The 56,741-nt window shown below is 63.9% G+C and carries 55 protein-coding genes, 1 tRNA gene and 1 riboswitch (1 of these 57 running past the window's edge); of the genes, 17 read left to right on the top strand and 39 right to left on the bottom strand.

The window, feature by feature from the left end; genetic code table 11:
- Both HX613_RS02835 and HX613_RS02830 read right to left on the bottom strand, forming a co-directional pair.
- Positions 1–432 carry the start of a geranylgeranyl reductase family protein gene (locus HX613_RS02835; RefSeq protein WP_235343977.1) on the bottom strand. 870 nt of this gene lie to the left of the window's left edge, so only the first 432 of its 1,302 coding nucleotides appear in the window; the start codon lies at positions 430–432; its stop codon lies beyond the left edge, outside the window.
- Between the two features lie 2 nt (positions 433–434).
- On the bottom strand, positions 435–1,154 hold the full coding sequence (locus tag HX613_RS02830; protein WP_235343976.1) for a demethylmenaquinone methyltransferase: 720 nt from the start codon (positions 1,152–1,154) through the stop codon (positions 435–437).
- 127 nt (positions 1,155–1,281) lie between these two features.
- Here HX613_RS02830 and HX613_RS02825 point away from each other — a divergent pair, with 127 nt between their 5' ends.
- On the top strand, positions 1,282–2,646 hold the full coding sequence (locus HX613_RS02825; protein ID WP_235343975.1) for an isochorismate synthase: 1,365 nt from the start codon (positions 1,282–1,284) through the stop codon (positions 2,644–2,646).
- Between the two features lie 212 nt (positions 2,647–2,858).
- On the top strand, positions 2,859–4,364 hold the full coding sequence (locus HX613_RS02820) for an HNH endonuclease (RefSeq protein ID WP_235343974.1): 1,506 nt from the start codon (positions 2,859–2,861) through the stop codon (positions 4,362–4,364).
- A gap of 178 nt (positions 4,365–4,542) precedes the next feature.
- Here HX613_RS02820 and HX613_RS02815 read toward each other — a convergent pair whose 3' ends face one another.
- Entirely contained in the window at positions 4,543–6,429 is a 1,887-nt protein-coding gene (locus HX613_RS02815; protein ID WP_235343973.1) for a thiamine pyrophosphate-binding protein, read from the bottom strand.
- A 59-nt stretch (positions 6,430–6,488) separates the two neighbouring features.
- Between HX613_RS02815 and HX613_RS02810 the strand changes: the two genes are divergently transcribed.
- Both HX613_RS02810 and HX613_RS02805 read left to right on the top strand, forming a co-directional pair.
- Positions 6,489–8,186, top strand: coding sequence for an alpha/beta hydrolase (locus tag HX613_RS02810; protein ID WP_235343972.1), 1,698 nt, complete (start codon positions 6,489–6,491; stop codon positions 8,184–8,186).
- 23 nt (positions 8,187–8,209) lie between these two features.
- Complete coding sequence (locus HX613_RS02805; protein ID WP_235343971.1) at positions 8,210–8,923, top strand: hypothetical protein; 714 nt, start codon at positions 8,210–8,212, stop codon at positions 8,921–8,923.
- A gap of 6 nt (positions 8,924–8,929) precedes the next feature.
- On the opposite strand, the gene HX613_RS02800 is transcribed toward HX613_RS02805, so the two are convergent.
- On the bottom strand, positions 8,930–10,039 hold the full coding sequence (locus HX613_RS02800; RefSeq protein ID WP_235343970.1) for an o-succinylbenzoate synthase: 1,110 nt from the start codon (positions 10,037–10,039) through the stop codon (positions 8,930–8,932).
- A gap of 44 nt (positions 10,040–10,083) precedes the next feature.
- Here HX613_RS02800 and HX613_RS02795 point away from each other — a divergent pair, with 44 nt between their 5' ends.
- The 3 genes from HX613_RS02795 to HX613_RS02785 are packed head-to-tail and all read left to right on the top strand — an operon-like array spanning position 10,084 to position 13,245.
- Positions 10,084–11,001, top strand: a complete 918-nt coding sequence (locus HX613_RS02795) for a 1,4-dihydroxy-2-naphthoyl-CoA synthase (protein ID WP_143922003.1) — start codon at positions 10,084–10,086, stop codon at positions 10,999–11,001.
- 13 nt (positions 11,002–11,014) lie between these two features.
- Positions 11,015–12,259, top strand: a complete 1,245-nt coding sequence (locus HX613_RS02790) for an AMP-binding protein (protein WP_235343969.1) — start codon at positions 11,015–11,017, stop codon at positions 12,257–12,259.
- Between the two features lie 53 nt (positions 12,260–12,312).
- On the top strand, positions 12,313–13,245 hold the full coding sequence (locus HX613_RS02785; protein ID WP_235343968.1) for a 1,4-dihydroxy-2-naphthoate polyprenyltransferase: 933 nt from the start codon (positions 12,313–12,315) through the stop codon (positions 13,243–13,245).
- Between the two features lie 44 nt (positions 13,246–13,289).
- On the opposite strand, the gene HX613_RS02780 is transcribed toward HX613_RS02785, so the two are convergent.
- Positions 13,290–13,556 carry a DUF4229 domain-containing protein gene (locus HX613_RS02780; protein ID WP_235343967.1) on the bottom strand — a complete coding sequence of 89 codons (267 nt, stop codon included), beginning with the start codon at positions 13,554–13,556 and terminating at the stop codon, positions 13,290–13,292.
- Positions 13,557–13,640: 84 nt separating this feature from the next.
- On the opposite strand from HX613_RS02780, the gene HX613_RS02775 reads away from it, so the two are divergent.
- Complete coding sequence (locus tag HX613_RS02775) at positions 13,641–14,081, top strand: PLD nuclease N-terminal domain-containing protein (RefSeq protein WP_235343966.1); 441 nt, start codon at positions 13,641–13,643, stop codon at positions 14,079–14,081.
- 368 nt (positions 14,082–14,449) lie between these two features.
- Here the strand turns inward: HX613_RS02775 and ccsB are convergent, their stop codons facing one another.
- The 14 genes from ccsB to HX613_RS02705 form a co-directional block, all read right to left on the bottom strand.
- Positions 14,450–15,457 (bottom strand): c-type cytochrome biogenesis protein CcsB, encoded by a 1,008-nt coding sequence (gene ccsB / locus HX613_RS02770; RefSeq protein WP_235343965.1) that lies wholly within the window; start codon positions 15,455–15,457, stop codon positions 14,450–14,452.
- 245 nt (positions 15,458–15,702) lie between these two features.
- Positions 15,703–17,340 carry a cytochrome c biogenesis protein ResB gene (gene resB / locus HX613_RS02765; RefSeq protein ID WP_328284884.1) on the bottom strand — a complete coding sequence of 546 codons (1,638 nt, stop codon included), beginning with the start codon at positions 17,338–17,340 and terminating at the stop codon, positions 15,703–15,705.
- A complete protein-coding gene (locus tag HX613_RS02760) occupies positions 17,340–18,104 on the bottom strand; it encodes a cytochrome c biogenesis CcdA family protein (protein ID WP_235343964.1) in 765 nt (254 codons plus the stop codon). Before HX613_RS02760 ends, resB begins: the two co-directional genes overlap by 1 nt.
- Positions 18,101–18,715 (bottom strand): TlpA family protein disulfide reductase, encoded by a 615-nt coding sequence (locus HX613_RS02755; RefSeq protein ID WP_235343963.1) that lies wholly within the window; start codon positions 18,713–18,715, stop codon positions 18,101–18,103. The genes HX613_RS02760 and HX613_RS02755 overlap by 4 nt, the downstream gene beginning before the upstream one ends.
- Complete coding sequence (locus tag HX613_RS02750) at positions 18,712–19,353, bottom strand: histidine phosphatase family protein (RefSeq protein ID WP_235343962.1); 642 nt, start codon at positions 19,351–19,353, stop codon at positions 18,712–18,714. Before HX613_RS02750 ends, HX613_RS02755 begins: the two co-directional genes overlap by 4 nt.
- Complete coding sequence (gene hemL, locus HX613_RS02745) at positions 19,353–20,690, bottom strand: glutamate-1-semialdehyde 2,1-aminomutase (protein WP_235343961.1); 1,338 nt, start codon at positions 20,688–20,690, stop codon at positions 19,353–19,355. The genes HX613_RS02750 and hemL overlap by 1 nt, the downstream gene beginning before the upstream one ends.
- Positions 20,691–20,752: 62 nt before the next feature.
- Positions 20,753–21,268 carry a MarR family winged helix-turn-helix transcriptional regulator gene (locus tag HX613_RS02740; protein ID WP_235343960.1) on the bottom strand — a complete coding sequence of 172 codons (516 nt, stop codon included), beginning with the start codon at positions 21,266–21,268 and terminating at the stop codon, positions 20,753–20,755.
- Entirely contained in the window at positions 21,265–22,272 is a 1,008-nt protein-coding gene (gene hemB, locus HX613_RS02735) for a porphobilinogen synthase (RefSeq protein WP_235343959.1), read from the bottom strand. The genes HX613_RS02740 and hemB overlap by 4 nt, the downstream gene beginning before the upstream one ends.
- A 1-nt stretch (position 22,273) precedes the next feature.
- Entirely contained in the window at positions 22,274–23,866 is a 1,593-nt protein-coding gene (locus HX613_RS02730) for a uroporphyrinogen-III synthase (RefSeq protein WP_235343958.1), read from the bottom strand.
- Positions 23,863–26,340 carry a glutamyl-tRNA reductase gene (hemA, locus tag HX613_RS02725; RefSeq protein ID WP_235343957.1) on the bottom strand — a complete coding sequence of 826 codons (2,478 nt, stop codon included), beginning with the start codon at positions 26,338–26,340 and terminating at the stop codon, positions 23,863–23,865. Before hemA ends, HX613_RS02730 begins: the two co-directional genes overlap by 4 nt.
- The gene (locus tag HX613_RS02720) at positions 26,337–27,032 is read right to left on the bottom strand and encodes a redox-sensing transcriptional repressor Rex (RefSeq protein WP_235343956.1); all 696 of its coding nucleotides are present in this window, start codon (positions 27,030–27,032) and stop codon (positions 26,337–26,339) included. The genes hemA and HX613_RS02720 overlap by 4 nt, the downstream gene beginning before the upstream one ends.
- 27 nt (positions 27,033–27,059) lie before the next feature.
- Entirely contained in the window at positions 27,060–27,305 is a 246-nt protein-coding gene (locus HX613_RS02715; protein WP_235343955.1) for a glutaredoxin family protein, read from the bottom strand.
- A gap of 75 nt (positions 27,306–27,380) precedes the next feature.
- Positions 27,381–27,479: a 30S ribosomal protein bS22 gene (locus HX613_RS02710; RefSeq protein WP_009882927.1), complete on the bottom strand. Its 99-nt coding sequence runs from the start codon at positions 27,477–27,479 to the stop codon at positions 27,381–27,383.
- Positions 27,480–27,697: 218 nt separating this feature from the next.
- Positions 27,698–28,903, bottom strand: a complete 1,206-nt coding sequence (locus HX613_RS02705) for an acetoin utilization protein AcuC (RefSeq protein WP_442862584.1) — start codon at positions 28,901–28,903, stop codon at positions 27,698–27,700.
- A gap of 50 nt (positions 28,904–28,953) precedes the next feature.
- On the opposite strand from HX613_RS02705, the gene HX613_RS02700 reads away from it, so the two are divergent.
- Positions 28,954–30,372, top strand: a complete 1,419-nt coding sequence (locus tag HX613_RS02700) for a TrkH family potassium uptake protein (protein ID WP_235343953.1) — start codon at positions 28,954–28,956, stop codon at positions 30,370–30,372.
- Entirely contained in the window at positions 30,365–31,027 is a 663-nt protein-coding gene (locus HX613_RS02695; RefSeq protein WP_235343952.1) for a potassium channel family protein, read from the top strand. The genes HX613_RS02700 and HX613_RS02695 overlap by 8 nt, the downstream gene beginning before the upstream one ends.
- A gap of 236 nt (positions 31,028–31,263) precedes the next feature.
- Here the strand turns inward: HX613_RS02695 and HX613_RS02690 are convergent.
- The 3 genes from HX613_RS02690 to HX613_RS02680 all read right to left on the bottom strand — a co-directional run bounded on the left by HX613_RS02690 (position 31,264) and on the right by HX613_RS02680 (position 33,524).
- Positions 31,264–31,334: transfer RNA gene (locus tag HX613_RS02690), tRNA-Gly, on the bottom strand.
- Positions 31,335–31,539: 205 nt separating this feature from the next.
- Positions 31,540–33,186 (bottom strand): solute symporter family protein, encoded by a 1,647-nt coding sequence (locus tag HX613_RS02685; protein WP_235343951.1) that lies wholly within the window; start codon positions 33,184–33,186, stop codon positions 31,540–31,542.
- Positions 33,183–33,524 carry a DUF485 domain-containing protein gene (locus HX613_RS02680; protein WP_235343950.1) on the bottom strand — a complete coding sequence of 114 codons (342 nt, stop codon included), beginning with the start codon at positions 33,522–33,524 and terminating at the stop codon, positions 33,183–33,185. The genes HX613_RS02685 and HX613_RS02680 overlap by 4 nt, the downstream gene beginning before the upstream one ends.
- A gap of 111 nt (positions 33,525–33,635) precedes the next feature.
- On the opposite strand from HX613_RS02680, the gene HX613_RS02675 reads away from it, so the two are divergent.
- Positions 33,636–34,517 (top strand): LuxR C-terminal-related transcriptional regulator, encoded by an 882-nt coding sequence (locus HX613_RS02675; RefSeq protein WP_235343949.1) that lies wholly within the window; start codon positions 33,636–33,638, stop codon positions 34,515–34,517.
- Between the two features lie 9 nt (positions 34,518–34,526).
- Here HX613_RS02675 and proC read toward each other — a convergent pair whose 3' ends face one another.
- The gene (gene proC, locus HX613_RS02670; protein WP_235343948.1) at positions 34,527–35,363 is read right to left on the bottom strand and encodes a pyrroline-5-carboxylate reductase; all 837 of its coding nucleotides are present in this window, start codon (positions 35,361–35,363) and stop codon (positions 34,527–34,529) included.
- 47 nt (positions 35,364–35,410) lie between these two features.
- On the bottom strand, positions 35,411–36,409 hold the full coding sequence (locus HX613_RS02665; RefSeq protein ID WP_235343947.1) for a sugar phosphate isomerase/epimerase family protein: 999 nt from the start codon (positions 36,407–36,409) through the stop codon (positions 35,411–35,413).
- Positions 36,410–36,483: 74 nt separating this feature from the next.
- Here HX613_RS02665 and HX613_RS22010 point away from each other — a divergent pair, with 74 nt between their 5' ends.
- On the top strand, positions 36,484–36,612 hold the full coding sequence (locus HX613_RS22010; RefSeq protein WP_268826550.1) for a hypothetical protein: 129 nt from the start codon (positions 36,484–36,486) through the stop codon (positions 36,610–36,612).
- Positions 36,613–36,647: 35 nt separating this feature from the next.
- Here HX613_RS22010 and glpK read toward each other — a convergent pair whose 3' ends face one another.
- The 9 genes from glpK to HX613_RS02620 all read right to left on the bottom strand — a co-directional run bounded on the left by glpK (position 36,648) and on the right by HX613_RS02620 (position 46,841).
- Entirely contained in the window at positions 36,648–38,180 is a 1,533-nt protein-coding gene (gene glpK / locus HX613_RS02660; RefSeq protein ID WP_235343946.1) for a glycerol kinase GlpK, read from the bottom strand.
- 62 nt (positions 38,181–38,242) lie between these two features.
- Positions 38,243–38,965 carry an MIP/aquaporin family protein gene (locus tag HX613_RS02655; RefSeq protein ID WP_235343945.1) on the bottom strand — a complete coding sequence of 241 codons (723 nt, stop codon included), beginning with the start codon at positions 38,963–38,965 and terminating at the stop codon, positions 38,243–38,245.
- A gap of 37 nt (positions 38,966–39,002) precedes the next feature.
- Positions 39,003–40,724, bottom strand: coding sequence for a glycerol-3-phosphate dehydrogenase/oxidase (locus tag HX613_RS02650; protein WP_235343944.1), 1,722 nt, complete (start codon positions 40,722–40,724; stop codon positions 39,003–39,005).
- Positions 40,725–40,867: 143 nt separating this feature from the next.
- Positions 40,868–41,833: a Ppx/GppA phosphatase family protein gene (locus tag HX613_RS02645; RefSeq protein WP_198397681.1), complete on the bottom strand. Its 966-nt coding sequence runs from the start codon at positions 41,831–41,833 to the stop codon at positions 40,868–40,870.
- 76 nt (positions 41,834–41,909) lie between these two features.
- Positions 41,910–42,728, bottom strand: coding sequence for an enoyl-CoA hydratase/isomerase family protein (locus HX613_RS02640; protein WP_235343943.1), 819 nt, complete (start codon positions 42,726–42,728; stop codon positions 41,910–41,912).
- A 26-nt stretch (positions 42,729–42,754) separates the two neighbouring features.
- On the bottom strand, positions 42,755–43,876 hold the full coding sequence (locus HX613_RS02635) for a bifunctional 2-methylcitrate synthase/citrate synthase (RefSeq protein WP_235343942.1): 1,122 nt from the start codon (positions 43,874–43,876) through the stop codon (positions 42,755–42,757).
- Complete coding sequence (gene prpB, locus HX613_RS02630) at positions 43,873–44,778, bottom strand: methylisocitrate lyase (protein ID WP_235343941.1); 906 nt, start codon at positions 44,776–44,778, stop codon at positions 43,873–43,875. Before prpB ends, HX613_RS02635 begins: the two co-directional genes overlap by 4 nt.
- Positions 44,778–46,274, bottom strand: a complete 1,497-nt coding sequence (locus HX613_RS02625) for an MmgE/PrpD family protein (protein ID WP_235343940.1) — start codon at positions 46,272–46,274, stop codon at positions 44,778–44,780. The genes prpB and HX613_RS02625 overlap by 1 nt, the downstream gene beginning before the upstream one ends.
- A gap of 264 nt (positions 46,275–46,538) precedes the next feature.
- Positions 46,539–46,841, bottom strand: a complete 303-nt coding sequence (locus tag HX613_RS02620) for a putative quinol monooxygenase (protein WP_235344105.1) — start codon at positions 46,839–46,841, stop codon at positions 46,539–46,541.
- Positions 46,842–46,901: 60 nt separating this feature from the next.
- Here HX613_RS02620 and HX613_RS02615 point away from each other — a divergent pair, with 60 nt between their 5' ends.
- On the top strand, positions 46,902–47,441 hold the full coding sequence (locus HX613_RS02615; RefSeq protein ID WP_235343939.1) for a DUF4916 domain-containing protein: 540 nt from the start codon (positions 46,902–46,904) through the stop codon (positions 47,439–47,441).
- A gap of 113 nt (positions 47,442–47,554) precedes the next feature.
- Positions 47,555–48,463 (top strand): universal stress protein, encoded by a 909-nt coding sequence (locus tag HX613_RS02610; protein ID WP_235343938.1) that lies wholly within the window; start codon positions 47,555–47,557, stop codon positions 48,461–48,463.
- Positions 48,464–48,497: 34 nt separating this feature from the next.
- Here the strand turns inward: HX613_RS02610 and HX613_RS02605 are convergent, their stop codons facing one another.
- Positions 48,498–50,213, bottom strand: coding sequence for a fibronectin type III domain-containing protein (locus HX613_RS02605; protein WP_235343937.1), 1,716 nt, complete (start codon positions 50,211–50,213; stop codon positions 48,498–48,500).
- 114 nt (positions 50,214–50,327) lie between these two features.
- Positions 50,328–50,436, top strand: a riboswitch (TPP riboswitch).
- A gap of 23 nt (positions 50,437–50,459) precedes the next feature.
- On the opposite strand from HX613_RS02605, the gene HX613_RS02600 reads away from it, so the two are divergent.
- Genes HX613_RS02600 through HX613_RS02590 form a run of 3 tightly spaced genes read left to right on the top strand, consistent with a single transcriptional unit; the run spans position 50,460 to position 53,454 of the window.
- The gene (locus tag HX613_RS02600; protein WP_235343936.1) at positions 50,460–51,089 is read left to right on the top strand and encodes an ECF transporter S component; all 630 of its coding nucleotides are present in this window, start codon (positions 50,460–50,462) and stop codon (positions 51,087–51,089) included.
- Positions 51,089–52,624: an ABC transporter ATP-binding protein gene (locus HX613_RS02595; RefSeq protein ID WP_235343935.1), complete on the top strand. Its 1,536-nt coding sequence runs from the start codon at positions 51,089–51,091 to the stop codon at positions 52,622–52,624. The genes HX613_RS02600 and HX613_RS02595 overlap by 1 nt, the downstream gene beginning before the upstream one ends.
- A complete protein-coding gene (locus HX613_RS02590; protein ID WP_235343934.1) occupies positions 52,621–53,454 on the top strand; it encodes an energy-coupling factor transporter transmembrane component T family protein in 834 nt (277 codons plus the stop codon). The genes HX613_RS02595 and HX613_RS02590 overlap by 4 nt, the downstream gene beginning before the upstream one ends.
- Here HX613_RS02590 and HX613_RS02585 read toward each other — a convergent pair.
- The 5 genes from HX613_RS02585 to HX613_RS02565 form a co-directional block, all read right to left on the bottom strand.
- Positions 53,451–53,996: a hypothetical protein gene (locus HX613_RS02585; RefSeq protein WP_235343933.1), complete on the bottom strand. Its 546-nt coding sequence runs from the start codon at positions 53,994–53,996 to the stop codon at positions 53,451–53,453. The genes HX613_RS02590 and HX613_RS02585 overlap by 4 nt on opposite strands.
- A gap of 75 nt (positions 53,997–54,071) precedes the next feature.
- Positions 54,072–54,392 carry a putative quinol monooxygenase gene (locus HX613_RS02580; protein ID WP_204234828.1) on the bottom strand — a complete coding sequence of 107 codons (321 nt, stop codon included), beginning with the start codon at positions 54,390–54,392 and terminating at the stop codon, positions 54,072–54,074.
- Positions 54,393–54,455: 63 nt separating this feature from the next.
- Positions 54,456–55,223, bottom strand: a complete 768-nt coding sequence (locus HX613_RS02575) for a class I SAM-dependent methyltransferase (RefSeq protein WP_235343932.1) — start codon at positions 55,221–55,223, stop codon at positions 54,456–54,458.
- Between the two features lie 14 nt (positions 55,224–55,237).
- Positions 55,238–55,840, bottom strand: a complete 603-nt coding sequence (locus tag HX613_RS02570) for a class I SAM-dependent methyltransferase (RefSeq protein WP_235343931.1) — start codon at positions 55,838–55,840, stop codon at positions 55,238–55,240.
- On the bottom strand, positions 55,837–56,727 hold the full coding sequence (locus HX613_RS02565) for a LysR family transcriptional regulator (protein WP_235343930.1): 891 nt from the start codon (positions 56,725–56,727) through the stop codon (positions 55,837–55,839). The genes HX613_RS02570 and HX613_RS02565 overlap by 4 nt, the downstream gene beginning before the upstream one ends.
- Positions 56,728–56,741: the final 14 nt, after the last annotated feature.

Below are 56,741 nucleotides of genomic sequence, written 5' to 3'. Positions count from 1 at the left end.
GGCGTGGATGCCCTTGATCCAGCCATCCTCGCCGATGTCCGGGGACATGGCTTTGACCTGCTCGAACAGGCGGGCACCGCTGCGTTGGGCGTGGCGGGCGAAGGCCTCGTCCATGCCCATCCGCGGCTTCGTCAGACCATAGTTCGGGGTGCCGTCGATCTCGGGCCAGCCGATCTCCAAACGGTGCCCGCCACCGATGAGACGCAGTCCTCTGTTCTTGTGCCACCCCTCGGATTCGGGGGTCTCCATCCCGAGGAACCCGACCTCTTTGACCGCACGCGGGGTCAGGGCATCGCCGCAGATCTTGTCCCGTGGGAACCCGGACTTCTCCAGGATGATGACCTCATGGCCGGCCTGCGCCAGGTAGGTGCCGATGGCCGATCCGGCAGGGCCCGCCCCGACGACGATGACCTCGGCCTCGAAGTTGTTCATGGTCAGCGTTCGGCGGCAGTCGTGTTCGCGCCCGGCTTCAGAGCGTGGTGGACGGCGACGATTCCGCCCGTGAGGTTTCGGTGCTTGACCTGGTCGAAGCCGGCACCGAGGATCTGCTGCGCGAATTCGTCCTGGTCAGGCCAGGCACGGATCGATTCGGCCAGGTAGACGTAGGCCTCGGGGTTCGAGGACACGGCCTTCGCCACGGCGGGCAGCGCGCGCATCAGGTATTCCTTGTAGACGAGGCTGAAGGGGTCGAACGTCGGTGTCGAGAACTCGCAGATGATGAGTCGGCCACCTGGTTTGAGCACGCGCAGCATCTCTGCCAACGCCGTGTCGACATCGTTGACGTTGCGGATGCCGAAGGAGATGGTGACGACGTCGAAGCTGGCGTCGGAGAACGGCAGATCCATTGCATCGGCGTAGATGAAGTCGATCTTCGGGTGGCGACGGCGCCCCTCGGTGAGCATGCCCTGTGAAATGTCACCGGCGACCACCTCGGCGCCGTGATGGGTGAACGTCATCGACGACGTTCCCGTGCCGGCCGCGAGGTCGAGGACGCGTTCGCCGGGTCCGGCAGCCACGGAGTGCGCAACCGTCCGGCGCCAGGTGCGTGCCAGACCGAAGGTGAGCACATCGTTGGTGAGGTCGTAACGGGAGGCGACGTCATCGAACATCGATGCGACGTCATCGGGCTGCTTGTCCAGCTGAGCGCGGTTCATGGCACCATTCTCTCAACACCTGATGCCGGGGGGCGAATTCGCGGACCCGTTTCCATGCTCCTCACGGTGTGGAACCGGCCACAGTCATCATCGTCGTGCCGAAATCCTCGACTAGAGTGGGCCTGAAATGACTACGACCTTCGATACCTCTGACATCCGCACCGCGCCCCCGCGCCTGCACGTGCGATCTCGCTTCGTCGACGACGTCGAACCTGGACCCGGATTCCCCTTCGAATCCGGACTGCCTACGACCGTCGAACAGACGCTGGAGCTCCTGCCCACCTCGGCGTTCTCCTGCTGGGTCCGCGACACATCGGGCCTCATCGGCTTCGGTCGCACGCTGCGCATCCGTGCCCGCGGCCGCGATCGTTTCACCGAGCTCTCCGAGGCTTGGAAGGCCATCACGGGCGCCGCGACCATCGAGGACGAGGTCGACCTGCTCGGCTCTGGGCTGATGTGCTTCGCCACCGTCGCCTACTCGGGCGAATCGGAGGTCGATTCCCTCATCCACGTCCCCGAATTCGTGCTCGGACGCCGAGGCGGTCGCGTGTGGATGACGTCGATCATCGCCGAGGGCAACACCCCCACCCCGCCCGTGCTGAAGTCCGAACCGCTGCGCCGCGTCACCTCGGCGACGGCCTCCCCCGGTGACCTCGACAGCGCTTCCTGGGCGGACCTGGTCGCGAAGGTCTCGCACATGCTCACACCCGTCGGAGACTCCGCCGAGGTGGACGCCTTCGCCGACGATTCCACGCTGCGCAAGATCGTGCTGGCCCGTGATGAGCTTGTCACCACGGACGATGACATCGACGTCCGGTCCGTGCTGGGTGCACTCAACCGCAGCTACCCCAGCTGCTGGACCTTCGATGTCGCCGGCCTGATCGGTTCCACGCCGGAGCTGCTCATCGGCGTCGAGAACAACCGGGTGATCTCGCGCGTGCTCGCGGGCACGTATCGGGTGGAGAACGACCCGACGGCCGAGATGCCCGCTGCCAGGAAGCTGTTGAGCGCTCACAAGGACAGCACCGAACATGCCTTCGCGATCGCCTCGCTCCAGCGCAGCCTCGGACTCGTCGCTGATGATGTCACCGTCGACGAGCGGCCGCACCTGCTGCCCTTGGCCAACGTCATCCACTCGGCATCGGATGCTTCGGCCCACCTGCGGGAAGACTCATGCCTCAATGCCCTCGACATCGCGGCCGCTGTGCATCCGACCGCGGCCGTCGGCGGGTACCCGCAGGCCAGCGCGGTTGCCCACGTGGACGAGTTGGAACCGCTCGATCGCGGCCGGTATTCGGGCCCCGTGGGGTGGATGGACGACCACGGCAACGGTCAGTTCGGAATCGCCCTGCGCTGCGGACAGCTCGAGGACCGCAACCGTATCCGCCTGTTCGCCGGTGCCGGCATCATGCCCGATTCGGATCCCCTCGCCGAGGTGGCCGAGACCGAAGCCAAATTCGCTCCGATGCGCCGTGCGCTGGGGTTGGAATAGAACTTGAGCCTCGCTGTCTTGGCTGGGCCTTGCTGCCCCTTGGCTGGGCCTTGCTGCTCCTTGGCTGGGCCTTGCTGCCCCTTGGCTGAGCCTTGCTGCCCCTTGGCTGAGCCTCGCTGCCCCTTAGCTGAGCCTCGTAGCCTTGACACGTTGTCAAGGTTTTAAAGGCTCGTGTCAGTGGCTGTGTCAGTGGCTCGGCATAGTCTCTTCACATGTTCACGCATCCCGCGGATGACCCGGACCACCCCGATTATCGGGGCCCCGGATCGTGGGCCCGGCTTCCGGGCATCACCACCGATATCGATCGGTGGTGTAAGACTCTGCGTGACCTCGAGCCAGCAGACGATGCGTGGGAGGCCCAGACCCGCATCCGTGCCCTGGAAGAGCTCACGTCCGCGGCCGCCGCCGCTCAGGCCCGTGAAGCCGTCGCCTTCCATAGGCACCGCCAGCGCGAAGATGCTGCCAACGACGTGCCCAAACGCGAACAGGGGAAGTACGCAGGCAACGAGATCGCATTGGCCAAACGGGTCTCACCCGCGACGGGGCGCAAGTTTCTCTCAACGTCCAAGGCCGTCGTCAACGATCTGCCTCGCACCTACGAGGCGCTGGCCGAAGGCTCCATCTCCGAATCCAAAGCTCGCATCATCGCCGATGAGACGGCCTGGCTCACTCCCGACGAGCGTCTCTTCGTCGACGAGGAGCTCAAAGACCGTGCCTCCGTTGCCGGCAGTCGCCGGTTACGCACCGAGGTCCGCTCCCTGGCGGCCAATGTGTCCTCCGACAATGCGCACGAAAGGGCCGAAGCCGCGAGTGCGGATCGCCATGTGTCCTTGAGCGCACTGAACAACGGCATGGCAATGCTCAGCGCCACGCTGCCTCTGCAGCAGGCCGTTGCTGCGTATGAAAGTCTGGACGCCGCTGCCGCCGAGCACAAGCTCAACGGTCAGGACTTCGACCGCGGTCGCAACCAGCTGATGGCCGACATCTTCGTCGAACGGCTCACGGGACAGGACTCTGCCGGTGATGTGCCCACTGAGGTCCATGTCGTGATGGAGGCCGAGAGCCTGTTCTCTGACGGACAGGTTCCTGCGTGGATTCCGAGCTATGGTCCTTTGCCGGCAAAGACGGCTCGGAATTTCCTTGCGGCAGATCGGGCCCGGGCCTTCATCCGCCGCATGTTCACCTCACCGGACACAGGGCAGCTGGTCGGTATGGACTCACGCAGGCGAACATTCGGTGGCCTGCTGCGACGCATGGTGGTCTTCCGCGACGACGTGTGTCGGACCCCGTGGTGTGACGCCCCGATCAAGCACGCCGACCATGCGAATCCTGTAGCCGGAGGCGGAGAGACCCAGTGGTCCAACGCTTCCGGACTGTGTGCGGCCTGCAACTATGCCAAGGAGCACCCCGGGTGGAAGCACGAGGCGACTGCCGACGACCTCACCGTCTCCACCCCCACCGGTGAAGAGTACGAGACTGCCACTCCCCCGTTCGTCACCAAGTTCAGTCATCCACCGCCGAGAAGGTACACCGCTTCGGGAGACGCTGAGGAGCCCGCAGACTCTGACAAACCAGACTGCTGCGGCAGGTCCGGCGCAGCAGGTAGTCATCCCAGCGGCAAATCCGCGCCGGAAGCGAACGAAGACGTCGTCGACTTCCCCCGACTGAGCCCGGTAGAAGAACTCTTCGAGGAGCTGATGTTGAGGGACACCGGCTGACGAGGTGCCGCGGCGACAGAGCCGCCGGCGGTCGCGATTGCTGAAGCTCTTTCCACTGAACGGTCGTCGGGCCAGTCCCTCTGCTCTGTCCTTCTGTCCTGTCCTTCTGTCCTGTCCTTCTGCTCAGGTCCGATTGCTCAGGTCCGATTGATCTGGTGGATTGCTCAAGTCAGACTGATCAGGTGAGATCCACTTCGATGATCCGACGGCCGAGCGTCCGCGTTTGTGTGGCCCTCGTTTGTGGGTTGGCCGCTGCTTTGTCGTCCTCTACACCGCAAACAGCTTTCTCGAACTCCGCGATGAAGTCGTTGAGTAGGCTGGGCTCGTCCTGAGATCCCACCCACGAATATTCCCACCCATAGGCAATCGCGAGATCGCTGAAGTCCCGACCGTGAGGAACCGTGAAATATCTTTCGAGATACGGTGCCACATGCTCCTGCGAGTGTTCTAGCCCGGAGAAGATCGCACCCCCATCGTCGTTGAGGACGACGATGAGCACGTTCCCGGCCTCTTCAGCGCTCGGCGTGAGCAGGCCGCCCACGTCGTGAAGCATTGCAACATCACCGATGACCAGCACGACCTGTTCTTCGAGTGCAAGGGAGAGCCCCGTGGCGGTCGAAATCAGGCCGTCGATGCCGGCCAATCCGCGTGATGCGTGGACTCGCGCTCGCACATCAGTGGCCTCACTGAGATAGCGGATCGTATTTGAACTCGCCGCAAAGAGGTTGATTGTGCGGCCGGCCAGATGTTCAGTGATCGCCCGGGCGGTCGTCGGCTTCGACACGGCCGCATGCTCGCGCTCATGCCGAGATCCGGCAATGATCGCTTCGCCGGCGTTCACCCACTCGTCGCGCCACGTCGTGTCTTCACTCGCGCGCGAGAAGGTATCGCTGGCGCTGTCCTCGCCGCCGACGCGATCTCCGTGGAGGGTGCTGTCGCTGGATTCCTTGACTTCCGGCTCCGAGAACGACACCGATAGCGACACCGCGTCGACGTCATCGGGCAACCGCTGAACCAACACCTCGGAATCGGCAAGGAGCGCGGCGACAGGTCTGGTCAGAGTCGGCTTCCCGTGCACGATCGCAGTGCGGATCGCTGTTCTCAGGTCCTCACGTTCGCTGAGCACACGGGCATGCGCCGGAACCGCAACCGGTGAGTTCCGCAGAACAGGGGTGAGAGGGCTCGAGGGCTCAGCCAGGACTGGGATTGCGTAAGCCTCAGCCAAAGATTTCAGAGCCTGGGCAGAGTGGCCGCCGGCATCTCCGGCCACGATGACCGTGCCAGGAAGAATTCGGACCGAAGTGCTCCTCAAAGCATTCGTGGCGCGGCGCGCAGCATCCGCCGCTGATTCCACTGTCTCCACTGAATCCGCTGTCTCCACTGTCCCTGCTAAATCTACGGAATCCGCTGACTCCGCTGCCAACGTCTGCACCGTGGCTTTCCAATCGGCGAACTCCGTCACAGTCGGCACGAGCGGCACATCGAATTGCACGTTGAATTGGATGGGACCAGCTTTACCAGTGTCCGTGCCCAGCGAGAGCTCAACCGCCTCGGCGAGCAGGTGTTGTGCATCAGCACTTCCGGCAGGGACATCGACTCGAGCGCGCACATCGCTGAGCACCTGCGACTGGTCGTCGATCGTCTGATTTGCACCAGTCCCCCGCATCCGAGCAGGACGATCTGCCGTGATCGCCACGAGCGGAAGGTGACCGTAGGATGCCTCGAGCACCGCAGGATGCAGGTTGGCCACAGCCGAACCCGATGTTGTCACCAGCGCCACGGCGCCACCAGCACCCCCGGCGCCAGCAGCACCCCCAATGCCAGCGGCACCGCCAGCTGCACCGGCCGCCTTATTGCGCAGTCCCCGCGCCAGGCCAAGCGCCAAGAACCCGGCATCACGCTCATCGATGCGCACGTGTGTACGGATCACCCCCGCCTCGGCGAGAGGAACGAGCGCATAGATCAATGGTGCGGAACGGGACCCGGGTGCGATGACGACCTCGGTGACTCCCGACGAAGCCAACCCACGGGCAATCTGCTGCGCCACTGCGCTCGAATTCAACATCACCTGATATTCAACCACTAACCCACCTGCGGTTCACATTGACTCCCTACGGTTGACCCATGCGCCGATCGATTCTCTTCGCGGTTGGAGCGCGTGCAATCCGTTCGCTGACCGCTGCGCGCTCCCACAGAGGACGCTTCCCCACCCTCGACCAGAACAGCTCATTTCTCGGCCCTGAACCTCGCGGCAAGGACGCGAGGAAATGGTATATCCGGGACAAACGCAAACTCTCGAACCGACTGCGGGAGTTCTTCATCTACTCCCCCGCGCTCGGTCGCACCGTCGGAGTACGCGTGCTGCTGCCGGGAATTCCGCAGGAGGTCAGCCCGGTCATCCACCTCTATCACGGCGGCGGGGACGACTTCCGATCGTGGACGGACTTCGGGTCCGCCGAGGAGATCACACTCGACTCGCCCTACCTGGTCGTCATGCCCGATGCGGGGGCCGGCACCTACTCTCGTGTGGCAGTCGGCAGCGAGGTCCACGACTGGCCGACCTTCCACACCAAGGAGATCCCGAACTTCCTGCGCAAGACCTTCTCCGTGGACTTCGCACCGGAGAACCAGCTCCTGGCTGGACTGTCGATGGGCGGATACGGGGCGATGAAATACGCAGCCTGGCACCCGGACCGCTACAGCTGGGCAGCAGCCTTCTCCTCCCCGCTCGACCCTTTGTCTGCGATCCCTGCCTTCGACATCATCGCCATGCGGGAGGGCGCGAAGTCGATGACGCTGTTCGGCGATCCCGTCACCGACCGCAGCGAATGGATCGCCAACTCCCCCTACGGCCTCGCGGAGAACCTGCACGGCCTGAACCTGTGGCTCAGTGCAGGCTCCGGAAATCTCGAAGAATCAAAAGATCGTGACCTCCTCGAATCGATGGTCAACCAGCAGGGCGAGCGCTTCTCTGCGCGATTGAACTCGCTGGGCATCCGCCATTCGTGGTTTCCCCGCACGACGGGCCTGCACAACTGGAACAGTTGGGAACGAGAGCTGGGCGCCTGGCTGAAGACCCTGCGACGTCAGCGTGACTATGCCAGCTCCGATCACCGCAGCATCGAGCGCCGGAGTGGCGGCGACGATGACCGTCGCGGTGGCCCCCGCGTCGATGACCGCCGAGGTTGCCCCCGCGTCGCGGACGGTGGCGAATTCTCCTATCTCACCGGCCATGCCCTCTTCGACATCCACGGATGGCGAGTCGAGATCTCGCGACGCAGAGCTCAGGTCGTGTGTTTCGGCTCCGTCAGCACGGCTGGCTTCTCCCTGACTGGAACCGGAAGCTTCCGGGTACGCACACCGGGCCTGTACGAACCCGGTCGCCGATACGACATCTCCGTCACCGGGCCGATAGGCTCGAACGACTATCCGCAGCGCGCCGACAAGAAGGGGCGCCTGACGTTCACCGGGCGCTTGGCTGCAGCCATGCACGACCCGATCATTCCGGGCAAGCGCACTCAGCACTTCACGACGGTGGGTCAGTCCGAGGTCACGACGGTGCGCATCGCGTCGACGCCGGATGAATCGTCCGCGTCGGCGCGAGCCATCGATTCAGACACCGCAGCGCGAGCCATCGATTCAGACACCTCGGCACGAGCTGCCCCAGCAGACGTCCCGCTGCGAGCCGCAAGGTCAGCCGAAGACGCAGAGGACACAACAGATGTGTCGGAATCGGCACATGTCGATGACGGGTCTCAGACACCTACTGTCTTTGGTTATAAAGGTCACAACATCGTGACCGTCTTTCCTCCGTCTGACTGAACCTTGACTTCGAGAGGTCACCCATGAAACGCGTACTCCCAGCCATCGCTCTCATCGCCGGACTGGCACTGACAGGCTGTTCGGGAGCTGACTCCCAGGACAGTCAGGCCGAAGAAGCAGGCGGCGCCGCACAGCCCGCCGCAGAAGAGACCCCCGAAGTACAGCAGCTCGACGAGAGTCAGCTCAAGAAGATCATCGAATCCACAGATGTCGATGGTCAGTCGTTCAAGTCCGTCGATATCGGGGCGGCCTCCGGCAGCGAAGCGATCAAGGCCCTCGAAAGCGCCGAATACGAACCTGCTGAGTGCAAGGACCTCGCAATGTCTGCCCTCAACGCCACTGAGGCGAGCAACGGCACCACCCTCGCTGGAACCTCAGCGGACAACACTATGAGCCTTGCGCTCATGAGCCTGGCCGACGAGGATGCCGCCGGTTCACAGCTGAAGAACTCGACCAAGGTCGCCGAGAAGTGCAGCGACGTGACCATCAAGTCACAGGGCATCGAGATGACGATGTCCTACGAGTCCTCCGATGCCACCGTCGAAGGCGCTGACGAGAGTGTGGGAGTCCGCGCCAAGATCGGTGCCGGCGGTCAGACCGTCCTCGACACCGACACCGTCACCAGCCGCGTCGGCAACAACACCGTCACCGCTGCCAACATCGCCGACACCGGGGATGAGGAAGCGGTTCCCAAAACCGCGAAGACGTTCGTCGACGCCGTCAAGAACGCGAACTGAGCAGTCTCAAGAACGCGAACTGGGCAGCGACGGCCGCAGAGCACTCCAGCACTCCTGCAGTCGCGTCGACCACCAGTCGAATCGTCCCGGATCCACCGCCAGCCTCTCCAGGCGCTGTGGGTCCGGGACGATTCGCGTCACCGGGATCTGACCGTCGACAGGACTCAGGCTGAGATCCGCACTCACCACATCCTCGGCGAAGAGCCTGCCAGTACCCAGACCGCAGGCCGGGTGCTCACCGAGGATTTCCCGGCTCACAGGTGTGCGCGGAAGCGTGGCCGCCAGGTGGGCACCGGCTGCCAATCCGACAGATGACTCCAATGCCGATGACACAACAGCCGGCAGACCGCAGGCTTCGATGATCGATCGTGCGGCAGCGATCCCACCCAGCGGCTGGACCTTGACGATGACAACCTCGGCGGCTCCCAGCTCTGCCACTCGCAGGGGATCCTCGGCCTTGCGAATCGACTCATCAGCGGCCAGGACCACAGGCAGTCCATCGAGCTGCTCGCGCAGCCGCGCCATGTCTTCAACAGCCGCGACTGGCTGTTCGAAGTACTGCAGGTCGAATTCCACGAACTCGGCGCAGGCTCTGAGTGCCTCGGGCAGCGTATAGCCGGCATTCGCATCGAGTCTCAGCGTCGTTGAGGGAAACAGGCGCCGAAACTCTCGCAGCCGCTCCAAGTCACCGGACAGGGAGTCGATCCCGTGTTCGGCAACCTTCGCCTTGACTGTACCGACGGGTCCGTAGCGGGCCAGGATCGACTCAACTTCGGAGGTTGCACACGCGGGCAGGGTCGCGTTGACGGCCACGGATCGGACAGCAGCGGCTGACTGACCTGAGGTGTCAGCCGAGTGACCGACGGCACTGGGCCCAGCCGCGGCGGCTCCCGGCAGCAGTCCTGCGAATTCGAGGGCGGCGCGCAGCCAGCGTGAGGATTCGGCTGCATCGTATTCGGTGAAAGGGGAGAACTCCGCCCACCCAACGGGGCCTTCGAAGAGCATGATCTCGCGCTCGGTGATCTTCCGGAACCGGGTGACCATGGGGAGTTTGAGCACCTGGAAATTCGGCACAATCTCAGCGATCGACTCGGGGATCTGCTCCGTATCAGCCATGGAGCAACCATATCGGTCAGGTGGCAGGCGATAGGGTTGGGGCCATGACGGTTTCTGAAATCTTTGACCCCTCCCAGTGGCGTGAAGTCTCCGGATTCGACTTCACCGACATCACCTATCACCGCGCGGTCAAACCCGACGGCACTGACCTGGGCTGCGTGCGCATCGCCTTCGACCGGCCCGATATCCGCAACGCCTTCCGACCCCACACCGTCGACGAACTCTATCGAGCCCTCGACCACGCCCGCCAGACCTCGGACGTCGGCGCGGTCCTGCTCACTGGCAATGGCCCCAGCTCACGCGACGGCGGCTGGGCCTTCTGCTCCGGCGGCGACCAGCGCATCCGCGGCCGTTCGGGCTACCAGTACGCCTCCGGGGAGACTCGCGAGTCCGTGGACCCGGCTCGTGCCGGTCGCCTCCACATCCTCGAGGTCCAACGACTCATCCGCACCATGCCCAAGGTCGTCATCGCCGTCGTCCCGGGTTGGGCTGCCGGCGGTGGCCACAGCCTCCATGTCGTCTGTGACATGACGATTGCCTCGCGCCAGCATGCGAAGTTCAAACAGACCGATGCCGATGTCGGCTCCTATGACGCCGGCTACGGCTCCGCCTACCTGGCGAAGATGGTCGGACAGAAGAAGGCGCGCGAGATCTTCTTCCTCGGCCGCACCTACTCGGCCCAGGACATGGCTGACATGGGCGCCGTCAACGAGGTCGTAGACCACGAAGATCTTGAGACCGCAGCCCTGACCATGGCCAAGGAGATCCTCGGCAAGTCCCCCAACGCCCAGCGGATGCTGAAATTCGCATTCAACCTCGTTGATGACGGTCTCATGGGCCAGCAGGTCTTCGCAGGTGAGGCTACCCGTCTGGGCTACATGACCGACGAAGCGGTCGAAGGCCGTGACTCCTTCCTGGAGAAGCGCGACCCCGACTGGTCCCCCTACCCCTGGTACTACTGAGCACCCCCGCCACATGAACGCACAGCCCGTTGCGGATCTGCCCGGTGCGATCGATCGTGCCTTGGACGGCCGCTCGATCCTCGTCCTGCCCCGTACTCGTGACGCTGCCATCACCGAGGTGGCTCCCAGTCAGTGGACGGGTGCTGGCCGGGCGCCTGCGCTGGTGCTCTTCACCTCTGGTTCGACGGGCACGGCCAAGGCCGTCGCTCTGTCCGCCGAGGCGCTGACCACCTCGGCGCGGGCCACCGAACGATCCCTGTCCGGGCCCGGCGACTGGCACCTGAGTCTGCCCATCAACCACATTGCCGGGTTCCAGGTGGAGCTGCGGGCCCGGCTCGCGGGACGGGAACCGATCAGGACCACCTCGGCGACATTCACCGCAGGTTCCTTCTCCGACGAGGCGCAGGCGCTGTTCGCACAATCCGGCGAGCGACCGACCTACACCTCGCTGGTGCCCACTCAACTGCACCGGATCCTTGCTGATGACCGGGCCACTTTCGCTGCGGCGAAGTTCGACGCCATCCTCCTCGGCGGCTCCGCGATATCGCCGGCCCTGCTCGAACGCGCCGATGCACGAGGCCTGCACATCGTGCGCACCTACGGGATGAGCGAGACCGCAGGTGGGTGCGTGTACAACGGGGTTCCCTTCGATGGTGTCGAGATCACGATCACCGAGTCCTCGACGATCGACCTGCGCAGTCGCGTCGTGGCCGATTCTTACGTCGAGATCACGGCTGAGGGCTACATCGGCCCCGTCGACAGTCCGGGCCTGACCACCGACGATGACGGCACACGGACCATTCACACGAGCGATCTGGGTCGGCTCGACGAAGGGGTGCTCACGGTGCTCGGCCGCTCCGATGACATCATCGTCTCCGGGGGCACGAACGTCTCGCCTCATGCCCTTGAGACCGGACTGCTGCCCACCTGGCAGCACTATGGGATCGCCGAGGTGCTCGTGACCTGGGTGCCCGATGAGGAGTGGGGCAAACTGCTAGTCGCACTCGTCCGCATCGATGGTCAGGTGCCCGACGCCGTGGCCGATTCGATGGGCTCACCGCGTGTGTTCGCGCGGAGTCTGGGCGAACTCGATCATGGAATGCATGGGCAGCTGCTGCCTCGGCTGGTCTTTCCCGTCACTGCGATCCCCAATCGGTCGATCGGCAAACCCGACCGACAGGCTGCGGCCCGGCTTGCCGCCGAGCTGGCTGAGACACAGAACCACAGGACTCCGCCGCCCGAATACCCTAACAAGTGAACTATCGGTAATATGAGACGGTTCGAATTTTTATGAGGAAGGTATCCCGCCCAATGGCAACTGCCGCGCAGTGGATCTCCGGAGCCCGACTACGAACATTGCCGCTGGCTGTTGCCCCTGTTCTCATCGGCACCGGCGCCGCAATCGGCTCCGTCGGCGGCTTCACCTCCTTCATCATCGGCGACTACACCCGCAACGGCCACGACCATTCGCTGCCGCAGATCTTCCTCCGAGCGGTGCTCGCCCTCCTCGTCTCCCTCTGCCTGCAGATCGGGTCGAACTTCGCCAACGACTACTCCGACGGCGTCCGCGGCACCGACGATGTCCGCGTCGGTCCCGTGCGTCTCACGGCGACAGGACTCGCCGAGCCGAATGCGGTCAAACGTGCGGCTTTCCTGTTCTTCGGCATCGCCGGGGTCGCCGGAATCGTGCTCGTCCTCATCTCACAGGCGTGGTGGTTCCTCATCGTCGGCGCCGCCGCCGTGGCCGCCGCCTGGTTCTATACGGGCGGCAAGAAGCCCTACGGATACATGGGGCTGGGCGAGGTGTTCGTCTTCGTCTTCTTCGGCCTGGTGGCCACGCTGGGCACGATGTGGATGCAGGTCGGCGGACTCAGCCTCAGCGGCTGGGCCGGTGCGATTGCCATCGGTTCGCTCGCCTCGGCGGTGCTCATGGTCAACAACCTGCGCGACATCCCCACCGACATCGAAGCCGACAAGATCACCCTGGCTGTTCGCCTCGGCGACAACCGCTCAAGGATCACATTTGCCAGCCTCGTGCTCGTGCCCTTCGCACTGCTGGTCCTGGCGATCCTCGACGGTCATCCGGCCGTAGCACTTGCCGTCCTCGCGCTGGTGCCCGCTCTCAACCCATTGAAGACGGTGCTGCGTGGAACCACCGGCCCCGGGCTCATCCCACCGATCAAATCGACGGGCCTCACCGCTCTGGCCTTCGCCTCCCTGATGGGCCTGGGCCTGGCGCTGTAGCCTGGGCCTGGCGCTGTAGCCTGGGCCTGGCGCTGTAGCCTGGCTCAGTTCCCTTCGTCGACGATACGGTCTTCGGCATCCTCGTCAACATTCTTGAGCTTAGGAGCCGTTTCCCGCTTCGCAACGCGCTTCTCGATATCTTCGGCCACCTTGGCGCGCATGCCGCCCAAGAAGAGATAGCTGAGGATGGCTCCGATGACGATCGCAGCCATCGCCATCACGAGGTTGAACCCGAGGAATGGCTGCAGAATCAGCCCAACGGCGACGATGATGCCCAGACGAGCCAATGTATAGATCCAGAAGTTGCGCATTGCACCTATTTTAGTCCGTCCACATCAGTGATTCATCACTGCCCGTGTGGGCGGGTGTTCAGGTTAGTGGACTATCCTGGGTGCATGGCTCGAATACTCATTGCCGCGATCGTCCTGGCGGCAGCGGTCACACTGTACGGACTCTTCGATTGCCTTCTGCGCGATCGTGGTCTGATCCGAGTCCTGCCCAAACCCGTGTGGGCGATCATCATTGTGCTGATCCCCGTGATCGGCTTCGTCCTCTGGTACGTCTTCGGCCGGGGGACTGAGGACAAGCCCTCAGCAGCGCCTCGTCAGCGCGGCCCCAGCGCCCCGGACGATGACGATGACTATCTGCGCAAAGTCGATCGCGACGTCAAGTTGGGAAAGCACGCTCCCGAGGCGCAGAAGCCCGAGGACAAGACCCCCGGCGCAGCAGATGACATCGGCGACGATGCCTCCGCCGATTCCGACACTCATTCCGCCGACACCGACGAACACGGTTCGGGCGGTTCCACCGGCGACGGACGCGGCCACTCGAACTGAGTGCTGGCCCGCGCACTCCCTCGTCTGACCGGCGCTGAGCGGCCGCGGACTGAGGCTCAGCGGGCCCCGTTGCCTCACGCTGAACGGGTTGCCTCACGCTGAACGGGTTCTAGGGGGCTCTCTGCAGTCGATTTGAATCTGCGGCACACAAGAGCATCGCGTAGCCAGCAACAGTTGGTGTTGGTGCGTAGGCCCAAGACTGTGCTTGGATTGCCGAGCGTCGTAGGCAGGGCCATCGCCCGGGAAGTAGCCCTGGAGCGTCGTGACTCAGGTGTGATCTGCCTCGGCGCTGGCTACAGCTCGGCGCTGGCTGCAGCTCGGCGCGGGCTGCTGTGCGGCTCAGGCTGCTGTGCAGGCCTGACCGCAGATCAGCCGAGTCCCGAGTACGAGTGCAGGCCGTTGAAGTACATGTTGACGACGGTGAAGTTGAAGATCACCGTGGCGATGCCGACGAGGTTGAGCACTGCGACTTTTGTCGGCCCCCAACCGCGTGTGGCGCGGGCATGCAGGTACGCGGCGTAGATGACCCAGACGACGAACGTCCAGATCTCCTTCGAGTCCCAGCCCCAGTAGCGGCTCCAAGCCACCTCGGCCCAGATGGCGCCGGCGATGAGGGTGAACGTCCACGTGATGAATCCGACCGCGGCGATCGTGTAGGAGAACCGTTCCAGGTCGATGCTCGCGGGCATCCGACGCATGAACCGCAGCCACTTCGGGTCCTTGGTCTCCTGTGCGTTCTTCAGGATCTGGAACACGGCGAGGATCGCGGAGATGTAAAGCAGTGAGGTCGACAGGATTGCGATGGGTACGTGGATGGCGATCCAGTACGAGTCGAGCGCCGGGATGAGCTTCGCGGCTGGTGTGTAGAAGACCGTAATGGCCAGACCCAAGCACAGGAGCACTCCTCCGGCCACGATCGTTCCCAGGTAGCGGATGTCCTTCTTCACGTTGACGATGAGGAAGACGATGACGGTGATCACGGTGGCAGTGAGGACGTATTCCATCATGTTGCCCCACGGCACACGCATCACCGACAGCGCGCGAGTGAGTACAGCGGCCACGTGAAGAACGGCAGCAAGGACGAGGAGCGAGGTGCCGATCCTTGCCCCACGCCGAGGCTTATCTCTGCCGGACCCGGTCGTGACCTCTGCCGACGCCTCGGTCTCAGGCGGATCGAGGAGTGCCGTGGTGGCCTTCCTGTTCGTGCGTCGCACATTCGAGGGCTTGGCAGCACTCGTCGCACCGATTTCGGACTGCTTGAGTTCGCGCCCGCCGAACAGGTCGAAGGCATAGAAGATCATAGCGACGGCGTAGACGACCATCGCCGAGATGATGAGCTGGTTCGACCACATTGCGAGGTCAGTGTTGACGTCCATACATCCTCCGCACCAGCGGTGCTCTTCCATTGCGTCGTGGGTGTTGCTGTGCTGTTGCTGTGCCAGGGCAGCCCTCGTCGGGGCCGACCCGCGACAATTCTACTCCGCGTAGTACCTAAAGCGAATCATTCGTCTCCCCCGGGCATTCCGATCTCGGGCCTTCCGACCCCGAGCGCTCCGAGCCTGGGCGCTCCGACCCGGGGCCTTCCGTTCGTCACGATCCTCAGATCCATTCGTCAAGATCCTCAGATCCGTTTGTCGGAATCATCGTCAGGATCATCGTCCGGTTCGTCGGCAAGGTCCTTCGCGAGGTCCTTCGCAGCCCGTTCGACCAACTGGTCCTCACCGCGGGCTAGAGCCGCAACTTCGGCCTGGCCGTCCTTGATGCGCACCCACATGCGTCGGCGAGGGACGAACAGGGACAGACCAAGACCCAGCAGCACGGCGATCGCGCTGACGAGCATCAGACCCTGTGTCGGGTCCTGGGAGATGTCGACGGCGATGTAGCGTTTGACCCCGTCGAAGGTCACCGATCCGCCGTCGGGCAGCTTCTGGGTCTCTCCCTCGGCAAGTTGGATGAGCAGAGGGTTGCCAGTGGCATTGGTCATCTCCGTCATGTTCTCGGCATCGATCGTGTACACCGACTGCGGCGTTCCGTTGTCAAGGCCGAGGTCACCGGTGTACCCGCTCATCACGAGGTAGGGATTGCGCAGTTCGGCGAAGCTCGAGACCAGTTCGCCGTTCTCGTTCTGGGTCGCCGTCGGCAGGAACACACCGACGAAGCCCATCTGAGTTCCCGCGGAGTCGGGTACCTTGATGACGCCTTCGGAAGTGTAGCCCGGGTCTCCGCCGTCGGGGATGAACACCTGCGGGCCGGATTGCACGACTTGGCCCTTGGCGTCCTTGACCGTGACCTCCGGAGCGTAGCCGTTTCCGGTCAGGTATACGCCCGTCCCGCCCACGCGCACGGGTTCATTGACGCGCAAAGTGTGCTTCTCGCTCTTCCCATCGGCAGTTGCCGTGACCTTCGCATCGAAGGTCCGGGGCTGGCCGAACTGGCTGCCCGGAGCCTGATCGTCGAAGGTGGATTCGAAGCTGTCGAGCTTGAGCCGGAAATCCGGCAGGTTGTTAGCGTCGTAATATGAACCCGGTTCGAACGAGTCGTAGGCAACCAGAGAGTTCGTGAAGGTCTCCCCCTCGACGAGGATCCGCTGGCCCTGATAGCCGAACAGGGATCCGATCGCCATCGTCAGCGTCGCGACGAGGAGGGCGATATGGAAGACCAGGTTGCCGGTCTCGCGCAGGTAGCCGCGTTCGGCGGCCACGTGATCGTCGTGGCGAACAGTGCGGTAGCCGAGCTTCTTCAGCCGGGCTTGGGCTGTGTCGAGGAAGCCCTGGTCTGCGGCTTCGCGAGATTCGGCTGATCCGGTCGCCGAGGTGAAGGATTCGTATCCGGGCATGCGACCCAAGCGCCTCGGCGCCTTGGGTGGGGCCGAACGCATGGCCTTCCAGTGCTGGGCCGAGCGTGGGATCACGCAGCCGATCAGCGAGATCATGAGGAGGAGGTAGATCGCGGAGAACCAGATCGAGGAGTACACGTCGAACATCTGGATCGTGTCGAGGAACTGCCCCCACGCACCATTGGCTTCGAGGAACGTGGTGACCCGGCCCGGATCCTGAATGCGCTGCGGCAGCAGGGACCCAGGGATCGCGGCCAAGGCCAAGACGAGGAGGAGGATCAGTGCCACCCGCATCGTCGTCAGCTGACGCCACGCCCACCGGCACATGCCGATGAACCCCAGCTGCGGCTGGCTCACACCGGACTTGTGGCTGCCAACCTGCTTGCTGTTGTCAGCCTTCTTGTCGGCGGTCTTCTTCGCCACTAGATCACCACTTCGAAATCATAGATCAGACCCTGCAGAGAGGTCATCCACGCGTTCCACAGCCCCGAGGCCATGAGAACGCCCAACACGATGAGCATGATGCCGCCGGCACGGACGATCGCCGTCTGGTGCCTGCGCACCCAGGTCAGGCGGCCTGCACCCTTGTGGATCGCCACCGCCAGGAGGATGAAGGGAATGCCCAGTCCCAGGCAGTAGACGAACGCCAAAAGTGCGCCGCGCCAGATCGTTCCCTCGCCGCCGAAGCTCACCGACATCGACAGAACTGCCGACAGAGTCGGGCCCACGCACGGGGCCCAGCCGAGGGCGAAGGTGGCGCCGAGCACGGGCGCGCCCCAGAGCCCTGCCTGAGGGCGAGCACGGATGCGGTGCTCGGTCTGGAGCAGGCCGAAGCCGCCCATGAACACGAAGCCGGCGATGATGACGACGACGCCGAGGATCCGCATGAGCAGTCCCTGCCACTGTGAGAACAGTGCGCCCAGGGCCGAGAATCCTGTCCCCAGCAGGACGAAGACGATGGTGAACCCGAGAACGAACAGTGCGATGCCGACGACGACCCGCCAGGTCTCTTTGTCCTTGAGGGAGGATCCGCTCAGCCCGGTGACATAGCCGACATAGCCGGGGACCAGCGGCAGCACGCAGGGTGAGGCGAAGGAGACGAGTCCGGCCAGTGCGGCCGCGCCGGCGGCCAGAAGCAGCGGCCCGTCGAGAACCGTCTGGGCGAAGTCCGCCCCGATTCCACTCACTCCGCCTGCACGTCCTCGATGAGTCCTTTGAGCGTCGACTCATCGACCTCGCCGACGACTCGAGCTGCGGCGCGACCCTTCGCGTCGAGGACGACGGTGGAGGGTGTGGCCTGCGGCGGGAGGACCCCCGAGAGCAGAGCCACCATGTCGCCGTTGGCGTCGAGCATGTTCGCATAGGGAATCTGGTAGTTCGAGACGAAGGCGTTCGCTGCGGCCTCCTGGTCGCGGACATTGACGCCGAGGAACTGGACCTCGTCACCGAATTCCTCGGCCAGTGACTTCAGCGCCGGGGCTTCCTTCCGGCACGGTGGGCAGGCCGCGTACCAGAGGTTGATGACGACTGGGGTCGGCCGGAGGTCGGCCAGCGACATCGGCTTCCCGTCGAGTGTCTCGAAGTTCAGCTCCAGAGGCTCCCCGCGTTTGTCCTTGGCCACCTGGGACACGACACCGGAGCCGGACACATATCCCTGATCGGATCCGGCCTGATCGGCCAGTTCGTCATTCTCACTGCACGCGCTGAGAACCACAGCGGTGCCAGCGACCAGACCGGTCAGGAGGGTGCGACGGTTCATCGGGTTGGTGCGGTTGAACCGATTGGGGCGGGCATTCATGCTCCCGCCACCGCTTGCCCGGGCTGCAGATCTGCACAGATGCTCTCGTAACTCACGGTTACAAGTGTGGACGATTCGAATGTGAAACTGGTGATAGATGCCAGGTCACACTCCCGTTTGCGAGGGTCGTGGACGAGCGAGCGATCCTCCCCCGCCAAGCGTGTCATCCAGATCGGAAGCTGATGGGAGACGATGATTCCCTCGGCCTCGGGGTCGTGCTTGGCAAGCTTTGTGCGCAGGCTGGCCATGGCTGCCTGCATCCGCAGAACGATCTGCTTGTAGGGCTCGCCCCAGGACGGTGTCAGCGGGTTGTACAGCCGCAGCAGATTGCGCGGTTCGGCCAACCTTCGACCGTTGACCTTCTGGCCTTCGAAGGAGTTCGCGGCTTCGATCACGCGGTCATCGGTGAAGACCGGCAGCTCGAGTCGCTGGCGCAGCGGGGTGATCGTCTGCTGCGCCCGCAGCAGCGGGGAGCACACGAGCTCGACCGGGGGCGCCGAGGCTGCCGCGAAGTGCTCGCCGACCCGTCGGGCCATCTCATGGCCGCGTTCGGTCAGACCGAAGTTCGGCAGCCGTCCGTAGAGGATGCCCTCCGGATTGTCGACCTCCCCGTGCCTGACCAGGTGGATCGTCGTCATCAGTTCCCCTGCGTGTTCGGGACACTCGCTGCCGCCTTGGCTGCGGCCGGCAGTGCCGAGATGATCCGATCGAGGATCTCATCGGTGTGGGCGTAGGAGAGGAACCAGGCTTCGAAAGCGCTCGGCGGCATGTGGATGCCCGCATCCAACATGGCGTTGAAGAACGCGGAGTAGCGCTCGACGTTTTGCGTCCGTGCGTCGTCGTAGTTGATGACCTCATGGTCGGTGAAGAAGACGGAGAACATCGAATTCGCCGATTGAATGGTGTGGGCCACCCCTTCAGCCTCCAGCGCAGAGGAGACTGCGGGCCGCAGAATGTCCGCAGCGCGGGAGATGTGTGAGTACACATCGAGTTCGGTCGTCAGCTTCAGCGTGGTCAGGCCGGCGGCAGTGGCCACAGGGTTTCCGGACAGGGTTCCCGCCTGGTAGACCGGGCCTGTCGGTGCCAGATGCTCCATCACGTCGGCACGTCCGCCGAAGGCCGCGGCCGGGAAGCCGCCTCCCATGACCTTGCCGAAGGTGAACAGGTCAGCGGATCCCTCCGGGTAGCCGAGTGATTCGGCCTCATAGCCGTACCAGCCTGCGGCCGAGACGCGGAAGCCAGTCATCACTTCGTCGCTGATCATCAATGCACCGTGGGCCCTGGTCAGGCGGCGGACGGTATTGGTGAAGCCGTCGCGAGGAGGCACGACGCCCATGTTGCCCGGGCTCGCTTCTGTGATGACGCAGGCGATCTCATCACCGTGTTCGGCGAAGACGGCCTCCAGGCCGGCTGCGTCGTTGTAGTCGACGACGATCGTGTCCGAGGCCTGTGCACCGGTCACACCCGGGGTGTCGGGCAGGGAGAAGGTCGCCAGACCGGATCCGGCCTGGGCCAGCAGCGCGTCGACGTGTCCGTGGTAGCACCCGGCGAACTTCACGATCTTCGCCCGGCCCGTGTATCCGCGGGCCAATCGGATGGCGCTCATGGTCGCCTCGGTGCCCGAGGACACGAGCCGGACCTGGTCAACGGGATCGACGCGGGCGACGATCTCCTCGGCGAGTTCGACCTCGCCGGTTGACGGGGTGCCGAAGGAGAAGCCCTTGACGGCGGCTTCCTGCACAGCCGCGACCACCTCGGGGCGGGAGTGGCCCATGATCATGGGACCCCACGAACCGATGAGGTCGATGTAGTCATTGCCGTCGGCGTCGCGCAGCCATGCTCCGGTCGCCGAGGTGATGAAGCGCGGGGTGCCTCCGACGGCTTTGAAGGCCCGCACCGGTGAGTTCACTCCACCGGGGATGACATGTTCGGCGCGCTCGAACAGCGCGGCCGACTTCGCAGTCTCGTGTTTCATGGGTTCTCCTGAAGAGGTCGCCGGATCGGTGGTCGGTTCAGATGTTAGTCGAGTCGGTGAGCTCAGTTCGCAGACGTCGAAGGTTCGGCATCGGTCGGTGGTGAATCGACGGGCCCCTCGCCGATCTCACGCATGTGGGCGGTGACCTTGCCGAACACACGCCCCAGGGTCGCCATCTCCTCTGGCTCGAGCAGGTCGACGAGGTGGTCGCGGACGCTTTCCACATGTGTGGGAGCCACGGTCACCAGCAGCTCCCAGCCAGCATCGGTCATCTGGCAGTTGACTCCGCGTCCGTCTTCGGGAATCGAGAAGCGCTCGAGGAGGCCCTTCTTCTCCATCCGGGCCACACTGTGGGTCAGACGCGAACGCGACATCGTGGTGTCCATCGCGAGCAGAGCCATGCGCATCGTCCGGTTCTCGTGTTCGCTCAGCCGGACCAGGATCTCGTATTCGGGCATGCCGATGTTGTGGTGCTCCCTCAGTTCCTTGTCCAGCTGCGTGGTCAGCAGCTGGGATCCGGTGAGATAGCTTCTCCAGGCTTTCTGATCGGGACCGCTGAGCCATCGTGGTTCGCTCATCGCAGTGCCCCGTCCTGCGTCTGCGAGGTCAGTCGCTGCGCGACCTCTGTGGCCCAGTAGGTGAGGATCGCGTCGGCTCCGGCACGCTTGAAGGCGATGAGGGATTCCTCGATGGCGCGTTCGCGTTCGATGGCGCCGGCGGAGGCCGCGAATTCGATCATCGCGTACTCCCCCGACACCTGGTAGGCCCACACGGGCACCGGCGACTCACAGGCCACCTCGGCGAGGACGTCAAGGTAGGGCATGCCGGGCTTGACCATGACGATGTCGGCACCTTCGGCCAGGTCGAGGTCGAGTTCGCGCATTGCCTCGCGGCCGTTCGCGGGGTCCTGCTGGTAGGTCTTGCGGTCGCCTTGGAGCTCCGAATCCACGGCCTCGCGGAACGGACCGAAGAACGCCGAAGCGTATTTTGCGGAATAGGCCATCACGACGACGTCGGTGAAGCCTTCGAGGTCCAATGCCTCCCGGCAGGCCGCGACCTGTCCGTCCATCATCCCGGACAGTCCCACCACGTGGGCTCCGGCGCGAGCCTGCGCCACGGCCATTGAGGCGTAGCGCGTCAGAGTTGCGTCGTTGTCGACGCCGCCCGCGGAATCGAGGACTCCGCAGTGTCCGTGAGAGGTGAACTCGTCGAGGCACAGATCGGCCATGACGACCGTCGTATCGCCGAGGTTGTCCCGCAGCAGCGTCAACGCTCGGTTGAGGATGCCCTCGGGATCATCAGCCTGGGAGCCGTCATTGTCCTTGTGCTCCGGAATTCCGAACAGCATCAGTCCGCCGACACCGGCGTCCACAGCCTCGTTGGCCGCCTCGAGCAGGGAATCCAGGGTGTGCTGGACGACGCCGGGCATGCTGGTCAGCGGGGCCGGTTCGCTCAGCGTCTCCTTGACGAACATGGGCAGGATGAGTTCGGCTGGGTGCAGGCGCGACTCGGAGACGAGCCGGCGCAAGGCCGGTGTCGTCCGCAGGCGGCGGGGCCGAACGGTTCCGGGGACCAATGTCATGTTAGGCCTTCTTTCTGCGGCGCTTCTGGCTGGGGCGCGTCGGGGTGGTCCCCGCCGCCAGGTCGTCTTCGCGTGCGGACATCGCGAATTCGACCAATCCGTCGATGAGGGAGGTGAGGTTGGCTTCCTCGGCGAGGACGTCGACCCGCAGGCCATGTTCGGCCGCGGTGTTCGCCGTGGCAGGTCCGATGCAGCAGATCACCGAGGTGGCTGCCGGTTTTCCGGCAATCCCGACGAGGTTGCGCACCGTGGAGGAGGACGTGAAGAGGAAGGCGTCGAAGTCACCGGCCTTGATGGCTTCCCGAATGGGAGCCGGAGGCGGCGAGGCGCGCACGGTGCGGTAGGCCGTGACGTCGTCCGGGTCCCAACCCTTCTCCAGGAGTCCGGCCACGAGCACCTCGGTGGCGATGTCGGCGCGCGGCAGGAGCACCGTGTTCATCGGATCGATGTCGTCGACGTAGTCCGGCCAGGCCGCAGCGAGGCCACGGGCCGAGTGTTCTCCGTCGGGGACGAGGTCGGGGGTGATTCCCCAGTCGATGAGTGAAGCGGCGGTGCGACCGCCGACGGCCGCAACCTTGACACCGGAGAGTGAGCGGGAGTCGAGACCGAAGTCCTCGAACCACATGCGCACGGCGCGGACGGCGTTGACCGAGGTGAAGCCCACCCATTCGTAGGATCCGTCGACGAGGCCCCGGATCGCCTTCTCCATCTGGGTCGGCGTGCGCGGGGGCTGAACGGCGATCGTGGGGACAACGGTGCCGACAGCACCCAACTCCCCCAGCGCCTCGGCGGTGGAGGTGCCCTGTTCCTTCGTCCGCGGGATGAGGACCTGCCATCCGAAGAGCGGCTTGGTCTCGAACCAGCTGAGTGCGCCTCGCGATTCCACTCCCTGTCCCATGATGACCACCATACGATCTCCGCCGGACTGCGCCATCGTCAGGGCTTGCCCCAGAGTGGTCTCCACACTCGTCTGATCGGTTGTGGAGATGCCCCAGCCCAGGAGCACCTTCGTGTTCTCATCCCAGCCGTCGTCGAGCAGAGCGCGGATCGCCTGTTCGTGATCGGCTGTCGTGCCCGTGAGCACGTGGGTGGTGTTGCGGTGCCGAGACACGTCGACGTGCGTCTGCGGGCCTGCCTCGATGAAGCGGACCGAACGCACTCGGTTTGTCGTCAGCGCTGTGCCGGTGTAGGCGGAGGTGGCCGCCGAAAGTCCGACTCCGGGCACGATCTCGACGTCGACGTCGGCCTTGCGGCAGACAGCGGCTTCGGCCGTGGTCGGGGTGAAGATGATCCCGTCATCGGAGCTCAACCGCACGACGGTCTTGTCGGGACGAGCCAACTCGGCGAGCTTGCGTCCCCGTGTGGAAGCGGTCGCACCGAGCTGAGCAGCTTCGATGATCTCCGTGGCCTGAGGCACGTAAGCGGTGACGATCTCCGAATGCACGTGGGTGTCGTAGACGACGATCTCGGCGTTCGCGAGGATGTCGGCGCCGCGGATCGTCATCAGACCCGACTCACCGGGACCGCTGCCGACGAAGACGACGCGAGGTGAGGCGGGCAGAAGACGTCGGGGCTGGATTTGGCCTGTTGTCATACCTGCTCCTGAACTTTGACAGGGGTGAGGTGATCCGCAGACTGCGCGGGATCGATGCCGAGCTGCCCCAACAGATCTTCTGCCGCTGCGGTGCCGAGTTCGTCGGCGAGCCGAGCGAGCTCCTTGCCTGTGATCGACAGCTGATTCGCGCTGCCCGAGTCCAGATCTACGTCCGGAGTCATGGGCAGTGGGGCGCTCTGGCGAGTGCGGGCGAGGTTTCCGTCGTCATCGGCCATGACCGCGTCGACAACGAAGTCCGAGCCCTGGATTGTGGCCAGCGCACCGATGGGGGCAGAACATCCGGCCTCCGCGCGGGACAGGATCGCCCTCTCACAGGTCACGGCCAGGTCGGTGGTCTCATCGTGGAGGCGCTTGAGCTGATCGCGGACCTCGGCATCTGCAGCCATGACCTCGTTGTCGAGGGCATAAGGGCTGTCAGCGCCCCTCGTCTCGATGGCCAAAGCCCCCTGCCCCGGGGCGGGAAGCATCGTGTCGAAGTCGAGGGAATCGGTAGCCTCGGCCAAGCGGCCGATGCGACGGACTCCGGCCGCGGCCAGCACGACGGCATCGAGTCGTCCATCACGGACGTGGGCGATGCGCGTGTCGACGTTTCCGCGCACTCCGCGGACCTCGATGTCGGGTCGTGCGGCGCGCAGCTGCACGGCACGGCGCGGGGAGCCGGTGCCGACGACGCTGCCTGCGGGCAGATCCGCAAAGCTCAGACCGTCCCGGCCGATGAGGACATCGGCGGGATCGACCCGGGGCGGGATCGCAGCCATCTGGATGCCGACCTCGGGGGTGGTGGGCAGGTCCTTGAGCGAATGCACTGCAATGTCGATCTTGCCCTGGTGGAGAGCCTGTCGGACGGCGGAGACGAAGACGCCGGTGCCGCCGAATCCGGTCAGGGGCGACATGTTGACGTCGCCCTCGGTCACGACCTCGACGATCTCAACGCGCCAGCCGGTCAGTGCCGCCAGCTGGTGGGCGATCGCCGTGGACTGGGAGCGTGCGAGCTTCGAGCGGCGAGTGCCCAGGCGGATCGTGCGACCGGAGAAGTGCTCGGGTTCGACGATGTCGAGGGTGTGGTCGGCAACGGGACGCACACCGTCGGCCTCAACGTGATTCGCGCTCGAGGCCGTGGCGATCTTGGTCTCTGGCTTCGCGATCGAGTGCGCGACCTTGTTCGTCGGCAGGTCGAAGAGCTGCATCAGCGCCTGCGCGTAGTCGACGTCGGAGTCCGTGACGGCCAGTTCCTTGACCTTGACCGTCGGCGTGTGGATCAGCTTCTCTGCCACACGATGCAGGGACTTGCGGATCTCAGCGAAGGCCTTGTCATCGACATCGGCGCCGATCTTCTTCTCCAGACGCTTCGTCTCCGCGGCGAGAACATCCTTGGCGTGGCTGCGCAGCGCCGTGACTGTGGGGGCGACCGATCGTTCCTTGGCACCGGTCTCGAGCTTGGCCAGCTCTTCCTGAATGATCGCACGCACCGATTCGACGGTTTCGACGACCGCAGCGTCACGCTGGTTCGCGGAGCTGGTGAGCATAGTTCGGATCTCGGCGAGGCCGAAGAGCGCGACGTGTTCGAACTCGCGCACCGTGGGGTCGATGTCGTGGGGCAGGGCGAGATCGACAAAGGCCTTGTTCGCTGCGCCCTTGGGGTTCTGGGACAGACCGGCCTGTATGTCCTCACGGGTGACCACGACTTCCCGGGCACCGGTGCAGGAGATGATGAGGTCGGCGTCGGCGATCTCCTCGGCGAGTATCCGGGAGGTCAGTTCGCGGGCACGGCCGCCCACCTCGGCGACGAGGCGCTCTGCCTTGTCCACGGTCCGGTTGAGCACCGTGGTCTGCGCCACGCCCTCCTTGTGCAGGCCCGAGACGACGAGGCCCGACATGGCGCCGGCACCGATGACCAGCGCATTCGCGGCCCGCAGAGATCCGATGTGGGCTTGGGCGGCTTCGAGGGCGGCGCTGAAGAGAGAGCGGGCGACCTCATCGAGTCCGGTCTCCGAATGGGCGCGCTTGCCCACCCGCAGGCTCTGCTGCAGTGCATGCGAGAGGTCGGAGGTCAGTGCTCCCGCCGACAGCGACTCGGTGAATGTCGAGCGCAGCTGTCCCAGGATCTGGGCTTCGCCGATCGCCATCGAATCGAGACCGCAGGAGACCTTGAGCAAGTGCTCCAGGGCCTGAGCATCGTAGTGGGCGTAGAAGTGCCCGGCGATGTCCTGCCATTCCTTGTCGATGGAGGAGACGAGGGCATTGCCGAGATCGGCGAGGCCTCCGTGGAAGGCGGTGACATCGGCGATGAGCTCCAGGCGGTTGCATGTCGAGAGAACCGCGAGTCCCTCCACATTATCGCCGGCCAAAGCGTCGGTGCGCAGTGCTCCGACCTCACCGGTGCCGAATGCGAGGGCGTCCAACATGTCGATCGGGGCCGACTGATGGGAAATGCCGAGAACCAAGAGAGTCAATTCCTGTGCTCCTCAAAACCTGGGTTGAGCGGTGCCGAATCTAGCGCCGAATAGTATGCGAGTACTTGCAGCTCACTGGCCAGATCGACTTGATGCACACGGATCGAATCCGGGGCGTCGAGCACGGTGGGTGCGAAGTTCAGGATCCCGCGCACGCCTGCCTCGGCGGCGATGTGCGCCGCCGCCGGTGCCGCGGATGCGGGTACTGCCATGACGACGAGGTCGATGTCCTCGGGCCAGGTGGCAAGTTCGGTGAGGTCTGAGACCGGCAGAGCGCCGATCACGGTTCCGATCTTGGCCTCATCGGTGTCGAAGATTGCGGTGAGTGAAAGTCCGCGGCGTTTGAATCCTGCGTAGTCTGCCAGGGCTGAGCCCAGACGACCGGCGCCGATGATGGCAACGGTGCGTGACCGGTCGAGACCGAGGAATGTTCGCAGAGTCGAGGCGAGATCTTCACAGGAGTAACCGACCCCGCGCCGACCCGAGCGTCCCAGCTGGGACAGGTCCTTGCGCAGAATCGACGGCGACACACCGCTGCGGGCCGCCAACGCCTCCGAGGAGATCGTTGACTGACCCGTTGCAGCGATCGTCTCAACCGTCTGCAGGTAGATCGGGAGTCGGGAGATGACGCGTTCGGGCACGTCCTTGCGGACGACACCCTCAATGCTGTTGGCGGACAGAATCTCGCCCACGAAAACGCGTCACTCCTTCAAACGATCTCATGCGCCCAGAGCCTCAAGGGCTCTCGACAGCCGGCCCGAATCGACCCGATGGAAGCTGTGCTGCCGGCCGTTGAGCAGAACCACTGGGACATCCCAGCTGTACTGTCCGGCAAGATCATCATCGGTATCGATGTCGACCTCACTCACGCTGACGTCTCTGCCGGCCACAGCCTCGGCGATGGCATCCCTTGCGGTCTCGCACAGGTGGCAGTCGGCGCGTGTCAGGAAGGTCAATGTGACCACTGCGCACTCCTCATCGGGCGACAACAAACCCCGCCGAATTCAGATTCGAGCGGGGGCGTAGGACCGTGTCCGGTCTTACTTCTTGTTGCGACGCTGGTGACGTGTCTTGCGAAGCTGCTTACGGTGCTTCTTCTTCGACATACGCTTGCGGCGCTTCTTGATGACTGAGCCCACGCGGGTACCCCTTGTGATCGTCGGTGGAGGTGAACATCTGGTGCCCACCCTTTGAACTAACCGTGCAATTCTATCGCTTGGGCCTCTGCTTTCCCAAAACTGTGTCCAGATCCACAGCGCCGCTTCCTCGATCCGCGGATTGGCGGTCTCGCGATCCCGGAGGACGTGAGCCTCAGTCGAAGCTGGCGGCCGACTTCAGTCGAAGTAGGCGACTGGCTTCAGTCGAAGTAGGCGTCGAGGCCGAAGAACGGGAACAGGTTCTTGCGGGTGCCCATCACGGCGCGGTCGAGTTCGGATTCGGGATCGAACCCGTTCGACCAGCGGGTGAATGTGCCATCGAAGCCGTCGGTCATCGACAGGGGCGCCTCCCGCCCGGTCTTCGTCTGCGCGTAGTTGGCCCAGCGGCCCGGAATGCGGGCACCTGGATCGATGTCGAGCCCTGCGGAGATCGCGAGCACGTTGGTCCAGGCTCGGGGCACCACATCGATGATCGAGTAGCCCCCTCCCCCGGTCGCCAACCATTTTCCCTCGGTGTATTCGGCGGCCAGGTCGCGGACCCATTCGGTGGCCACCCGCATCGCATCGACGCTCAGTCGCATGTGTGTCAGTGGGTCACTGCGGTGCCCGTCGCAGCCGTGCTGGGACACGATGATCTGCGGTTCGAATCCGCCGATGATCGCGGGGATCGTCGCGTCGAACGCCCGCAGCCATTCCGCGTCGAGTGTGCGCGGCGGCAGTGCGATGTTCGCCGCCGAGGCGGCCGCGCGGAGTCCGCCGATGTCGGCGGGGAAGCCGGAGCCGGGGAACAGGAACTTCCCCGATTCGTGCATCGAGACCGTGAGCACCCGAGGGTCGTCCCAGAAGAACTTCTCGACGCCATCCCCGTGGTGGGCGTCGAGGTCGATGTAGGCGATGCGCTCGTATCCCGCTTTGAGGAATTCGGTGATGGCGCCGGCGATGTCGTTGTACACGCAGAACCCACTCGCGTGATCCGGCATCGCATGGTGCATTCCGCCGGTGAAGTTCACGGCGTGGGAGTAGTCCCCGGAGATGATGGCCCGCGCCGAGGCCACCGAGCCCTGGAACAGCATCGCCGAGGCGGCATGCATGTTGTCGAATCCGGGAACATCCTCGGTGCCGATGCCGTACTTCTTCCCTTCCTCGTCGCTGAGGTCGGCGCCGGCGCCGACCTTCTTCACCGCGGCGATGAAGTCCGCAGCGTGGAGATTCGCCAGCGTGTCCTCTTCGACCTCACCGACACCGTGGATATGGACGTTGTCGGCGTCGAAGAGGCCGAAGTCCATGGCCAATTTCGCAGTCAGATCAAGTCTGAGGGGGTGCATGGGATGGCTGGGACCGAAGTTGTACCCGGTCACCGCGTCGTCCCAGACGACATATACATCGCTATCGGCCATGAGCACCATGCTATATGGCACAGCTCACCTACGGAGATTCGCACGCTTCGGGATCTACCATGGAGCTTGTGTCCAAGAATTCCCCGCAGCGCTTCGACCGGATCCTGCGCCCTGGCCGGTGGGTCCGCGACTTCGTCGACGACCTCGCCGTTGCCTCGCCGGCTCGCCTGGCGATCGGATCCTTCGTCGCGGTGGTGGCGTTCTTCGCGATCCTTCTGATGCTGCCTGCGAGCATGCGCGATCCCGGTTCGGTGTCCCAGTCCGAGCAGATCGCCAATGCCGTATTCGTGGCCGTCTCCTCTGTCTGCGTCACGGGACTGACTCCGGTGATGACTGAGAACTACTGGTCAGACTTCGGGATCTCGGTCATCACCGCCGGAATCCAAGTCGGCGGCCTGGGTATCCTCACCCTCGCCTCGGTGCTGGGCATGGCGGTCTCTCGGAGGCTGGGAGTCAGGCAGCGCCTCATCGCCCAGCAGGCCACCTCGGCGCTCAATCTGGGCCAGGTCGGCACACTGCTGAAGACCGTTGTGATCACCATCGTCACCGCCGAGGCGATTCTTGCCGTGCTGATGTTCCCCCGGTTCCTCATCCGCGGCGAGAGCATCGGCGACGCCGTCTGGTATTCGGTGTTCTACTCGGTCTCGGCATTCAACAACGCCGGCTTCACGATCCACCCCGGCGGAGGTGCCTATTTCGCCTCGGACCCGTGGATCCTCTCGCTGCTCATGCTCGGTGTCTTCGTCGGCGCGCTGGGGTTCCCCGTTGTGCTCATGATCGCCATGCAGTGGAATCATCCGAGGAAGTGGGACCTGCACACGAAGCTGACACTGACGACGACGACCGCGGTCCTGGCCATCGGCCTGTTGTTCCTCCTCATCTTCGAATCAGCCAACCCGGATACTCTGGGTGACAAGAACGCGGGGCATACGTTCGTAGAGGTCCTGTTCATGGCGGTGATGCCGCGTTCGGGCGGGTTCTCGACCATGGACATTGCGGATATGAATCAGTCTTCGCACCTGCTCATGGACCTGATGATGTTCATCGGCGGCGGCTCGTCGTCGACGGCCGGCGGCATCAAGGTCACGACCGTGGCCGTGCTGGTGCTGGCCGCCTATGCCGAGGCCCGCGGTCTGCAGGACGTACATGTCTTCGGACGCCGCCTGACCTCGTCGACGATCAAGCTCTCGATCTCGGTTCTCCTCACGGGTGCGATCATCGTCTTCATCGGCACTCTGGCGATGCTCCAGATCTCCGCCGAGCCGCTGGACAAGGTGCTGTTCGAGGTGATCTCCGCGTTCGGCACCGTCGGGTTGAGTTCCGGGGTCTCTGCCACCGTCAATGAGACAGGTCTCTACTGCCTGTCCGTGATCATGCTCATCGGTCGCCTCGGTACGATTACACTGGCGGCAGCCCTGTCCATGCAGGACTCGGTGCGCCTGTACCGCTATCCCGAAGAAAGGCCTGTCGTTGGCTAACGAACACACCTCAATCCTAGTCATCGGACTCGGCCGCTTCGGGTCATCGACCGCTGCCACGCTGGCGAAGCTGGGACGCGAGGTCATGGCGATCGAACACAGCGCCGAGCTGGTCAAGGACTGGAGTGGAAAGCTCACCCATGTCGTCGAGGCCGATGCCACCAACATCGATGCACTGCGGCAAGTCGGCGCCGGTGATTTCTCCGCGGCTGTGGTCGGCATCGGCACCTCGATCGAAGACAGTGTGCTGACGACGGCCAACCTCGTCGATCTGGGCGTGGGTCAGGTGTGGGCGAAGGCCATCTCCCCCTCACACGGCAAGATCCTCCACCGCATCGGCGCACACCATGTCCTCTACCCCGAATCCGATGCCGGCCGGCGGGTGGCGCACCTGGTGAGTTCCCGGATGATGGAGTACATCGAATTCGACGAAGGTCACTTCGCGGTCGTGAAGATGCGTCCGCCGCGTGAGATCCAGGGCTTCACTCTCAGCGAGTCCGGCGTGCGCGACAAGTACGGGGTCACGATCGTGGGCATCAAGAGCCCCGGGCGCGACTTCACATACGCCGAGCCCACGACCCGCGTCGGCAAGCAGGACCTGCTCATCGTCGCCGGCCACGTGGAGCTGCTGGGGCGCTTCGCCGGACGACCGTAGGACAACTGGACGAAGAGCAGCCTCAGCCGCAGGCGAGGTGCGAGCCGGCGGGGAGCAGTGCGGGCCGGTGCCCTATCGGCTGGCGAACAGCACCAGCTTGCTGAAAGTGCATAGGTAGAGCACTTGTGCACTTCGGGCAAGCGAGCAGCGGGTTCGCGGTGACTAAGGCGCAGGAAGGAGCGCAAGAAGCGCAGGAACGGCAATGAGGGAAATTGGACCCCACCTACGTGCACGAGAGCGGGCGACGGGAATCGAACCCGCGTCATCGGCTTGGGAAGCCGAGGCTCTACCATTAAGCTACGCCCGCGATCTACCGGCGGAACATGTTCTCACCAGGGAATATACCATAAAGAGACGAAAGCGTTCCCGCTGCGACTCCCTCAGTGTATATCGACTCCCTCAGTGTATATCTTCGGGAGGGAGTCCCTGCAGGGGAATGCTGCAACAACGCCTGAGAGGGCGGCCGCAGCCACCCCCTCAGCATCATGTCGTACGAGCACTATGTCTCACACTCAGTGTTCGACAGCCTCCTCGGCGCCGAACCCGGTGTGGGCGCGAACGTCCATCTCCGCGGCCAGCTCGGGGCTCTCGACTGTCTTGTCGGTGATCGACGCGATCCAGCCGAGGAGGAAGCCGAGCGGAATCGAGATGATTCCGGGATTCGACAGCGGGAAGAGCACGAAGTCTGCACCTGGAATCATCGCGGTCTCGGAACCGGAGACGACCGGCGAGAACGCGATCAGCAGGATTGCAGATCCCAGACCACCGTAGATCGACCACACCGCACCGCGGGTGGTGAAGCGCTTCCAGAACAGCGAGTAGACGATCGTCGGGAGGTTCGCGCTGGCCGCGACTGCGAAGGCGAGTGCCACGAGGAATGCAATGTTCTGCCCTTGCACTCCGATGCCGCCGATGATCGCCACGGCACCGATGACGATGACCGTGCGACGTGCGATCTTGACTTCAGCGTCGGGGTCTTCGACCTTGCCCTTCTTGATGACGCTCGCATAGATATCGTGAGCGAAGGACGCAGCCGCGGTGATCGCGAGACCGGCGACCACCGCGAGGATCGTCGCGAAGGCCACGGCCGAGATGAAGCCCATGAGGAGGGGCCCGCCGAGGTGGAGAGCCAGCAACGGTGCCGCCGAATTCACTCCGCCCGGTGCGTTCTCAATCGCATCGGCACCCACAAGTGCTGCTGCACCGTATCCGAGGATGAGGGTGAACAGGTAGAACGCACCGATGAGCCAGATGGCCCACACCACAGAACGACGAGCCTCCTTCGCCGACGGCACCGTGTAGAAGCGCATCAGAACGTGCGGCAGACCAGCGGTGCCGAGCACCAGGGCCAGTGCCAAGGAGATGAAGTCGAGCGGGTTCTCACCGTACTGCTGACCTGGTTCGAGGATTGCCTCACCGACGCCCGAGTTGTTGACTGCCGAGGCGAGAAGGGTCGAGAGGTTGAACCCGTTGAGAGCGAGGACCCAGATGGTCATTGCGAAGGCGCCGAGGATGAGCAGGACCGCTTTGACGATCTGGACCCAGGTGGTGCCCTTCATGCCGCCGACCAGCACGTAGATGATCATGAGCGCACCGACCACGGCAACGACCAGTGATTGGCCGACCTTGCCGTCGATGCCCATGAGCAATGACACGAGGCCACCGGCTCCGGCCATCTGGGCCAGGAGGTAGAAGAAGCAGACTGCCAGAGTTGACAGCGCTGCCGCCATCCGCACAGGGCGCTGCTTGAGGCGGAAGGACAGCACGTCGGCCATCGTGAACTTGCCGGTATTGCGCATCAGCTCTGCGACGATGAGCAAAGCGACGAGCCAGGCCACGAGGAAGCCGATCGAATACAGGAAGCCATCGTAGCCGTTGACCGCGATCGCACCACAGATGCCCAGGAACGAAGCCGCAGACAGGTAGTCACCTGCGATCGCGAACCCGTTCTGGGGGCCGGTGAAGGACCTGCCGCCCGCATAGTAGTCGGAAGCGGATTTGTTGTTCTTGCTGGCCCGCAGGACGATGAACATCGTGACCGCGACGAAGGCGGCGAAGATCGTGATGTTGAGGATCGGGTTGTTCTCGACCTCGGTCACGCCTTGGGACACTTTGTCGAGACTTGAAGCGAAGAGGTCTCCTATGGCGACTGTGCTCATGGGGTGGTTCCTTCCGACTGCTGCTGGAGGCGTTCGCGGATCGCCGAGGCCGGCGGATCCAGTTTCTTGTTCGCGAACGAGACGTAGAACATCGTGATCGCGAAGGTCGTCACGAACTGCAGGAGGCCGAGGACCAACCCGAGGTTGATCTCACCGATGACCTTCGTGGACATGAAATCGTGCGCGTAGGTGCTCAGGATGACGTAGAGGAAGTACCACGCCATGAATCCGATCGACAGTGGTATCACCACCGAGAACCTTTTGCGCTTAAGTGCTTTGAATTCGGGATTCTCCTCTTCGATGAGGAAATCGACCCGAGTACTGACGGGATCGGTCATTGCTTCTCCATTCGGAACGTGCGTCGAGCATCAGTGGTCTGAATCACACAACTTTAAACTAACGGTCAGTCGGCGCTGGGGAATACCACCGAAAGTTGGTAGCTTGTTCACATGAATACCAAAACTAGAGAATCTCGGGCGCTGAAGGCCGAGACTCGCCGACTCTTCGTCGAAGCCATCGACTCTCTGCACCGCAGCGGAACCGGTGATGTGGTCTTCGGCGGAACGGTCGACGAGGACGAGGTCACCGTCGAGGCGGTGGCCGGAGGCGGCAAGGACCGCCTCTCCTCGCTCATCGTCAGCACCGGACGTGGGCTCGGCGGACGTGCGCTCACCGAAGGCACTCCACAGCTGACGAAGGACTACGGACTCGACCCCTTCATCACTCATCACTACGACGAAGAGATCCTCGGCGAGGGAATCAAGGTGCTCATCGCCGTCCCGACGCTACGCGGCGGTGACGTCACCGGCATGATCTACTGCGGTCATCGCAAAAACTACAACTCTGCGGCGCCGCAGACGAGCGACCTGGTCAAACGTGTCAGGCAGCTGTCAGTGGATCTGGGTCGGCTCAGTCAGCCCCCACAACCCGAGGACCCAATCGAGCCCGAGCGTCTGTACTCCGATCTCGAGTCCTCGAGCAGGGAAGCTCTGCGACGCACCTATGCGGAGCTGCGCTCGATCCGTTCAGGCGTCGATGAGAACGAGATGCGCCAGCGACTGACCGTCGTGGAGAACCGCCTGGCTGATATCCTCTCCGGCCACAATTCCGATCTGTTCCCGAACCCGACGCCCGCTGTCAGCCTCTCCCCCAGGGAAACCGACATTCTCTCGCATGTGGCATTGGGATGGTCGAATGCCCGGATCGCCGAGGGGCTGGGACTGCGGGAGTCGACCGTGAAGTCCTACCTGAATACGGCCATGGTCAAACTTTCGGCCGGCACCCGGCATGAGGCAGTGTCCATCGCAAGGTCGGCCGGGGCTCTACCTTGATTCGGGGTCTCAGCCGTTGATGACTGCGGAGTTCTCCTTCTCCATTTCAAGAGACCGGTCGCCTGCAGCCTGGGCAGCCGCCTCGGCGATATCGAAGAGCCCTGCGTCGATGAAGGTCTGCAGTCCGGCGAGTGTGGTGCCGCCCTTGCTGCTCACCGCCTGACGCTGTGCGCTCGGGTCCGGCTTCTCGCTCAGGAGTCGACCTGCCCCATCCGCAGTGGCCACGACCATCTGCTTGGCCGTCTCCTCGCTCAGTCCCATCTTCACACCGGCGGCGATCATCGTCTCGGCCAGGAGGAAGAAGTAGGCCACTCCGGAGCCTGAGATTCCTGTCATGGCAGGGATCTCCGCTTCCTCCAGGGCCACAACGAGCCCTGCTCCGGACAGCAGAGTCCGCAGTGTGTCCACTGTGGTCTCGTCCACCTCGGCGGAGGGGGCGAGGGCGATGACGCCGTGTCCGATGGCGCTGGGGGTGTTGGGCATGATTCGCACGATCGGGTTCTTCGGCGCCAGCGTGGCCAGATCGTCCATGGCGACACCGGCAGCCATCGAGACGAGGACTGTGTTCGCGTCCAGGCTCGGGGCGAGCTCGCGCAGCGTGTCGGCCATCATCCACGGTTTGATGCCGAGGAAGACGAAGTCCGCACCTGCAGCGGCCTTCTGGTTGGCCTCGGCATCGTCTTCCAACGAGATGATGGTCGCGCTCGGGAGATCCGCAGCGAGTCGCTTCGCCGAGGCGGCCGAATTGGTCGTCGCGCGAACGTCGAGCTTCTCGTCGGCGCTCAGGATTCCCTTGATCAGTGCCGAGCCCATGTTTCCAGTGCCGATGGAGGCGATGGAGGTCAAATCAGACCTGCCTTTCTGTGGTGGTTTTGTTGGCGTGCGTTCTGTGTTCAGTTGTTCGACTGTCTCTCGCTGGCACCTGTCTCACTGGTGCGCACGTGGCTCGAGGCGTTGCGGTGGCGGTCCTCGGTCTCAAGGCCGAGGTGGGTGCGGGCGAAGGCAAGGGAGTCGGCGAGCATCTGCTCCCGAGTGGACTTCTTCGTCACGAATCGTGTGTTGACTTCAACGACGACGTCGCCGGACCAGTTGCGTTTGGCCAGGAGCTGCAGGGTTTCGGCCACGGGCATGGTGCCGGCGCCGGGGATCAGATGTTCGTCCTTGAGGGATCCGGAGCCGTCGGTGAGATGGACGTGACGGAGTTTGTCGAAGATCTCCGACACGGTCTCGACGGCGTTCATCCCAGCAGTCGAGGCATGGGAGAAGTCGAAGGTGAGGGCATCGTAGTCCTCGTCGAGAGGGTTCCAGTCGGGATAGTAGACGAGGACCTCGCGTACGCCTGCGCGCCAGGGGTACATGTTCTCCACGGCGAGGACGACTCCGGTCTCCTCTGACACCTGCCGCACACCGTCGACGAAGCCCAGCGCGTACTCCCCCTGCCACCGAAACGGCGGATGCAGGACCACAGTTTTGGCGCCAACCGCCTTGGCGAGGTTCGCGGTGATGCGCAGCTTCTCCCAGTGGTCCTTGTGCAGGACGCGAGGCAGGAAGAGCAGCGTCGGTGCGTGCAGGGACATGACCTCGAGTCCGGTCTCCGCGGCCAGGCCGTTGATGAGGTCGACGTCGCGGGTCTCGGCATTGTGGGTGACCATGATCTCGACACCGTCGTAGCCGTGTTCGGCCGCTTGGGAGAAGGTCTCGGCAACGGTCATCGGTGACACAGAGGAGCTGGAGAGTCCGATCCGGATCTGGTGGTCCGAACTGTGCTGGGTCTCGTGGTCGTAGACCTGATGGCTGTCGAAGTACTCACGGTGCCGTCGCGAATTGGACCGCGCGGAATTCTTTGCGGTGTAGACCTTACGTGCTGACTTCGACCGTTTCGCCCTGCTCATCTCACCCAGTTTAGTCCTCGAAGATTCCATATTCCCTCAGAAAGCATAAGCCCTGAGGTCGCGAAGGTAGAGCGATGGCTGATCGTCGAGTTCGCCGCGCCCGCGTCGACGATGCGCTCTGGCACCGCACAGAGGTCACCCACATCCTCGACGCAGTGTCCCCGGCGGTGCCAGAGCGCATGTTCACGATCAACCTCGGCTGAGGCCCACCTCGGCGAGGGCCGGCCTCGACCGGAGGTCAGCCTTGGAGGGCTTCGACGTCCTCGTCGACCCAGTTCTTCGACTTCTCGACTGCTTTGTTCCACAGTCGGTAGGCGCGAGCGACCGTGTCCTCGTCCATCGACGGCAGCCAGCGCTTGTCCTCACGCCAGTTGCTCTTCACGTCCTCCTCACCTTCCCAGAACTTCACGGCGATGCCTGCGGCGTAGGCCGCACCCAGAGCCGTGGTCTCGACGACCTCGGGGCGGATGACGGGCACGCCGAGGAGGTCAGCCTGGAACTGCATGAGCGTTTCGTTGGCGACCATGCCGCCATCGACCTTGAGCTCGGTGAGTTTGACTCCCGAATCGAGGTCCATCGCATCGAGGACCTCGCGGGATTGGAATGCCACCGACTCGAGAGCCGCCCTGGCGATGTGGTTCTTATTGACGAAGCGTGTCAGTCCCACCATCACTCCGCGTGCGTCAGACTCCCAGTGCGGGGCGAAGAGTCCCGAGAAAGCCGGCACGATGTAGCAGCCGCCGTTGTCGTCGACCTGTTTCGCGAGTGTCTCGACCTCGGGGGCCTCGGAGATGATGCCGAAGTTGTCGCGCAACCACTGCACGAGGGAACCGGTCACGGCCACGGAGCCTTCGAGTGCGTAGACGGCCGCGTTGTCGCCGATCTTGTAGGCGACAGTCGTCAGCAGTCCGTTCTTGCTGGCCACGGGCTCGTTGCCGGTGTTGATGAGCATGAAGTTGCCGGTGCCGTAGGTGTTCTTGGCCTGGCCCTTCTCAAAGCACGCCTGACCGAAGGTCGCCGCCTGCTGGTCGCCGACGATGCCGCAGATCGGAGTGTCGATGATGAGGCCGTTCTTGGCGCCGTAGCCGTAGACCTCCGAACAGGACTTGATCTCTGGGAGCATCGCGACGGGAATGCCCATGTCGCCGGCGATCTCCTCGTTCCAGTCGAGGCTCTTGATGTTCATGAGCATCGTGCGCGAGGCGTTCGTGACGTCGGTGACGTGGACTCCGCCGTTGACGCCGCCGGTGAGGTTCCAGAGAACCCAGGTGTCCATGGTGCCGAAGAGCAGTTCGCCGGCTTCAGCGGACTCCTTGACGCCCTCGACGTTGTCGAAGACCCACTTGGCCTTCGGTCCCGCGAAGTACGTCGCCAGGGGCAGGCCGACGCGCTCCTTGTACTTGTCGGGCCCTTCGTCTCCGGCGAGTTCATCGCAGATCTTCTGGGTCCGTGTGTCCTGCCAGACGATCGCGTTGTAGACGGGCTTGCCGGTGTTCTTGTTCCAGATGACCGTGGTCTCACGCTGATTCGTGATGCCCACACCCTCGAGCTGGTGGCGGTTGATGCCGGCGCGGGTCAGGGCCTGACCGATCGCCTCGTTCGTGTTCCTGATGATCTCCAACGGGTCGTGCTCGACCCAGCCGGCGCGGGGGAAGATCTGCTCGTGCTCAAGCTGGCCCGAGGACACGATCTGTCCGTCGTGGTTGAAGACGATGGCCCGCGACGAGGTGGTGCCCTGGTCGATGGCGAGGATGAACTTTTCCTGACTCATGCTGACTCCTATGGCGAGGTGATGCTGTGGATTGCTGGTGTCTCAGACGAGGTCCGATGGGCTCAGACGAAGGCTCGGGAAAGCAGTCCGGCGATGATGGCGCCGACCAGGGGTCCGGCGATCGGCACCCATGAGTACGCCCAGTCCGATTTGCCCTTGTTCGGGATGGGCAGCAGGGCGTGGACGATGCGGGGGCCGAGGTCACGTGCCGGGTTGATCGCGTAGCCGGTCGGGCCGCCCAAGGAGGCGCCGATGGCGACGACGAGGAGTCCGACGGCCAGTGGTCCCAGCTTGTCCGGGGTTCCGCCGAAGAGCAGGATGACGAACACGAGGACGAACGTGGCGATGACCTCTGTGACGAAGTTCCAGCCGTAGCTGCGGATCTCCGGTCCGGTCGAGAAGGTGCCGAGGATGTTGCCGGCGTCCTTCTCCTCGTCGTAGTGCTTCTTGTACACGGCCCAGGCGAGGAACGCACCGATCATGGCACCGATCATCTCGGCCGCAAGGTAGGCGATGGTGTTGGCAAAGGTGATCGGAATGCCCTTGGCGTATTCGTCGGCGTCGCTGAAGAGGATGCCGAAGGTCACCGCCGGGTTGAGGTGCGCTCCGGTCTTGAAGGCGACGAAGACACCGGCAAAGACCGCCAGGCCCCAACCGAACGAGATGAGGAGCCAGCCTCCGCCGTTGCCCTTCGTCTTACCCAGAACCACATTGGCGACGACGCCGACGCCGAGCAGCATGAGCATGGCGGTGCCGCCGATCTCATAAAGGAAGATAGTACCCATATTTCACAAACTCCTATGTTTGTCCTGCTTAGCGGATTTACGGTTTCAGTGTCTCCTCGACGAGTGCCGCAGCGGACGCATCGTCGTGGGTGGATTCGGCGGCGATCTGTGCGTCGACGTGGGCATTGAAGTCGGCGATCTCCTTCGCCTCCCGCTCATCGTCCCAACCCAGGATCGGGGCGACGATGGCGGCGACCGCCTCGGCGGCGTCCTTGCCCCGGTCCCTGACCTCATAGTTGAGGCGCATTCGGCGCTCGAGGATATCGCCGAGGTGGACGGCACCTTCCGAGGTCGCCGCGTAGTGGGCCTCTGCGCGCAGGTAGCGCTGCGCTCCGGGCAGCGGCCGCCCGAGTTCGGGATCCTCGTCGACGAGGTCCAGGATGTCCTCAAGCAGCGTGCCGTAGCGGCGGATGAGTCTCTTCACCCGGTCCTCGTCCCAGCCGTACTTCTCAGCGATGCCTGCCTGACCGCGTCTCACGGCACCGACGCCCTGGGCACCGAGCAGCGGAACCGATTCGGTCAGCGAGCGCCGATCCTTCGCATCGTCGCCGAGGACGAAGTCGACGGCGTCCTCGGCCATCACCCGGTAGGTCGTGAACTTTCCGCCGGCGATCGCGGCGAGTGCGGGTTCGACCTCCATCACCGTGTGCTCGCGCGAGACCTTCGTCGAGGCCTGGCCCTCCTTGACCACGGGCTGCAGCAGAGGTCGGAGTCCGGAGTAGACGCCGATGACGTCGTTGCGGCTGAGCTTCTCGGTCAGGATCGCGTTCGCGTGCTTGAGCAGATAGTCGATGTCGTCGGAGTTGGCCACCGGAGAGTCGACGTCCTGGTCCCACGGGGTGTCGGTGGTGCCGATGACCCAGTATCCCTCCCACGGGATCACGAAGAGCACGGACTTCTCCGTCTTCGAGATGATGCCGGTGTCTGGGTCTGCCTTGATCTTGTCCTGGTCGACGGTGATGTGCACGCCCTTGGACGCGAGCACCTGGAGGCCTGCGTCGGCCTTGGCCAGGTCCTGCTGCTCCTCGGTCCAGACTCCCCCGGCGAGGATTGTGCGGCGGGCGTGGATGTCGAACTCGCGTCCGGTCATCTCATCGCGGGCGCGGACGCCGGAGACTCGTTCTCCGTCGTGGAGGTAGCCGATGACGGAGACATGGTTGGCTGCGGCGGCGCCGTAGCCAACAGCGGAGCGGATGAGCGTCATGACGAAGCGGGCGTCATCGACCTTCGCATCGTAGTATTCGAGGGCACCGACAGCGGCATCATCGGCCAGGCCGGGGAAATGCGAGGTCAGGGCCTTCTTGCCCAGATGCCGATGCAGGGGCAGAGCGCGTTTGCGCCCGGGGCGGGTGGCCATGGTGTCGTAGAGCAGAACGCCGGAGCCGATGAATGCCCTGTCGATGAGGCGATGTTCGAAGGGGAAGACGAAGGCGACGGGCTCAACCAGGTGGGGCGCCGTGTGCTGGAGGAGGAGGTCGCGTTCCTTCAGCGCCTCGGCCACGAGTTTGAAGTCGAGCATCTCGAGGTAGCGCAGTCCGCCGTGCATGAGCTTCGAGGACCGCGAGGAAGTGCCCGAGGCCCAGTCCTTGGCATCGACGACCCCGACCTTCAGTCCGCGGGTGGCTGCATCGAATGCGGAGCCGGCTCCGGTGACGCCCCCACCGACGACGAAGACGTCAAGGGGGTTGTCGGCTGTGGTGTTCTCTAGGGTGTGCAGGGCTTCATCGCGGAACGATGGGGACAGCTCGCCATTTCGCATTGACAGTTCTTTTCCTTCTCCGAGCGTGTGTGTTCCCACCATTATCACGCCCCGATATCAGCATGTGGGCCGTGTACGGCAGTTAGGAAAAATCTAACAGGCAATGCGCAGAAGTGAAACACAACGGACAGAAGCGAAAGGGCTCACACCAGTTCCACCCGCATCGCCGAGGAGGTCTCCGCGGAATCGAGCAGGTCGAGTTTGCGCATGATGATCCCTTCCCGCAGTGCCCATGGGGAGATGCTCATGACGTTGACGTCGAAGATGGCGAAGGCCGCATCGGCGACGATGGCACCCGCGAGGATCTGTCCGGCCCGAGCCTGGGAGACTCCGGGTAGCGTCGCACGCTCCTCGGGCGTCCGGGAGGACAGTGTTTCGATGATTCCGGCGAGGTCACGGCGGAAGAGTTTGCGTGGGGCGTAGATGCCGTCGCCGCTGGGTGCCGCGCCGGCGATCCGAGCCAGCGAACGGAACGTCTTCGAGGACCCCACCACCTGATCGGCGGTGCCGACTCTGTTGATCTTGCCGGCGATGCGACCGATCTGGGACCGCGCATACTTCTGCAGGCTGTGGATGTCATCGGCACTGGGCAGTGGATCGGGGAGGAAGTCGGAATAGGTGCGACCAGCGCCCAAGGGCACGGACACGGCCGCTTCCGGGTATTCGTCCTGACCGGCCGCGATCTCAAGGGAGCCGCCGCCGATGTCGAGCAGCAGGATCTTCCCCGCCGACCAGCCGAACCAGCGCCTGACTGCGAGAAAAGTCACCCGTGCCTCGTCCTTGCCGGACATCACGTTGAGGGTCACGCCGAGTTGAGCATTGATGGCATCGATAAGCTCGGCACCGTTCGGGGCATCCCTGACCGCCGAGGTGGCGAACGCCAGGATCTGTTCCGATCCTTGGTCTTCAGCGATCTCCACCGCCTCGGCGATGAAGTTGTGCAGTCGTTCCTGACCTGCGGCGTCGATCATCCCGTCGTCGCCGAGGTACTCGGCGAGGCGCAGGATCTCTTTGTGGGAGGTGGCAGGCAAGGGAGGGGCTCCGACGTGAGCATCGACCACGAGGAGGTGGACGCTGTTGGACCCGATATCGAGGACTGCTAGGCGCATTCGTTCAGTTTAACCACAGAATGCGGGTTTGCCGGTCGGCGGTATCCGTGCGACGAGGCAGCTGTCGACTCAGGTCTCACTGCGGTGACCAGTCAGTGGCGGCGAAGCCGAACTCGGGCCGGCGCTTGGCGAAGAAGGCCTCCTGGCCCTGCGCGATCTCGTCCTGATAGGCCTCGTCGAGCCAGTGCGGTGGGTCGAAGGCGGTGTCTGCATCCGGAGTGCCTGCGGTCTCCGTGAGTTCTCCGGCGAGGACGGCCTTCGAGCCGACCTGGGACAAGCGTGAGAGTCCGAAGATCTTCTCTCCCATCGCCTGTGCCGTCTCCTGCGGAGTCTCGGAGACCTCGTGGAAGAATCCGAGCTCGCGCATCGTTTCGAATTTGATGATCGAGGCTGTCAGCAGCAGGTACCTGGCCCAGGAGTCACCGAGCACAGTGGCCAGGCGGCGAGTTGGCCCCGGTGGGTAGACGAGGCCGAGTTTCGCAGCCGTGACTCCGAAGATCGAGCCGGGCGCCGCGATACGGATATCGCAGGCGGCCGCGATCTCGGTGCCCCCGCCCACGCAGTTGCCTGTGATGGCCGCGATCGTCGTGGTGCGGGCATTGGCCACAGCCGCCTCGGCGGTGGAATTGAGTTCCCAGAAGTCGGCGAGGGCCACGTTGAGGTCCGCGATGTCGGACCCGGCGGAGAAGTGCCCGGCCGCGCCCGTGATCACCAGCGCCCCGATCGAGTCATCGGCGTCGATGCCGGCGATGATCTCGGGCAGGGCCCGCCACATCGGACGGGAGATGGCGTTGCGTTTTTCGGGCCGATCAATGACGAGGGTTCCGACTCCACCTGTGACGGTGAAGTCGAAACCCTCGAGATCGACCGGACGGTATGTGCCGTCAACGGTCATGTGCGGAGCCTTTCAGCTGTGGTTCTTCAGCCCCGGTCTTCGGGGACCTCGCGCTGCTCGTGACCGCCGTATGCGCTCAGCGGACGGATCAGAGCGTTGTTGGCCTGCTGTTCCATGATGTGAGCGGTCCAGCCGGTGATGCGGGCCATGACGAAGATCGGGGTGAACTGATCGGTGTCGAAGCCCATCAGGTGGTACGCCGGACCTGAGGGGTAGTCGAGGTTCGGGTAGATGCCCTTGCGTGAAACGAAGTCTTCTTCGAAGGCATTGTAGAGATCGAGGAGATCGGTTGCACCCTTGGCCGCGACCATGTTCTCGAAGGCCTTTCGCATGGTCGGAACTCGGGAGTCGCCGTTCTTGTAGACACGGTGTCCGAAGCCCATGATCTTGGCCTTCTTCGCCAGGGCATCGTCGATCCACGCCGATGCCTTGTCGGCGGTGCCGACCTCTTCGAGCATCGCCATGACGGCCTCATTGGCACCGCCGTGCAGGGGGCCTTTGAGGGCGCCGATGCCACCGGCAACTGCCGAGTACAGGTCGGCCGTCGTCGAGGTGATGACGCGGGTGGTAAACGTCGACGCGTTGAACGAGTGCTCCGCGTAGAGGATCATCGAGATGTCGAAGCAGCGCACGACCGCCTCGTCGGGAACCTCATCGAAGACCATCTTGAAGAAGTTCGCGGCGTAGTCGAGGTCCTCGGTCGGAGCGACCGGGTCGAGGCCGTGGCGGCGACGGTGGTCGATGGCCACGATCGTCGGCAGCTGGGCATAGAGACGTTCAGCCTTGGCCAGGTTGGCCTCTTCGCCTTCGACGTCTGCGTCAGGATCGACGGCGCCGAGGTAGGACACTGCAGTCTGCACCACGTGCATCGGGTGGCAGTCCTTGGGCAGGTCGAGGATGAGCTGGACGAGCTTGTCGTCAACGGTGCGCTGTGAGCGCTCGCGGGCCTTGAATTCGTCGAGCTGAGCCTTCGTCGGCAGTTCACCGTTCCAGATCAGGTAGGCGACGTCTTCGAAGTTGCGCTCGGCAGCGAGTTCCTGCACGGGATACCCACGGTAGGTGAGCGAGTTCGTTTCCTGGACTACCTTCGAAACGGCCGTGGTGTCGACGACGACGCCGGCGAGGCCCTTCTTGATTTCTTCGGTCACTGGTGACCCTCCTGTGAAAAGTTGAATACGGCTGCGTCAAAATCGTTGTACGCAGCGTAGTCGATCGTGTCGTAGAGGTCCGCACGGGTCTGCATTCCCTCGAGCAGGTCCACCTGGGTGCCCTGATCTCGAATGGTCTGCAGGCCCGATTTGATCGCACCCATGGCGAGACGCAGAGTTGTGACCGGGTAGATCACGACTTTGACTCCGACGTTCGCCAACTGTTCGGTCGTGAACAGTTCGCTCTTTCCGAATTCTGTCATGTTCGCCAGAATCGGCACATCCACGCTGCTGGCGAATTTCTCGAACTCGCTCAGGTCGCGCATGGCTTCGGGGAAGATCAGGTCCGCTCCGGCGTCGACGTAGGCCTTCGCGCGATCGATCGCCGCGTCGAGTCCTTCGCCTGCGCGGGAGTCGGTGCGGGCGCTGATGACGAAGTTCTCATCCCGACGGCCCTTGACGGCGGCGGCAATGCGCTTGCTCATCTCAGCAGCGGTGACAACCTCTTTGCCGTCGAGGTGGCCGCAGCGCTTCGGATTCACCTGATCTTCGAGGTGCATCCCCGAGATTCCGGCGTCTTCGAATTCCTGGATGGTGCGCGCCACGTTCATGGCTTCGCCCCAGCCGGTGTCGGCGTCGATGAAGGTCGGCAGGTTCGTCACCCGGGCGATGCTGCGGCCGTGATCGGCCACCTCGGTGAGGGTGGTGAGTCCGATATCGGGCAGGCCCATGGCGGCGGAGAAGGCACCACCGGAGATGTAGACGCCCTCGAATCCGGTCTGCTCGATGATCTGAGCGTTGATCGGATTGATGGCGCCGGGGAACTGCACGATCTGGTCACCGGCGAGGAGCTCACGGAACTTCTTCCGGCGCTCGGCCGGCGTTGCGGTTGCCCCCAACATCAGAAGATGCCCTTCGAGCCGGTGTGCTCGAGTCCGTCGACGGTGAAGCTGAGTTCGGCAACACCCTTCGCGTCGAGGTTCTCGAGGTTCTCGGCCAGGTCGATGAAGCGAGTCTGCTCTGCACCGGTGAGGATGCCCTCGGACAGGGTCTTGAACTTCTCGATGTAGTTCGCGCGGGCGAAGGGACGGGCACCGAATGGGTGCGCGTCGGCCACGGCGATCTCGTCGACCAGGGTCGACCCGTCCTCGAATTCGATCTCAACGCGGCCGCCGAAGGCCTTCTCATTGGGATCGGTCGAGTGGTAGCGGCGAGTCCATTCCTTGTCTTCGGTGGTCTCGATCTTGTGCCACAGCTTGACGGTCTCCGGACGTCCGGCACGCTCGGGAGCATAGGAGTGCTCGTGGTGCCAGCCCTGGTCCTCCATGGCCACGGCGAAGATGTACATGATCGAGTGGTCGAGGGTCTCGCGGCTGGCCTTGGGATCCATCTTCTGCGGGTCGTTCGCGCCGGTGCCGATGACATTGTGCGTGTGGTGCGAGGTGTGGATGACGATGCGCTTGATCTTCGTCAGATCCTCGATCTCGCCGCCGAGCTTGCGGGCTAGGTCGATGAGGGCCTGCGCCTGGTACTCGGCCGAGTGCTCCTTGGTGTAGGTGTCGAGGATCGCGCGCTTCCCCTCTCCGGCACCGGGCAGAGGAACGGTGTAGCGAGCCTCGGGGCCCGAGAGGATCCAGGCGATGAAGCCGTCTTCACCTTCATAGATCGGGTTGGGCGCACCCTCGCCGCGCATGGCACGGTCGACGGACTCGACGGCCATCTTGCCGGCGAATGCGGGAGCGTGTGCCTTCCACGAGGAGATCTCGCCCTTGCGGGACTGACGGGTCGCGGTGGTCACGTGCAGGGCCTGCTGGATCGCCTGGAAGGTGATTTCGGTGTCGAGGCCGAGCATGGCGCCGATGCCGGCTGCTGCGGATGGGCCGAGGTGGGCGACGTGGTCGATCTTGTGCTCGTGCAGGCACATTCCCTTGACCAGGTCGACCTGGATCTCGTAGCCGGTGGCGATGCCGTTGATGAGGTCCTTGCCGCTGATGCCCTTGTGCTGGGCGACTGCAAGGACTGGTGGGATGTTGTCGCCGGGGTGTGAGTATTCGGCGGCGAGGAAGGTGTCATGGAAGTCGAGTTCACGAACGGCGACTCCGTTGGCCCAGGCGGCCCATTCTGGGGAGAAGTGCTCGCCCAGGGGCAGACCGAAGACGGTGGCTCCGGGTGAGTACGGGTGGGTCTGTGCCTGTTCACGGGCGTGCAGCGGGGCCGAGCGGCGCACCGAGGCTGCGGCCACCGAGGCGTTGTCGATGACACGGTTAATCACCATTTCGGTGACCTCTGAGTCCACCGGAGTCGGGTCTGAGGCGACCTCGGCGATCTTCCAGGCGAGTTGGTCTTCGCGAGCCAGGTTCTCTGAGCTCTTGTGCGTGCGGACTTCATGATTGATCATGGTTAACCCCTTCAAACGTCCTTGACCGTTCAGGTCTTCCAGTGGCTGACACAACTGTAGGCTACGTCACGTCGCTGTCACGGTCTGGTCAGAATTTTATCTCGACATCAAGATACTTTACCCGACCGCACCGAGTTCCCACCACCCGGTCTCGCAATGCCGATCCGGCGCCGTTCGCTCGCGCAGCCGCGGTATTCTTCGCTCGCACAGCCGCGGTGTGGGAGAGCCGCACAGAAGTGAGGAACCACCCCGGAGAAACGAGACTCAGTCGTGCAAAGGTGACCCTGCGATGTCGAAGCGGTAGCCTCCGAATTCACCGGAGAGCATGGGGCGGGCCTCCGCGATCGAGGCCTGGACTTCGGACAGCTGCAGGGACTCTCGGTGTGCATCCTCGCTCTCCCAGAGTTCGATGACGAAGACGGTGTCGGGCTGATCATCACTGACTCCGACTTCATAGCTCAGGCAGCCGATCCGCTTGAGATAGTCGTTGCGACGAGTGAGGAGAGCAACCAGGACGTCGCGCTGTCCGGGCAGTGTCCCGAGGGTGCCGACGTTCGCGAAGACCATGGTCTCAAGGATACCAGCGGGCGTGAACTGCATCACGTGCCGATGTGCCACAATTGAGCCATGACGCGCACTGCTCTGGACTTCGACGATAACTGGTTCGACGATGCCGAGTTCGCTCAGCTGCGACGGCGACTGCCCATCCCCTATGTCAATGCGATTCCGGTGCGGGTGGGCGAATCGGGAGACGTCGAGCGGATCGGCCTCCTGCTGCGCAGCCTGGACGATGGAACACTGGGTCGAGAGGTCGTCGGCGGGCGGATCCGCTTCCACGAGAGCATCCGCTCAGCGCTGATGCGCCATGCAGAGAATGACCTCGGACCGATGGCACTGCCGGTCATTCCGCCTGCGATCGCACCGTTCCACATCGCCGAGTACTTTCCCACCGAAGGCTCGTCCCTGCTCCACGACCCCCGCCAGCATGCGATCTCGATGTGCTTCATCCTCGAAGTCCGAGGCGAGTGCACTCCTCGCGCGGATGCACTGAGCCTCGATTGGCTGACACCGGAGGAAACGCTGCGCTCGGACATCGTCGGCGAGATGTGCCACGGTCAGGAGCACATCCTCCGCTACGCACTGGCCCATATGGGCTTCGCAATCTGACAATTTTCTACACTCTGTAGAAGTCCCTTGGTAGACTGAGTCCACGAGGACGGTTCTGATGACGGGGCCATCGTCCTCGTCCGGGTATAGTCGGCCCCCACTGGAGGTCTGCCATGACTGCCGAGAACCACACCGCTGACCAGACATCGACGAACCTCGGGATCCTCGTCGGTTACGACGGCTCCGAACTCGCCGCGCGCGCTTTCGAGTACGGGGCAGCCGAGGCCGCTCGCCGCAGCGCCGCTCTCACCGTCGTCGCCGCTTATACCGTTCCTGCGATGATCTATCCGAACATCGCATCAATGCCTCAGGAGAACGAGGAGCAGGCCTCACTCCGAGCGGTCGAAATACTCCTCGGCGAAGCGGCCGGACTCCTGCGAGACCATGTAGGCAAGGTCTCCTACCGCGCCGATCGGGGAGACGCGGCTGGGGTGCTGAAGGATCTGAGCGCACACTCACGGACAGTGGTCGTGGGCGCGAGAGGCCGCGGCGGATTCATGGGCCGAATTCTCGGCTCGGTTTCCACAGCACTGCCTGCCCACTCCCACTGCCCGACGATCGTGGTCCCGGGCAACCGAACCGAGACTGACGACGCCCCGGTGGTCGTCGCCGTCGACGGCTCGGATGCCGGACGCCTGGCGATGTTCACCGCCGCCGAGGTGGCCAACTCGCGACATGCCGCACTCGACATCATCTCCGTCCTCCCAGCCGGCGAGGAATGGCTCTACTGGTACCCCGAACTGGAGCTGAGCGCCGAGGTCTCGGATCGGAGGAAGAAGCAGCTCGAGGCAGCGCTCGAGGCCGAGGTCGCGGCAGTGGCTCAGCAGTTCCCTGATCTGCAGGTCAATGCCGAGGTGCCCATCGGAGACCCGACCGAGATCCTCGTCGAAGCCGCCGAGACCGCACAGCTGACCGTCCTCGGCACACGCGGACGTGGAGCAGTTCGAAGTGCATTTCTGGGCTCCGTGTCACGTGGAGTCCTCCACCGCGCGGACGGTCCGATCATGGTCGTCCCGAGCTGAGCTGGCGGCGTCAGCGCTGACCGCGCAGGCAGCGTCAGCGCAGACTGCGCCAGCGCCTTGACACGAACAGCAGCACCGCCCCGATGATGATTGCGGTGGCACCGACAATGATCGGCACACCGAGCTGAGTGCCGGTGCGCGGGAGATCGCCGGCGTCCGCATCTGAACCCACGTTCGCCGAGGTGGCACCCGAGCTGGACGCAGCAGAGGTGGCATTCGCCTGCGCGCCGGCTTCCACGCCGGCAGTCGTGCCGTCGGTCTCGTTTGTGCCGTGCGTCTCGGTCGTACCGTCAGACTCGTTTGTGCCGTCAGTCTCGGTCGTACCGCCGGCTTCGGCGGTGTCCGAACCCGAGTCAGCTTCAGTCTCTGGAACGTCATTTCCTGCGCGGGTGATCTCGACATCGTCGATCTTCTCGGACGCTGCCTGCGCTTCCGGCTCCTGTGCACCGCCTGCTGGGACCTCATAGGTCGTTGCCTGCAGAGCTTCGTCACTCACCCGCACTCGAGTGAAGGTTGGGGTGTCGTTGTGCACGCTCTTGGCCTCCCATTCCAACCCCGGAACGTAGTCGTAGTACTTCGAACCCGAGGATGAGGTCAGCGTCAGGTACATCGTCTGCCCTTCCTCTTTTTCCTGCTCGAAGCCGGCGTCGGAATCTCCGACCTTCTTACCCTCGGAGTCCATGAGAAACGTCCGGTTGTAGATGTGGTCGTGACCGGACACCACGAGGTCGATGTCGTTGCGCGCAGCAACCGGTGGAATCGCCTCACGCAGCTTCTTCACATCAGGGTCGCTGTTATGCGTCGCGGTCGAATAGATCGAGTGGTGGAAACCGAGGACCTTCCACCGGGCCTCGTCGCCGTGCTCCTTGACGACTTCGTCGATGAATTCGGCGTGCTCGTCGGTGTCATGACTGTTCGAATTGATGTTGATGAACAGAACCCCGGAATCGATGAACCAGTAGTCCCCGCCGGAGGTGATGGCTCCACCTTCACCGTGGTCCGAGCTGACGTTGGGCCGGTTGAAGTGCTGCTCATGGGACTTCGACGCGACATCATGGTTGCCGATCGTCGTCGCCTGCGGAACAGTTGTCGTCGCCTCAGGTGCCAAGTACTCCTCGTACTGGCCCTGGTCATCGGCGGAGTTCACCTGATCACCCAGAGAGTAGACCAACCGCGGATCCTGCGCTGTCCCCAGCGCCGAGGTGAGCGTCCTGTTCCAGCCGGTCGCATCGTCAGGATTGCCACCACCGGCACCGATCTGCGGGTCGCCGAAGACAAGGAACTCGCTGTCCCCACCTGCTGTCCCCGTATCGAACTGCGCCACTGATGAGAAGCCGTCCTCCTCGCTTCCGACCTGGTAGACGTATTCGGTGTCCGGCTCCAGCCCGGTCATACTCGCATGGTTGTAGTGGCGCTTGAGATCAGTTGAGAGCCCGGACTCCGTGGTCGTGGCGCGCTTGGCATCGGCGGGAAGGTCCCGCCCCTCAAGTTCGGAAGCCTTGGCCCACCGGATCTCTCCCCCGCCGCCGCTCTCACTCATCCACGACAGGTTACGCGTTCGCTCGTCGGCTCCGATTTGGAGGACGGGATCGGTGATCGCGGATGTCCGTTCCTGGCTCCTCACAGTGGGGTCACTGCCGAGCGTCTCTTCCTGGGCATGTGCCGAAACCGGGGCCGACACGAGCGCGGCCAGCAGCGCCAACGCGGACAGGAAGCCCAGTGGCCTGATCAGATGATGTTGTGCTTTCACCCGACCATTCCTACCCATCGGTAATGAAAGCTCCAACCCCTAAGGGCGGCTGCCGAGTCAACGGCAGGTGAATTTTTCGCCACGGGCGTTGCCGTGAACTGCTGTACAGTTGGCCCTACACGACAGGGGAGCGCCGACAGGGGCGCTGAGAGTGCAGATGAAGCTGCAGACCCTCGAACCTGATGCGGCTAGCACCGCCGAAGGAAGTCGAGACTCTTCTACCCCTCCTTGATATGAGGAGGCACAATGCCAGAAACAGCCGCGCCTGAATCCACTTCGAAGACCGCGCGAAACCATTCCCACATACCGACGACGAAGCAGTGGCGGGTCGTTGACTATGTCGTCACCGCTGTGCTCGGGATCGGCGTCGGACTCATCTTCTGGGTCCTGGCTCTGAGTTGGAAGGTCCTCGAACTCGGGTTCCAGACCTTCCCGCCCTCGATCGGCCTCATCGCCGGGCTCTGGGTCCTCGCCGGTCCCCTGGCCGGGATCATCATCCGCAAACCCGGTGCCGCACTGCTGTGTGAGATGATCGCCGCCATCGTCGAGGCAGTGCTGGGCTCCCACTTCGGTGCCACCGTCCTGTTGTCCGGACTGGTCCAGGGCCTCGGCGCCGAACTCATCTTCGCAGCCTTCGGGTATCGAAAGTTCAACCTGTGGGTCACGAGCCTGGCCGGCCTCCTGGCCGCTGCGTTCATGTCCGTGAGCGAGAACATCATGTACAACGCAGCGTGGCAGTTCAGCTTCCAAGCCGCCTACGCGGTGTGCGCGATCGTCTCCGGCGTCGTCATCTCCGGCATCGGCGCCTGGTTCGCCTACCGTGCGATCGCGAAGACCGGGGCGCTGAGTTCCTTCGCCTCCGGTCGCCTGCGCTGATGGCCCTGCCGATCAACGCCCACGGCTTCTCGTGGCGCCACGCTGATCGCGAGCAACCTGCGTTCGGCCCCCTCGACCTGCACATCGACGCAGGTGAGAAGGTGCTTCTTCTGGGTCCATCCGGGGCTGGCAAGACCACCCTGCTGCATGCGATCGCCGGGGTCCTGCCCGCCGAATCCGGTGAAGCCGCCGGCGAGCTGCTCGTCGGTGACCTGCCACCCGATCCGCGCCGAGGTGAGACCGGGCTGGTCCTGCAGGATCCCGATTCGCAGGTCATCTTCTCCCGCGTCGGCGACGATGTGGCATTTGGTATGGAGAACCTGGGCCTGCCTGCGGAGATCATCGATGCCCGCATCTCCACCTCGTTGCAGACGATGGGCCTCGATCTGCCTCATGACCATCCCACCGCAGCTCTGTCCGGGGGTCAGAAGCAGCGGCTGGCGCTGGCCGGAGTCCACGCGATGGCCCCACAGGTGATCATCCTTGACGAGCCGACGGCGAATATCGATCCGGACTCGGCCGCCTCCATTCGTGATGCCGTCCTCGATACCCAGGCGGCGACCTCGGCGACGATGGTCATCGTCGAACACCGGGTCGAACTGTGGCTCGATCATGTGGACACGGTGATCGTCCTCAGCCCAGATGGGCTGCTCGCACAGGGCACACCGAGTTCGGTCTTCGGTGACCCCGAACTCGCCGAGGTGCTTCTCGAGTGTGGAATCTGGGTGCCGGGAACGACAGGATCCCTGGCCGGAGACGATCGGAATCCGGTGGAGTCCGTAGCGGGCGTTGCTGCGGTGTCTATCAGGGAGGTCGTCCTCTGGACCGAGCAGCTCAGCGTTGCTCGACCGAGGGTGAAGGCCCCGGCCGCGACCGGTCTCGATCTGTCCATTCGGGCTGGTGAGGCCGTGGGCATCGTCGGTGCCAACGGGGCCGGTAAGTCGACATTGGCCCTGACCTTGGCCGGCCTCATTCCCGAGTTCGGTGGAGAAGTCAGCGCGCTGGGCTCTCTGCGGGCTGGAGCCAAACAGGCCCGGCCCTTCCGCTGGCCCTCAGCATTTCTGGCTCCTCGTATCGGGATGGTGTTCCAGGTGCCGGAGCATCAGTTCCTGCGCTCAAGTGTCGCCGAGGAGCTGGCGCTGGGTCCGCGTCTGGCCGGATGGTCAGCTGGCCAGGTTGAGGAGCGTGTCGCCGAGCTGCTGCAGGCGCTTGGCCTTGAGACCCTCGCCGAGGCGCATCCGCAGGGCCTTTCGGGAGGTGAGAAGCGGCGCCTGTCGGTGGCGGCCATGATGGCACCCCGGCCGAAGGTCCTCATCGTCGATGAGCCGACCTTCGGTCAGGACGCCCTGACCTGGGCAGGACTGGTCGAGTTGTTCCTCGATGTCCTCGCACGCGGATCGACGGTGGTCGCCATCAGCCACGACCATGCCTTCCTCGAAGCGATCGGGGCCAGGCGCATCGTCCTCGGCGGTGCCAAGCAGCCCACAGTCGAGAAGACCCGAGCTGGAGACATCCGCGAAGGGCGAGAGAATTGAGTGCGGCAACACCGTCACCGGTCGCAGTCCACGATCCCGGTCAGCTCATTCCGCTTGTGCGCAGGACGGCGCTGGTCAGGTGCAATCCGCTGACGAAGATCGCGGTGGCGCTCATCCTCATGGTCGGGACGCTGCTGAGCATCGACATGGTCTCGGCGGGAATCGTCCTCGGGTTCTGCCTGCTTGCGCTGCCGGCGACGGGGCTCGACCTGCGGGCTGCGCTCAAACGGCTGTGGTTCCTGCCTCTCGGTGCGCTGTTGGCCGCGTGGGGCACAGCGATCTTGGCGGAGAAGACCGGCGCGGTGGTCATCGACGCCGGTCCGATCCTGATGACGACTGGTTCGCTGGGTGCTGCGGGGGCGATCTTCCTGCGCGCCCTGGCTCTGGCGATTCCGCTCATCGTGCTCGCTTCGACCATCGATCCCCGTGACCTGGCGGATGCGCTAGTCCAGCGACTGCGGCTGCCCGAGGTGGTCGTCGTCTCGGTGCTGGCGGCCAGCAGACTGCTTGGTCTGCTCGTCAGCGAATGGCAGACCCTGGCTATGGCCAGACGGGCCAGGGGCATAGCCGGCGGTTCCATCGTCCGGCGCACGCGCAGTCTGTTCGCCGGCATCTTCGTGCTGCTGGTGCAGTCGATCCGTCGCGGCACCACCTTGGCGATGGCGATGGAGGGCCGTGCGTTCGGTCGTCCGGGCCGGACCTGGCGTCGCGAGTCGACCTTCGGCTCCGGTGACCGTCTGGCGGTGTTGGTGTCTCTGGCAGTCTGTGCTCTTGCCATCGTGGCCGCACACATGCTCGGAACCTGGAATCCGATCGTCGGCGGGAACTAGATCTGAGAGAGAAGTCCTTTCAGGTCTGACCGCCATTCCTCGAGTCTCTCGGCGCTGGGCAGTTTGGATACTGTGAGGACGAGGAGTGTTCTGTTCTCGTCCTTCGGTTCGGCGGCGGCCTCGAACTTGGTTCCGTCCTCGAGGTTCGCCCGCCAGAAGGAGCGCTTCTCCGTCTTCGACGTGCGCGACTCACCGTCGAGGGCCAGGCCTGCCAGTGTTCCCTCATCGATGAGGAAGGCGAATCGGGTGATAACGTCATCTCGCTGACCGGTCACGGTGCGTGAGACCGCCACATCGAAGGTGCCGTCGGCCCGCTGGCCCGGCACTCGTCGGCCGATCTCCTGCTCGAAGGCGACGACCGCGCCTTGGACCCACCAGCCGTGCTTCTCGACGACCCCGTCGAACTGCGGGTAGAGGGCGTCGGCGAGTTCCTTGTGACTCGCCGACGCTCCCCCGGCCGCTTCAAGGCGGGCCCTGGTCTCCGCCCAGGGTTCTCCGAGGGCCTGCTCAATCGCCTGCACATTCATCGCTTTGGTCGCCATGAGTGAAGTCTAAGCAACTATCGCCCAACCGTGAATGCTCTGCGGGCCGATAATGCTCAGCGCTGCAGAGCGGCCTCAGTCGATCTGCAGTTCGCCCATCTCGTCCCAGCCTTCGCCGTCGATCTTGCGGGAGATGATCTTCGGCGTCGACGCCAGGTGCGGACGCATAGCCTCGAGGCCGGCAGCGAAGTGGTCGCTCTTGACGTGGGGCTCGGCCCCTTCGTCGGTGAATGCTTCGATGAGAACGAACTCGTTGTCCTTCTCCAGGCTCTTGGACCATTCGAACCACAGGTTGCCGGGCTCCTGTCGCACTGCCTCGGTGAAGGTGCGCACCGCCTCGGGGAACTTCTCGACGCTTTCGGGCTTCACGTCATACTTCACAACGATGAAAATCATGCTGACCGCTCCTGTGTTTGTGCGAGTTGAGTCGAACCGTGTCCGTCCGACGCAACCAGCCAATCATGTTTCGGCCTGCGCTCCAAGAGCCACGTCTGCGCTCACCGCTTCAACGATCATCAGCGGTTCGTCCGTAGATCCCGTGAACGGAGTACGATCCCAGTCCCGCCAGACATTGCGCACGGCCAGACCGGCGGCACCTAGATCGTCACGCAAAGTGTCGAACGTCCGGAACTGCAATCGCTGACTGACCTTGATCACCTCATCGGCATCAAGGAATTCGTTGACACTGTCCATGGTGATGATGCCCAGCTCGTCCGGCGCCGAGGTGGCCGTCGTTTCGCGCAGACGCCCCCCTGCGGTCTGCCGGGTCTCGGCATGCGTGTTCCAGTTCCGCCAGGCTTCAGCATCTGGATTGCGAGCTTCGAAGGCCACGATTCCGTCCTCGCGGAGTCCTTGGGTGATGTCGTGCAGCGTCGACTTCCACTCATCACCGAGGATGTGCATCGCGACGTTGCCGCTCATCACTATCAGATCGCTTGATTTCGTCTCAATCAGTTCCGATGTTCCCAGGCGCCATTCGACCATGTCCCCGCCGGGCCGTTTCGAAGCGATTTCGAGCATCGCTGCGGCAGGATCGATGCCGACGACGACGCGATCAGGTGCTGCCAGGGTTGCTGTGAGCGTCCCTGTGCCGCATCCCAGATCTGTGATGCAGGCGGCCGACAGGTCTCGTGCGAGTTCACGAAAGTAGTCGTGATCTGGCCCATCCGGATTGTCATCATCATATATGGCGGCGAGAAACTCGTCCTCATAGGCGCGATTGCTCACTTCAGAACCCGCGCTCACACACGTTCGGCGATGAGCACGAGGAAGCCGGAATCGGGCTCGAAGGGGTGGAGTTCCCAGGTGGACAGCTTGAGATTGACGAACATCCCGGTCGACTTCACATCGTCGATGAAGTCTGCGAAGTCATAGCCGCGGCCGGCCCCGAAGCCGGCGACGAAGCGTCCGCCGGATTTCAGCGTCGATCTGATGTTCGACAGGGTCTGGCGACGTGAGGCGGGATCGAGGAAGGACAGGACATTGCCTGCGCAGAACGCCACGTCGATGTCGGTGATGTTCGCGGCCGCGAAGTCGAATTCAGCCAAGTCGCCGGTGTGCCATTCACCGCTTGGGAAGTCCTCCTCGGCGACTGAGATGAGGAACTCATCGAGGTCTACGCCGTAGACGCTGTGCCCTTCGCTGATGAGCAGGCCACCGGCACGACCGGTGCCGCACCCGGCGTCGAGGATACGTGCCCCACGCGGTGCCATCGCATTGACGAATCTCGCCTCTCCCCCGATGTCGTGGCCGGAGGCGGCGAGTGTGCGCCACCGCTGCGCATAGTTCGCGGAATGGTCGGGATTGGTCTCACGGATGCGGTTCCACTGATGGTCGAAGCTCATGGCCCCATCCTAGGACGAAAGACCTCGGCCACCACCTCGGCGACAGCGGCGACCGGGTCTGCCGGGTCCGGTGAGGTCAGGACGATGATCTCCCGTCCGCCCGCCTCGGCGATGGGATGGAGGTCGACGTCGGGCCCGCCCAGGGACATCATGATCGGTGTGGCCAGGGTCAGCCCGAGTCCCGTGCCTGCCAGGGCGAGCGCGACGGCGGTGTCGGTGACGATGTGGGTCTCCTTCGCGGCGATCCCCAGCGCCGAGGTGGCTAGGCGCATCGCTCGACCGAAGAGTTCTTCGGCCGGTGGCAGGATCCAATCGGCCTCGGCCAGGTCCTGCGGTGTCGGTCTCGGTGCGCCTGCCGGCACGACGATGCCGAAGTCCTCACTGGCCACGGTCGTCCATCTCAGGCCCCGCATGGGCGGCAGCGGCACGGCCGGATAGTTGATCCCGATCCCTAAGTCGATGGCTCCGTCGATGACGGCCGCCGACATCGTCTCGACATTGATCTCGCGGGCCCGAACCTCGATATGCGGGTGCTGTTGGCCAAGGAGGCGCACAATGGACGGCAATGCCCTCGTCGATGCCGAACCGAAGACGCCGAGCGTGACGATGGCCTCGCTGCGGAAGTCTCTACCCAGCATCGCCATCTCTGCCTGTTTCTGGGCGGCGAGGATGCTTCGGGCGCGCGGAAGCAGAGTGCGACCGGCCTCGGCGAGGACCATTCCCCTGCCTCGGCGGAGGAACAGCTCGGAACCGACTGCTCGGCGCAGGGCGCTCATGTGCTGCGAGACCGCGCCGATGCTGTAGCCCAACTGTTCGGCGGCACGGGTCATCGACCCGAGCTCGGCCACCGTGACGAAGGTGCGCAGCTGCCCCAGAGTCCATGCCATGGCCACAGCCTAGC

It is taken from the genome of Brevibacterium sp. UCMA 11754 (assembly GCF_021532275.1).
In the GTDB taxonomy this organism is placed as follows: domain Bacteria; phylum Actinomycetota; class Actinomycetes; order Actinomycetales; family Brevibacteriaceae; genus Brevibacterium.
The sequence above is the reverse complement of the archived record's forward strand: the minus strand, read 5'-3'. Positions and strand labels throughout refer to the sequence as shown.

Coding starts and splice junctions, on each gene's coding strand:
- glpK (WP_235343946.1), bottom strand. CDS start 38,180: ATGAGTCAGGAAAAGTTCATCCTCGCCATCGACCAGGGCACCACCTCG.
- prpB (WP_235343941.1), bottom strand. CDS start 44,778: ATGTTGGGGGCAACCGCAACGCCGGCCGAGCGCCGGAAGAAGTTCCGT.
- HX613_RS02700 (WP_235343953.1), top strand. CDS start 28,954: ATGGAGCTTGTGTCCAAGAATTCCCCGCAGCGCTTCGACCGGATCCTG.
- HX613_RS02705 (WP_442862584.1), bottom strand. CDS start 28,903: ATGGTGCTCATGGCCGATAGCGATGTATATGTCGTCTGGGACGACGCG.
- HX613_RS02610 (WP_235343938.1), top strand. CDS start 47,555: ATGACTGCCGAGAACCACACCGCTGACCAGACATCGACGAACCTCGGG.
- HX613_RS02815 (WP_235343973.1), bottom strand. CDS start 6,429: ATGTTGAATTCGAGCGCAGTGGCGCAGCAGATTGCCCGTGGGTTGGCT.
- HX613_RS02615 (WP_235343939.1), top strand. CDS start 46,902: ATGACGCGCACTGCTCTGGACTTCGACGATAACTGGTTCGACGATGCC.
- hemL (WP_235343961.1), bottom strand. CDS start 20,690: ATGAAACACGAGACTGCGAAGTCGGCCGCGCTGTTCGAGCGCGCCGAA.
- HX613_RS02625 (WP_235343940.1), bottom strand. CDS start 46,274: ATGATCAATCATGAAGTCCGCACGCACAAGAGCTCAGAGAACCTGGCT.
- HX613_RS02820 (WP_235343974.1), top strand. CDS start 2,859: ATGTTCACGCATCCCGCGGATGACCCGGACCACCCCGATTATCGGGGC.
- HX613_RS02655 (WP_235343945.1), bottom strand. CDS start 38,965: ATGGGTACTATCTTCCTTTATGAGATCGGCGGCACCGCCATGCTCATG.
- HX613_RS02675 (WP_235343949.1), top strand. CDS start 33,636: ATGAATACCAAAACTAGAGAATCTCGGGCGCTGAAGGCCGAGACTCGC.
- HX613_RS02790 (WP_235343969.1), top strand. CDS start 11,015: ATGAACGCACAGCCCGTTGCGGATCTGCCCGGTGCGATCGATCGTGCC.
- HX613_RS02730 (WP_235343958.1), bottom strand. CDS start 23,866: ATGACAACAGGCCAAATCCAGCCCCGACGTCTTCTGCCCGCCTCACCT.
- HX613_RS02620 (WP_235344105.1), bottom strand. CDS start 46,841: ATGGTCTTCGCGAACGTCGGCACCCTCGGGACACTGCCCGGACAGCGC.
- HX613_RS02585 (WP_235343933.1), bottom strand. CDS start 53,996: ATGGCGACCAAAGCGATGAATGTGCAGGCGATTGAGCAGGCCCTCGGA.
- HX613_RS02600 (WP_235343936.1), top strand. CDS start 50,460: ATGCCAGAAACAGCCGCGCCTGAATCCACTTCGAAGACCGCGCGAAAC.
- HX613_RS02685 (WP_235343951.1), bottom strand. CDS start 33,186: ATGAGCACAGTCGCCATAGGAGACCTCTTCGCTTCAAGTCTCGACAAA.
- HX613_RS02775 (WP_235343966.1), top strand. CDS start 13,641: ATGGCTCGAATACTCATTGCCGCGATCGTCCTGGCGGCAGCGGTCACA.
- HX613_RS02825 (WP_235343975.1), top strand. CDS start 1,282: ATGACTACGACCTTCGATACCTCTGACATCCGCACCGCGCCCCCGCGC.
- HX613_RS02785 (WP_235343968.1), top strand. CDS start 12,313: ATGGCAACTGCCGCGCAGTGGATCTCCGGAGCCCGACTACGAACATTG.
- ccsB (WP_235343965.1), bottom strand. CDS start 15,457: ATGGACGTCAACACTGACCTCGCAATGTGGTCGAACCAGCTCATCATC.
- HX613_RS02755 (WP_235343963.1), bottom strand. CDS start 18,715: ATGAATGCCCGCCCCAATCGGTTCAACCGCACCAACCCGATGAACCGT.
- HX613_RS02810 (WP_235343972.1), top strand. CDS start 6,489: ATGCGCCGATCGATTCTCTTCGCGGTTGGAGCGCGTGCAATCCGTTCG.
- HX613_RS02750 (WP_235343962.1), bottom strand. CDS start 19,353: ATGACGACGATCCACCTGGTCAGGCACGGGGAGGTCGACAATCCGGAG.
- HX613_RS02565 (WP_235343930.1), bottom strand. CDS start 56,727: ATGGCATGGACTCTGGGGCAGCTGCGCACCTTCGTCACGGTGGCCGAG.
- HX613_RS02665 (WP_235343947.1), bottom strand. CDS start 36,409: ATGAGCAGGGCGAAACGGTCGAAGTCAGCACGTAAGGTCTACACCGCA.
- HX613_RS02645 (WP_198397681.1), bottom strand. CDS start 41,833: ATGCGCCTAGCAGTCCTCGATATCGGGTCCAACAGCGTCCACCTCCTC.
- HX613_RS02830 (WP_235343976.1), bottom strand. CDS start 1,154: ATGAACCGCGCTCAGCTGGACAAGCAGCCCGATGACGTCGCATCGATG.
- HX613_RS02780 (WP_235343967.1), bottom strand. CDS start 13,556: ATGCGCAACTTCTGGATCTATACATTGGCTCGTCTGGGCATCATCGTC.
- HX613_RS02580 (WP_204234828.1), bottom strand. CDS start 54,392: ATGATTTTCATCGTTGTGAAGTATGACGTGAAGCCCGAAAGCGTCGAG.
- HX613_RS02795 (WP_143922003.1), top strand. CDS start 10,084: ATGACGGTTTCTGAAATCTTTGACCCCTCCCAGTGGCGTGAAGTCTCC.
- HX613_RS02800 (WP_235343970.1), bottom strand. CDS start 10,039: ATGGCTGATACGGAGCAGATCCCCGAGTCGATCGCTGAGATTGTGCCG.
- HX613_RS02680 (WP_235343950.1), bottom strand. CDS start 33,524: ATGACCGATCCCGTCAGTACTCGGGTCGATTTCCTCATCGAAGAGGAG.
- hemB (WP_235343959.1), bottom strand. CDS start 22,272: ATGACATTGGTCCCCGGAACCGTTCGGCCCCGCCGCCTGCGGACGACA.
- HX613_RS02740 (WP_235343960.1), bottom strand. CDS start 21,268: ATGAGCGAACCACGATGGCTCAGCGGTCCCGATCAGAAAGCCTGGAGA.
- HX613_RS22010 (WP_268826550.1), top strand. CDS start 36,484: ATGGCTGATCGTCGAGTTCGCCGCGCCCGCGTCGACGATGCGCTCTGG.
- HX613_RS02595 (WP_235343935.1), top strand. CDS start 51,089: ATGGCCCTGCCGATCAACGCCCACGGCTTCTCGTGGCGCCACGCTGAT.
- HX613_RS02650 (WP_235343944.1), bottom strand. CDS start 40,724: ATGCGAAATGGCGAGCTGTCCCCATCGTTCCGCGATGAAGCCCTGCAC.
- HX613_RS02805 (WP_235343971.1), top strand. CDS start 8,210: ATGAAACGCGTACTCCCAGCCATCGCTCTCATCGCCGGACTGGCACTG.
- HX613_RS02640 (WP_235343943.1), bottom strand. CDS start 42,728: ATGACCGTTGACGGCACATACCGTCCGGTCGATCTCGAGGGTTTCGAC.
- HX613_RS02570 (WP_235343931.1), bottom strand. CDS start 55,840: ATGAGCTTCGACCATCAGTGGAACCGCATCCGTGAGACCAATCCCGAC.